A 50,329-nucleotide genomic window follows, 5' to 3' on the forward strand; every position below is an offset into this window, starting at 1 on the left:
CCCTCCAGGGCCAGCGCCCCGAGGGAGACCCCGAGGCTGAGCGAGAGCTGCTGCGCTACGCTGGCAAGGCTCGTTGCGGCGCTCATCTCCCGGCTCTCCAGTTCGGCATACGCGATGGCGTTGACGCAGGTGAATTGCAGCGAGCGCACGCAGCCGCCGATCAGCAGAACGCAGATGATGACCGCGTGCGGCGTCTCGGCGGTGAAGAGGCCATTTACCGCTAGAAAGGCCGAGGCGACGAGCGCGTTGACGAGCATCACCCGGCGGAAGCCGTAGGCGCGCAGGATGCGGGGGCCGATGATCTTGATCAGGAGCGCGCCGGCCGCCGCCGCGAAGGTGATCAGCCCCGACCGGAGGGGGTCGAGCCCGAAGCCAATCTGCAGCATCAGCGGCAGCAGGAAGGGGATCGCCCCGGTGCCGATCCGGAACAGGCTGCCGCCCGTCACAGCCGCCCGGAAGGTCGGATACCGCAGCAGGTCGAGGCGGATGACCGGATTGGCCAGGCCGCGCGAATGCCGGAAGTACAGGGTGAGGAACACGCAGCCGGCGCCGAGGCAGATCCACGACAGGCCCTCCGGCAAGAGCTCTCGACCTGTGGAGGCGAGACCGAGCATCAGCGTGGCGAGCCCTAGCCCGGAGAGCAGGAAGCCGAGAACGTCGAGGGGCGGACGCTCGGCCTCGCGGATGTTTTCGAAGTAGATCGTCGACAGCACGATGCCGGCGATGCCGATCGGGATGTTGATGAAGAAGATCCAGCGCCAGTCGAGATAGGTGGTGATGAAACCGCCCAGCGGTGGACCGAAGATCGGTCCGATCAGGGCCGGGATCGTCAGGTAGGCCAGCGCGCTGACGAGTTCGCTCTTGGGTACGCTGCGCAGGATCACGAGGCGCCCCACCGGCACCATCATGGCGCCTCCGACCCCCTGGAAGAACCGGGCCGCGACGAAGCCGACGAGCGAGTTCGAGGCCGCACAGGCGAGCGAACCGGCCATGAACACCCCGAGGGCGATCCGGAACACGGTGCGGGCCCCGAACCGGTCGGCCATCCAGCCGCTGATTGGGATGAAGATCGCGAGGCTGACGAGATAGGCGGTCAGCGCGAGCTTCAGGGCGATCGGGTCCTCACCCAGACTCCTGGCGATGGCCGGGAGCGCGGTGGCGATCACGGTGGAATCGGTATTCTCCATGAAGAGCGCGGTGGCGACGACGAGGGGGACGATCTGGGACGTGCGCATCGGCGTGACATAGGTCCGGTCAAGCCGCCCGAGTGCCTCCTGGCGGCGAAAAGTGAAACGCGGCCCGTGCGCGCTCGGTGACGAAACGCACGGGATGAATGTGGCATGTCGCACGTGCACGGCCGGGCCCTCCGGGCGGCGTGGCCCTGCGGCCACATCGGACCAGCAACGGACTAGGACCGGCGGCGCGCGCCTTTCCACAATGTTGCTGGAGCCGCTAAGCTCGGCTGCATGATCGGTCGCCGCTCGACTCCGCTTCGGAGTCGTGCCGGGCGCCCCCTACCACGGCTCCAAGAAAGTCCCCGATGCTTCCGAGGTTCGAACATCGACGCAGGCTGGCCGGCTTCGTCTCCTGCCTGGCGCTGGCGGTTGCCGTCGCCGGCTGCGGCACCGTCGTCCTGACGGAATCGGGCGCGCTGACGCGCTACGACCGCCTCACCGCCAGCGACGAGACGGCCAGCTCCTCGCGAATCTTCGTCGATCCGGCTGTCCTGACGGCCACCCGGACCGTGCGGATCGTGCCCACCACCTTCTCCGAGGTCGTGGCCCCGGGACTGACGCCGGCCGAGCGCAAGCTCGTCGCCAACGCGGCCGACCGGGCGCTCTGCTATGAGCTCTCCCTGCGCTACGACGTCGTCACCGGCCGGAAGGCCGACCTCACCGTGCGCTCGGCGGTGACCCGGATCGACCTCACCAACGTGCCGGCGGCCGGCGCCACCGTGGCGACCTCGGCCGGCATCACCATCGCGTCCCAACTCGGCGCCGGCTTCGCGACGGCGGTGGGCCGCGTCCCGATCCCCCGCATCCCGATCGGGCTCGGCAGCCTGACGGTCGAGGCCGAGGCCCTGGACAGCCGCAACGTGCAGCGGGCCGCGATGGTCTGGGGCGGCGCCAGCAACGCCTTCACCAATCAGGCCCGGTTCTCCCCGGCCAGCGACGCCTACGACCTCGCCGGCGAATTCGGCCAGGATTTCGGCTACTACCTCGCCACCGGCGAAGACCCGTTCAAGGCGCCGGTCACGCTGCCGACCTACGACCGCGTCCGCATCACGACGCTGGGTGAAGCCCCCCTCGATCCGGATTGCGAGGCCTTCGGCCGTGCTCCCGGCCTCGACGGCATCCTGGGCGACTATGTCGGCGCCCCGCCGGAATGGACCGACAAGGGACCGGCCGAGGGCCTGCCCGGCGCCCCCCGGGGCCTGCGCTAGGCGCAACCCCCACCGGACGAAGGCTCATCCGGCGCATTTTCCTGTGTCGGTGGGCCCGTGCCGGCTTTGCGTGGCGTCCCGGCGCATGATACTGGCCCGTGCCAACCCGATGACGCCGGACAGCCCGAATGGGCCCGGCGCAGCACCCGTTCCGGAGTTGGTACATGGCCCGCATCACCGCTGATTCGATCATCGAGGGCCTGACCTTCGACGATGTCCTGCTGCGTCCCGCTGCCTCTTCGGTGATGCCCAGCGACGTGAAGATCGCGAGCCGGCTCACCCGCTCGATCCACCTCAACCTGCCGATCCTGGCTTCCGCCATGGACACCGTCACCGAAGCGCCGATGGCCATCGCCATGGCGCAGAACGGCGGCATGGGCGTCATTCACCGCAACCTCGAACCGGCGGAGCAGGCCGAGCAGGTCCGGCTCGTCAAGAAGTACGAGTCGGGCATGGTGCTGAACCCCATCACCATCCACCCGGACGAGACCCTGGCGGACGCGTTCTCGCTGATGAAGCAGAACCGCATCTCGGGCATCCCGGTGGTTGAGCGCGGCCCCAACGGCTCCCGCGGCAAGCTGGTCGGCATTCTCACCAACCGCGACGTGCGCTTCGCCACCAACGCCTCGGAGACCGTTGCCGACCTGATGACCCGCGACCGGCTCATCACCGTGCGCGAGGGCGTGAGCCAGGACGAGGCCAAGCGCCTGCTGCACCAGTTCCGCATCGAGAAGCTGCTCGTCGTCGACGATCACTACCGCTGCATCGGGCTGATCACGGTCAAGGACATCGAGAAGCAGGTCGCCTATCCGGGCGCGGTGAAGGACGAACAGGGCCGCCTGCGGGTGGCCGCCGCCACGACCACCGGGGACAGCGGCTTCGAGCGGGCCGAGCGCCTCATCGATGCCGGCTGCGACGTCATCGTGGTCGACACCGCCCACGGCCACTCGATCAAGGTGCTCGACGCCGTGCGCCGGGTGAAGCAGCTCTCCAACGCCGTGCAGGTCGTGGCCGGCAATGTCGCGACCCGCGACGGCGCCCAGGCCCTGATCGACGCCGGCGCGGACGCGATCAAAGTCGGCATCGGCCCGGGTTCGATCTGCACCACCCGCATCGTCGCCGGAGTCGGCGTGCCGCAGCTCACCGCCCTGATGGAGGCCGTCGAGGCCGCTCATAGCGCCGACGTGCCGGTCATCGCCGACGGCGGCATCAAGTATTCCGGCGACCTCGCCAAGGCGATCGCGGCCGGTGCCTCCGTCGCCATGCTGGGCTCGCTGCTCGCGGGCACCGACGAGGCCCCCGGCGAGGTGTTCCTGCACCAGGGCCGTTCCTACAAGAGCTACCGGGGCATGGGCTCGGTGGGCGCGATGGCGCGCGGCTCCGCCGACCGCTACTTCCAGGCCGAGGTCAGCGACACCCACAAGCTCGTGCCGGAGGGTATCGAGGGTCAGGTCCCCTACAAGGGCCCGGTGGCGGCCGTGCTGCACCAACTCGCCGGCGGCCTGCGGGCGGCAATGGGCTATGTCGGCGCCCCGACGATTCCGGACTTCCAGGAAAAGGCGCAGTTCATCCGCATCACCAATGCGGGCCTGCGCGAGAGCCACGTCCACGACGTCACCATCACCCGCGAAAGCCCGAACTACCCCGGCCGCGCCTGACCCGCGCGGCGCGGACCCAGCCCGCGCGGGCCCGCGCCGGATATCCGGCCGGGTCGTCGGGCGAAGGAGACGCCGTGACCGTCCAAGCCATCCTGGCCCCTGACTTCGCCCAGATCTTCCTCACCTTCGCGCTGCTGTTCTGGACCGGGCATAAGCGCCTCTCCGCGCTGCGCAGCGGCGGCACGAAGGGCTGCGAACTCTCGCTCGGCCAGCGCGACTGGCCGGCCCCGGCCCAGCAGGCGGCCAACACCTTCGCGAACCAGTTCGAGATCCCGGTCCTGTTCTACGTCCTGGTCGGCTTCGCCATGGCGACGCGCAAGGCTGACCTGCTCTTCGTGGTCCTGGCCTGGGTCTTCGTTGCGACGCGCTTCCTCCACGCCCGAATCTACCTCACCACCAATCACGTCCCGTCGCGGTTCCGGGCGTTCACCGCCGGGACGCTGGTGCTGCTGGCGATGTGGATCGTCTTCGCGGTCCGGATTTTCCTGGCGCCGGCCGGCGTTTGAAACGCTACCAAGGCGCACCATCGGCGGTCGATGCCCGGAATGGGCGGTGACCCGCGAAGAACGAAGTGGAGGACATCATGCGCGTGCTCGTTGTCGGCGCCGGAGCCACCGGCGGATACTTTGGTGCGCGCCTCGCCGAGGCCGGCCGCGACGTAACCTTCCTCGTCCGTCCGGCCCGCGCCGAGACGCTCGCGCATGCCGGCCTGAAGGTCGAGGGTCCGGCCGGCAATCTGCACATCGCGGCGCCACAGACCGTCACGGCCGCCGATCTCGCGGCCGGAAAGGCCGGCGCCTTCGACCTCGTGCTGTTCTCCTGCAAGGCCTACGACCTCGACGGCGCTATCTCGGACGTCGCGCCGGCCATCGGAGCCGAGACCGCGATCCTCCCCCTGCTCAACGGCATGCGCCACCTCGACGCCCTCGACGCGCGGTTCGGGGCGGAGCGCGTGCTCGGCGGGTCCTGCGCCATCGCGGCGACTCTGGGCCCGGCGGGCGAGATCCGACAAATGAACCAGCTCCACACCCTGACCTTCGGCGAGCGGGCCGGCGGTCGTTCCGCGCGGGTCGAGGCCATCGAGGCGCTGATGCGGGGCGTGAATTTCCAGCCGCGCCTCAGCGAGAGCATGGTCCTAGAGATGTGGGAGAAGTGGAGCTTCCTGGCGACGCTGGCCGGATCGACCTGCCTCATGCGCGCCACCATCGGCGACATCGTCGCCGCCCCAGGCGGGCTCGGCTTCATCGAGGCGCTGATGGAGGAGTGCCGCGCCATCGCCGAGGCCGCCGGCTACGCGCCGCGCCCGAACGTGGCGGACAACACGCGCAAGACCCTGACCGCCGAGGGCTCCGCCTTCACCGCCTCGATGCTGCGCGACATCGAGGGCGGCGCCCGGATCGAGGCCGACCACATCATCGGCGACCTGATCGCCCGGGCACCCGACGCGGACGGGCATCCGATGCTCGACCGCGTCTACACCCACCTCAAGGCCTACGAGAACCGCCGCGCCCGCGAGGCGGCGGCCAAGACTCAGTAACGCGGCCCGGGGGGCGGCGGCGCGCCGTACTCGAGCTGGGTCTTGGCATCGAGGCGGCGCGGCGGCGGGGCCGACAGGTCCGGTGCGGCCGGCGCCGTGGAGCAGGCCGCGACCGCCAGCATGAGGAGGCCGGCGAGGCTGAGATGGATGACGGGAGACATGGGGTTCTCTAAAGCTCCATGGGTCCGCTCCGCGCGGCACCCTGGCTCAAGCTGAGCCGTGAAGGCGCCGGAAGCTCGACCGTATTGTGACGGGCGACCGCCCGAAGCGTGGCCGTATCGCGGCACCCGCCGAGAGCGGCGCCGAGAACTCCGAGGACTTTGCCCTGACGCCCCCCGCCCGCCTGTCCGCCGCCATCGAAGTCCTCGCCGATATCGCGGCGCGCCGCCGCCCCGCTGCCGATGCCCTCAAGGATTGGGGCCTGGCCCACCGCTTCGCCGGATCAGGCGACCGCGCCGCCATCGCGAGCCTCGTCTACGACACCCTGCGCCGCCGCGCCTCCGCTGCCTGGATCATGGCCGACGAGAGCCCGCGCGGTCTCGTCATCGGCATGCTGCGCCTCCAGTACGGCCTCGCCGCCCCCACCATCGCGGAGATGTTCAGCGGCGAGCGCTTCGCCCCGGATCCCCTGACCGCCGACGAGTGGACGCGCCTGACCGAGGGGACACTGGCGGACGCGCCGCTACACGTCGCCGGGGACGTGCCCGAATGGGTGCTTCCCTCCCTAGAGGCTATCCTGGGGGCCGAGACCCGCGACGAGCTGCGCGCCCTGAGCCGGCGCGCGCCCCTCGATATCCGCATCAACACCCTGAAGCACAGCCGCGCCGACGCCCTGGCGGGCCTCGCACACCTCACCCCGGAACCGACCCCGCATGCGCCGAACGGCCTGCGCATTCCCATCGGCGAGGATGGACGCGGCCCGGCCCTTCATGTCGAGCCGGAATTCATCGATGGGTGGTACGAGATCCAGGACGAGGGCTCGCAGCTCGCGAGCCTGTTGAGCGGCGCGCGGCCCGGCGAGACCGTCATCGATCTGTGCGCCGGCGGCGGCGGCAAGACCCTGAGTCTGGCCGCGATGATGGAGAATACCGGCCGGCTTGTGGCCAGCGACGACGACCCGCGCCGTCTGGCCCCGATCCACGAGCGCCTGCGCCGCGCGGGCGCCGTCGCGGAAATCCGCACGCCCCGCGCCGGCCGGGCCCGCGCCGACGTGCTTGGCGACCTCGATGGCGGCGCCGACCGCGTCCTCGTCGATGCCCCCTGCACCGGCTCCGGAACCTGGCGGCGCAATCCCGACGCGAAATGGCGGTTGCGCCCGAACGCCTTGAGCCTCCGCGTCGCCGATCAGGCCGCGGTGCTCGACCGGGCGGCGCGGCTGGTACGGCCCGGCGGGCGCATCACCTACATCACCTGTTCGCTTCTGCCCGAGGAGAATGACGCCGCCGTCGCCGGCCTCCTGGCGCGACGCCCGGACGACTTCGCGGTCATCCCCGCTGCCGACATCGTAGCGGCGTACGCCCCCGGAATCGCGCCGTCCGTTCGTTTCACCCGGCATGGCCTCCAGATGAGTCCCGCCCTGACCGGCACGGACGGCTTCTACGTGGCCACCCTGGCGAGACGGGGCTGAAACGAGACGGGGCTGAAACGAGAAATGGCCCCCGACGGGGGCCATTCCGTATCCGTGAGCGGGGACGTCCGAGCGGTGCCCGATCGGACGTCGCACTGCTCGAATTTCAGAAGCAGCGGCGCTTGCGCACCACGACGACCCGACCCAAGGGGCCACGGCGCTTGGTGACGACCGTCTTGCAGCGGGGGCCGCGGATCACCGTCCGCTCGACGACGCGCACCTGTTCGATGCCACTGGCCGGGGCGACACCCGCCGGGACGGGCAGGGCGGAAGCAGCGGTGGTGCCGAGACCGGTGAGGGCGAGGGCGGCGATCCCGAAGATGGTGGCTCTCATGGCTGAGGCTCCTGTTCGTTGCTGGGGGCGTCGGTTTCGGGGCCGCGCGGTGAACGTTCGGTTAACGCGCCGGACCTCCCCATCCCCAGCCCGGTGCCGATCGCGTGACCGCTCTGCGAGCCGATCCGTTGCACAGGATCGAGGCCTCGTCTAACTCCGGTTCCATGACGACAGAACACGACAAAATCCTCATCGTGGATTTCGGCAGCCAGGTGACGCAGCTCATCGCGCGCCGCGTGCGCGAAGAGGGGGTCTATTGCGAGATCGTCCCCTTTACGAAGGCGGCCGAGGCCTTCGCGGAGACGAAGCCCAAGGGCGTGATCCTCTCGGGCGGCCCCGAATCGGTGACCACCGAAGCCTCGCCCCGGACGCCACAGGTCGTGTTCGATTCGGGCGTGCCGGTCTTCGGCATCTGCTACGGCCAGCAGGCTATGGCGGCCCAGCTCGGCGGCGAGGTCGAGGGTGGCCACCACGCCGAGTTCGGCCGGGCCGAGATCGAGATCCTGTCGGAATGCCCTCTGTTCAAGGGCGTGTGGCATGTCGGTGAGCACTACCCCGTCTGGATGAGCCACGGCGACCGCGTCACCAAGCTCCCCAACGGCTTCACCACCGTCGCCATGTCGAAGAACGCCCCCTTCGCGGCAGTGGCCGACGAGGCGCGCGGCTACTACGCGGTGCAGTTCCACCCGGAGGTGGCGCACACGCCGCACGGTGCCCTGCTGATCCGCAACTTCGTCCGCGACATCGCCGGGTGCTCCGGCGACTGGACCATGGGCGCCTACCGCGAGGAGGCGATCGAGAAGATCCGCGCGCAGGTGGGCCGTGAGCGGGTGATCTGCGGCCTGTCGGGCGGCGTCGATTCGGCGGTCGCGGCGGTGCTTATTCACGAAGCGATCGGTGATCAGCTCACCTGCGTCTTCGTCGACCACGGTCTGCTGCGGATGGGCGAGGCCGAGGAGGTCGTGCGCTTGTTCCGCGACCACTACAACATCCCCCTCGTCCACGTGGAGGCGCAGGATCTGTTCCTCGGAGAACTGAACGGCGTCAGCGACCCGGAGCAGAAGCGCAAGACGATCGGGCGCCTGTTCATCGACGTGTTCGAGGCCGAATCGAAGAAGATCGGCGGCGCCGCCTTCCTGGCCCAGGGCACCCTCTACCCGGACGTGATCGAGAGCGTGTCGTTCACCGGCGGCCCGTCGGTGACCATCAAGTCGCACCACAATGTCGGCGGCCTGCCCGAGCGCATGAACATGCAACTGGTCGAGCCCCTGCGCGAACTGTTCAAGGACGAGGTGCGGGTGCTCGGCAAGGAACTCGGGCTGCCCGAGGCCTTCGTCGGACGCCATCCCTTCCCGGGCCCGGGTCTGGCCATCCGCTGCCCCGGCACGATCACGCCCGAGAAGCTGGAGGCCCTGCGCAAGGCCGACGCGATCTACCTCGACGAGATCCGCAAGGCTGGGCTCTACGACACGATCTGGCAGGCTTTCGCGGTGATCCTTCCCGTGAAGACCGTCGGCGTGATGGGCGACGGCCGCACCTACGACCACGTCTGCGCGTTGCGCGCAGTCACTTCGGTCGACGGCATGACGGCGGATTTCTACCCCTTCGACATGGCGTTCCTCGGCCGTGTGGCAACGCGGATCATCAACGAGGTCAAGGGCATCAACCGGGTGACCTACGACATCACCTCCAAGCCCCCCGGTACCATCGAGTGGGAGTGATCCAGCGGGGCGTCAGGACGAATGGATCCGATGGCGAGATCCTGCGTCACCCGCTCCGGTGAAGGTTCGCAGATTCTGATCTAGCGGACGATCCGCACCGCTGCGCCGTCGACGCGGACACGTCGTGTCCGACTCCGAGGCGCAATCGAGACCCCACGCAGATCATCCGTATCGCCTGCCAAGTCGTTTTCCTCGGCGTGGTAAGGCGCGCCGGCGTCCCCCAGCATTCGCTCGTTCGGCAATGGGGCTAGATCGGCACTTTTTTACAAAAAACCTTCGCGGCCGGTTCGCCCGTGAGCGCCGCACGCCCGGCGCATCGATGCCGTTCCGGTATCGATCCATCCAGCCTTTGAGTTGGACGCTGCCTCGCGGCGGGCCCTAGGCTCGACCCTGCAAATGGCCGCCGTGTCCGAAAGGATCTGAGAACGGCCGATGTCCGCTACGGCAATAGCCGGGCGGGTCCGCTTTCAGGGAGAGACGCCATGGGCGCCGGTCTGGTCATGACCGCGGCGAAGCGGAGCCGTGTACGGCTCCTCATCGTCACGATGCTGTTCTTCGCCACCACCATCAATTACGCCGACCGCGCGACGCTCTCGATCGCCGGCCCGTCGCTGGCCAAGGACCTCGGCCTCGACGCGGTCTCCATGGGCTACGTCTTCTCCGCCTTCGCCTGGTCCTACGTGCTGGCACAGCTTCCGGGTGGTTGGCTGCTCGACCGCTACGGCGCCAAGTGGGTCTATGCCGGCGCGATCTTCCTGTGGTCGGCCTTCACCCTGATGCAGGGGGCCGTCGGGTTCTTCACCGGCTTCACGGCGGTCGCGGTGCTCTTCAGCCTGCGCCTCCTGGTCGGGCTCGCCGAGGCGCCGGTCTTCCCCGCCAACGCCCGCATCACCGCCGCGTGGTTCCCGACCTCCGAGCGCGGCACTGCCTCGGCCTTCTTCAACTCCTCGCAGTACTTCGCCACCGTGCTGTTCACCCCGCTCATGGGCTGGGTGGTGCACCATTACGGCTGGCATCACGTCTTCACCCTGATGGGCGCGCTCGGCATCGCGTTCGCGCTGCTCTGGACACAGGTCATGTACGGGCCGAAGGAGCACCCGTCGATCAATCAGGCCGAGCGCGACTACATCGAGGCGGGCGGCGCGCTGCTGGACATGGACGGACGCGGCGCCGCGGCCCCGGTCAATGCCGGGCGCACGATCCGGCAGTTGCTGTCGAACCGCATGCTGCTCGGCATCTATATCGGCCAGTACTGCATCACCACGCTGACGTACTTCTTCCTGACCTGGTTCCCGGTCTACCTCGTGAAGGAGCGTGGGCTCTCCATCCTTCAGGCGGGCTTCGCCGCCGTGCTGCCGGCTCTCTGCGGTTTCATCGGTGGCATCCTGGGCGGCTGGATCTCCGACATGCTGCTGAAGCGCGGCTACTCCCTCACCGCATCGCGAAAAATTCCGATCGTGGGCGGCATGCTCCTCTCCATGTGCATCATCGGCTGCAATTACGTTGAGGCCGACGCCCTCGTGGTGGGGCTGATGGCGCTGGCCTTCTTCGGCAAGGGCATCGGGGCGCTCGGCTGGGCCGTGGTCTCCGACACCTCGCCGCGCGCCACCGGCGGCCTGAACGGCGGCCTGTTCAACACCTTCGGCAACACCGCCGGCATCACGACCCCGATCGTGATCGGCTACATCGTCCAGACGACCGGCTCGTTCAACGGCGCCCTGGTCTTCGTGGGGCTCAACGCCCTCGTGGCGGTGTTCTGCTATCTCGTGATCGTCGGTGAGATCCGCCGGGTGGAGTTGCACTGATCCCATCCCCGTCACAACCGTGAGACGATCCGTGGCCGTGGGCATCCGCCCGCGGCCATTCCCGTGCGAGGCCAGATGCTCGATTTCGGCCAACTCCGCTGCTTTGCCGCCGTCGCCGAAGAACTGCATTTCGGCCGCGCCGCTGCCCGGCTCAACATGACCCAGCCGCCGCTTTCGCGGCAGATCCAGGTGCTGGAACGCGTCCTCGACGTCCAGCTCCTCGACCGGACCAGCAGGTCCGTCCGGCTCACCGCCGCCGGGCGAAGCTTCCTGCCCGAGGCCCTGCGCATCCTGCGGCTGGCCGAGACCGCCACCCATATCACCCGGCAGGTGGCGGCGGGCCGGGCCGGCGTGCTCAAGCTCGGCTTCACCGCCGCCTCGGCCTACGATTTTCTGCCCCGCCTCGTCATGGCCTGCCGGAGCGCGATGCCCGACGTCACGCTCTCGCTCCGCGAGATGGTGACCAAGGATCAGGTCGAGGCGATCCTGTCCGGCCAGATCGATGCGGGCCTCATCCGGCCGCCCGTGAACCATCCTGAACTCGAATCGGAGCAGGCCCTGGCCGAACCGCTGATCGTCGCGCTCCCCGACGGACACGCCCTCGTCGGCCGCGACGCCCTGACCCTCGAGGACCTCAAGGGGGAGGCGCTCGTCGGCTACGCGCCGCACGAGGCGAGCTACTTCCACGATCTGCTGATCGGCCTCTTCGCCGGCACGGACCTTCAGCCCCGCATCGTCCAGCGCCTGACCCAGATCCACTCGATCCTGGCGCTGGTCCGCGCACGCCTCGGCATCGCCATCGTGCCGGCGGCGGCCGAGCGCCTTCGCTTCGAGGGCGTCGCCTTTCGGCCCCTGGAATTGGCCCAACCGCGCCCGGCGGAACTGCACCTCGCCTGGCGCCGCGGCAGCGACGACCCGCTCCTGGCGCATCTGCGCAAGCTCGCACCGGACCTGCACTGAGCCGCCGATCGATACGCTTCAGGCATCGATCGATCCAGCCTTTGGCTTGGACCAACATCGCCGGTCTGCCCTAGAACCAGACCCGCAAGACGATGCGCAGACATCGCTGCGACCGGTTCGGGAGAACGCTCATGGCCCAGGATTCCAGCACGTCGACCGCGCGCGGCTTTTCGCGCACCCCCACCATCACCGCCATCAAGGTCGTGCCGGTGGCCGGCCGCGACAGCATGCTGCTCAATCTCAGCGGCGCGCACGGCCCCTTCTTCACCCGCAACCTCGTGATCCTGACCGACTCGACCGGCGCCACGGGTCTCGGCGAGGTGCCGGGCGGCGAGCGCATCCGCGCCACCCTGGAGGAGGCTGGCGACCTCATCGTCGGCCGCCCCATCGGCGACTGGCAGGCGGTGCTCAACGCCATGCGCACCCGCTTCGCCGACCGCGATGCCGGCGGACGCGGTCTCCAGACCTTCGACCTGCGCGTCACCATCCACGCCGTCACGGCGATTGAATCCGCGTTCCTCGATCTCCTCGGCCAGTTCCTCGAGGTGCCGGTGGCCGCCCTCCTGGGCGAGGGGCAGCAGCGCGACGCCGTGGAGATGCTGGGCTACCTGTTCTATGTCGGCGACCGCCGCCGCACCGATCTGCCCTACCGCGAGCCGGAGGCCCGCGACGGCTGGTTCCGCCTGCGCGACGAGGAGGCCCTGACCCCCGACGCTGTCGCCCGTCTGGCGGAAGCCGTTTATGAGACCTACGGCTTCAACGACTTCAAGCTGAAGGGCGGCGTCCTCGCCGGCGAGGAGGAGATCGCGGCGGTGACCGCGATCCACGAGCGCTTCCCGAAGGCCCGCGTTACCCTCGATCCAAACGGCGCCTGGTCTCTGAAGGAGGCCATTCGCCTCTGCAAGGGACGCGGCGACGTGCTCGCCTATGCGGAGGACCCCTGCGGCGCTGAGGAGGGCTTCTCGGGCCGCGAGATCATGGCCGAGTTCCGCCGCGCCACGGGCCTGCCCACCGCCACCAACATGATCGCCACCGATTGGCGCCAGATGAACCACGCGATCCAGCTCGGCTCGGTCGACATTCCGCTCGCCGACCCGCATTTCTGGACGCTGGCCGGCTCGGTGCGCGTCGCGCAGCTCTGCCGTGATCACGGCCTGACCTGGGGCTCGCACTCGAACAACCATTTCGACGTCTCGCTGGCGATGTTCACTCACGTGGCCGCCGCCGCCCCCGGCCGGGTCACCGCCATCGACACTCACTGGATCTGGCAGGACGGACAGCGCCTCACCAAGGAGCCGCTCCGGATCGAGGGAGGGCTCGTGCGCGTGCCCGAGCGCCCCGGCCTCGGCATCGAGCTCGACTGGTCGGAAGTCGAGGCGGCGCATGCTCTCTACAAGAGCCACGGCCTTGGCGCCCGCGACGATGCCTCCGCCATGCAGTTCCTCATCCCGAACTGGACCTTCGACAACAAGCGCCCCTGCCTCGTCCGGTGATTTGCCTCGTCCGGTAATTTCCCCTGGTGCGCCGACCCCCAACTCCGGAGACGCGACGATGACCGATATCCTCACCAACCGCTTCAAGGCGGCGCTCAATGCCGGCCAGCAGCAGATCGGCCTCTGGTGCAGCCTCGCCAGCCCGATCTCCACAGAGGTCGTGGCCGGCTCGGGCTTCGACTGGCTGCTCCTCGACATGGAACACTCCGCCAACGACCTGCGCGACGTCTATGCGCAGGTTCAATCCATGATGGAGGGCTCGGCCAACGCCATGGTGCGGATGCCGAGCGACGAGCCTATCGCGATCAAGCGCATCCTCGACACCGGCGTGCAGTCGCTGATGATCCCCAACATCGACGATGCCGACCAAGCCGCCCGCGCGGTCGCAGCCACCCGTTACGCCCCGCGCGGGGTGCGCGGTTTCTCGCAGGCCCCGCGCGCCGCCCGATTCGGTCGCATCCCGAACTATCACGCCCGCTGCGAGGCCGAGATCTTCGTGGCGGTCCAGATCGAGTCGCGCCGCGCCCTCGACAACCTCGAGGAGATTGCGGGCGTCGAGGGTGTCGATGGCGTCTTCATCGGGCCCGGCGACCTCTCCACCAGCCTCGGCTACATCGGTCAGCAGAACCACCCCGACGTGGTCGCGGTCGTGGAAGAGACGATCGCCCGCATCCGCCGCACCGGCAAACATGCCGGCATCCTCACCGCCAACGAGGACTTGGCCCACCGCTACATCGCGGCAGGCACCCGTTTCACCGCGGTCGGCTCGGACATGGGTTTGCTGGCCCGGACCTCCGAGGCGCTGGCCGCGCGCTTCCGCTGACGCCTTCACCCCGGAGACAGATATGAACGTCGGATTCATCGGCCTCGGCATCATGGGCGCGCCCATGGCCGGCCACCTCATCGCGGGCGGTCACAGCCTTGCCCTGAAGACCCGCCGACAGGTGCCGGAGGTCCTCGTCTCGGCCGGCGGCCACGCCTGCGCTACCGCCGCCGAGGTGGCCGAACGCTCGGACGTGATCATCCTGATGCTGCCCGACACCCCCGACGTGGAGGCCGTGCTGTTCGGCGCCGACGGCGTCGCAGAAGGCGTGAAGCGCGGCGCCGTGGTGGTCGACATGAGCTCGATCTCGCCGATCGCCACCCGCGATTTCGCCGCGCGCCTTGCCGAGCGTGGTGCAGAGTACCTCGACGCGCCGGTCTCCGGTGGCGAGGTCGGCGCCAAGAACGCCGCGCTCTCCATCATGGTCGGCGGCAACGAGGAGACCTTTGCCCGCGTGAAGCCGCTCCTCGACCTGATGGGCAAGACCGTGACGCATGTGGGCGAGGTGGGCGCCGGTCAGGTCGCCAAGGTCGCCAACCAGATCATCGTCGCGCTGACCATCGAGGCAGTGGCCGAAGGGCTTTTGTTCGCCTCGAAGGCCGGTGCCGATCCGGCCAAGGTGCGTCAGGCCATCACCGGCGGCCTCGCCACCTCCCGCATCCTCGAACTGCACGGCGAGCGCATGATCAAGCGCACCTTCGATCCGGGTTTCCGCATCGCCCTGCACCAGAAGGACCTGAACCTCGCGCTCGAAGGCGCCAAGTCCCTCGGCCTCGCCCTGCCGGGCACGGCCCTGGCCCAGCAGCTCTTCTCGGCCTGCGTGGCCAATGGGGCCGGCGACCGGGACCATTCGGCCCTGGTGCGCGCCCTCGAGATCATGGGCAACCACGCGGTCGCGGAGGGCTGAGATCCGGCGGCGGCCGTCTGCGCTCGGGGCGTCAAGTCCGGGCGTAGGCGGCCGCGTCCGCCACTTGCTCAGGGGTCGGTGTCACGCCGGTGTAGCGGATGAACTGCTCCAAACCCTGAAGCACGAGGACCGCGTGTCCGGTGATGCAGGATTTACCGGCGCGCTCGGCCGCGACCAGGAAAGGCGTGCGTGCCGGCAGTGCCACGACGTCGAAGGCGATCGCGCAGGCCGCGACCGCGTCGAGCGGGAATGCCAGTGCATCCGCGTCCGGCCCGTCCATGCCGATCGGGGTGACGTTGACGAGAAGGGGGGCCGTCCGCCCGTCGAGATCGGTCGCGAACGCGTACCCGTAGCGTTCCGCCAGGGCGGCGCCGGCCTGCGTGTTGCGCGCGAGGATCGTTCCGTTCCGAAATCCCCCATCCCGCAAGGCCGCGACAACTGCCTTGGCCATGCCGCCCGAGCCACGCAGCAGGCACGGCGTCGCGGGATCAACCGCATGTTCCGTGAGAAGCCGCCGGACCGCGACGTAGTCGGTGTTGAAGCCCGTCAGGCGACCGTCGTCGTTGACGATGGTGTTCACGCTCTTGATCGCCTGCGCGGAGGGATCGAGGGCGTCGAGGAGCGGGATCACCGCCTCCTTGAACGGCATCGAGACTGCGCATCCGCGAATTCCGAGGGCGCGGATGCCGCCGATGGCGCCTGCCAGATCGGTGGTGGTGAAGGCCTTGTAGACGTAGTCGAGCCCGAGCAGGGCGTAGAGTCGGTTGTGGAAGCGCGAGCCGAAATGTCCCGGCCGGCCGGACAGCGACATGCAAAGTCGCGTGTCCCGCCCGATCGGCGGGCGCGGGGGCAGGTGTTCGACTGGGCGTTCCTGGGGACCGGTCACGCGCTCAGGGCTGGGAGCCGGCGAAGAACTTTGGGTCTAGGGCGGACAGCGCCAGCAGGGGCGGCGGCATGATCACGCCGGCGACCCGCATGGTCCGGGCGGCGGCACGGCAGGTCGCCTGATCGTTGGCCGCGGCCGCTGCGTCGATCTTGGCGATCAGCGCCTCGTCCGGCTTTGGGCTCGGAGCCGGCGCGGCGGGGGGCGGGGGGTTCTTTGCGGCAGCGTTGGCCTGGGCCAGCACGGCCATGCCGTCCTTCAAGGTCTTGTCGCCCCCTGTAGACTTGTCGTCCCGTACGGTCTTGGCATCGCTCGCCGTCGCAGCCGGAGCCGGGGCTTCGCTGCCCGGTGCCTTGGCCTGCGTGGTCGGCGGTGCGCTGAGGCCGGCGCTCTGCTGCGGCTGGCCGCCCGACGCGGAGGGCTGACCCTCGCTCTTGCCGGACGGATTGGAGACCGCCGTGGCCTGCGACGCCGGGGTCGCGGCCTCTTGCTTCTTCTCCTCGGGCTTCTTCACGAAGGCCACGAGTTCCTGGCAGAGGTTCGCCGGCCCGGCTGAGGGCGCCGGGGCCGGAGCGGCATCCTGCGCGAAGGCGCTCGGCGCCATCAGTGTCGACGAGAGCAGAAGCGCGACGAAGGGCAGGCGATGGATCATGCTCGGTCCCCTGGAATCCAGGCACAACGGAAGGGCTGTCGGCCCAAGTCGTGGGTCGACGCGCGGGTCTCGTGCCAAATCCGCTCGATCTACAGGATGGCGAATTCGGATCTTCGCTCCGAACGCCGCAAGGACGCGTCGGATTAGGCCACCGCTCGGACCGAGCGGCAGCTGGGTCAGGAGCGCTTCGGGTGCGACGGCTCGCCAGTGGCCTTGCCGTGAGCCGACTCACTCGTGTCGTTGGTGCTCGGATTGCCGGTCCACTTCTCGCCCACGAGGTTGGCGCCCGGCTCCGAGACGCGCGCGCCCGTGGTGGCGAAGGCCTGATAGGCGAACTTCTGGTTGCTGGTCAGGGCATACATGGCCGCGACACCAAGTCCGATCGCGGCGATCACGGCGACGATGAAGGCTTTCATGAATCGTATTCCTCGCCGCCGCCGGTGCGGCCCGATTGCGTTATTCGGCCGGGGCCGGGTGACGACGGCCACCGCCGATTTGCGGTCCGCTCAAGGTCTTGGCCTGCTCCTGCTCGACCCAGAGGTCGTGGTGCGCGCGCGCCCAGGCGAGATCGACCTCGCCGCTGCCCATGGCGTCGTAGGCGCCTTTCATGCCGAGGGTGCCGATGTAGATGTGCGCCAGGATGCCGGCGATGAAGACGATGCCGATCAGCGAGTGGATCACCTGCATGACCTGCATGCCGTTGATATCGAGGAGCGCGAAGGGGAACAGCATCATCACGCCGGTGAGGCTCATGGCGGCGCCGAAGCCGGCGACCATCCAGAACACGCCCTTCTGGCCGGCGTTGAAGCGGGCCGCGTGGGGGTGCTTCTTGCCGATGAATCCGCCGCCGGCCTTGATCCAGGCCCAGTCGATGCGGTTGGGTATGTTGTCCTTGATCCAGACGACGAACATCATCGCGACGCCGAACATGAACGGCCAGGCGAGATAGACGTGGCTGTACTTGGCCCACTGGGCCAGGGCACCGAAGGCCTCGGGGCCGATCAGCGGCATCAGCAGGCGCTTGCCGAAGATGTAGTTCAGGCCCGACAGCGACAGGATGATGAAGCACACCGCCGTCATCCAGTGCGTGAAGCGCTCGAAGGCGTTGAAGCGCAGGATCTTGCGCCCCGATTCCTGGGTGTCATCGGTGAGGATGCGGCCGCGCCAGAGGAAGAACGCCCCCAGCGCCGCGACCATGCCGAGGATGAAGATCGCGCCGATCCAGGGCAGGTAGCCCTCGCGGAACGACTGGTACTCGCGGCCCTGCGGCTGGATCAGGTTCGCGGCCTTGCCGTCCGGGATGCTGACCCGGCCAGTGATCTTGTCCGCGTTCTTGAAGAGAAATTCCTCGTTCACCGAATCGGCCGTGGGCTTGGCGCCCATCGGGTTCTGGCCGTCCTTGGTGATCGGGTTCTGCGCCTGGACGGGCGCAAACGCCCCCGGCGCGACGAGGAGCGTCGTGGCGAGGACGAGGGTGCTGAGAAGCGTGACTGCCCGCCGCATCGGCGTTCCTTTCGCGTGTCGTGTCGTCCGGGAAAGCCGCGTGGGCGGCGATCCCTTGTGCATGTCCGTGGCGATCAGATCGCGACGGTCTCGCGGTAGGCCGTCTTCCAGCCCCAGGCGCCGGAGCCGTAGCCGCGCTTGATGACGCGCTGCTTGTAGATCTCGGCGATCATCTCGCCGTCGCCGGCGAGCAGGGCCTTGGTCGAACACATCTCGGCGCAGAGCGGCAGCTTGCCCTCGGCCAGACGGTTCGAACCGTACTTCTCGTACTCCGTCACCGACAGGTCCGGCTCCGGGCCGCCCGAGCAGTAGGTGCACTTGTCCATCTTGCCGCGCGAACCGAAGTTCCCGACGCGCGGATACTGGGGTGCGCCGAACGGGCAAGCATAGAAGCAGTAGCCGCAGCCGATGCAGATATCCTTGGAGTGCAGCACCACGGCATCCGCCGTGGTGTAGAAGCAGTTCACCGGGCACACGGCGGCGCAGGGCGCGTCGGTGCAGTGCATGCACGCCATGGAGACCGAGCGCTCGCCCGGCTTGCCGTCGTTCAGCGTCACGACGCGACGGCGGTTGATGCCCCAAGGCACCTCGTGCTCGTTCTTGCACGCGGTGACGCAGGCGTTGCACTCGATGCAACGGTCGGCGTCACAGAGGAACTTCATACGGGCCATAATGGATGCGCTCCTCTCACGCGGCCTTGATCTGGCACAGGGTACACTTCGTTTCCTGCATGCCCGTCACAGGATCGAAGCCGTAGGTGGTCACCGAGTTCACGCTCTCGCCGAGCACCACCGGGTCGGTGCCCTTCGGGTAGTAGTCGCGCATGTCCTTGCCTTCGTACCAACCCGAGAAGTGGAAGGGCATGAAGGCGACGCCCTTGCCGACGCGGTCGGTGACCAGCGCCTTCATCTTGGCTTTGGAGCTGTTCTCCGCGCCCGTGACCCAAACCCAGGCACCGTCCTTGATGCCGCGCTCGGCGGCGTCCCCGGTGTTGATCTCGACGAACATGTCCTGCTGCAATTCGGCGAGCCAGGGGTTCGAGCGGGTCTCCTCGCCACCGCCCTCGTATTCGACCAAGCGACCCGAGGTGAGGATGATGGGGAAGTCGCGCGCGATGTTCCGCTCGACCGCCGCCTTCTGCACCGAAAAGCCGATATTGGGCATGCGGAGCTGACGCTCGTCGGGGCGGGTCGGGTATTTCGCCACGAGATCGGGGCGCGAGGTGTAGACCGGCTCCCGGTGCACCGGCACCGGGTCGGGCAGGTTCCAGGCATTCGCACGGGCCTTGCCGTTGCCGAACGGGATCACGCCGTGGTCGAGGCAGACCCGCTGGATGCCGCCCGACAGGTCGGTGGCCCAGCTCACGGTGTCGGGCTTGTCACCACCGATCTTCAGGATCGTGGCGAGTTCGTCCGGCCGAAGGTCCTTGTCCCAGCCGAGCTTCTTGAACACGCCGAAGGTGAATTCGGGGTAGCCGTCCGTGAGGTCGGACCCCTTGGTGAAGCTGTCCTCGGCCAGAAGCGTCTGCCCGTTGCGCTCGGTCCCGAAGCGGGCGCGGAAGGTGCTGCCACCCTCCTTCACGTGCAGGCTCGTATTGTAGAGGATCGGCGAGCCGGGGTGCTTGAGTTCGGGCTTGCCCCAGCAGGGCCAGGGAAGGCCGTAATACTCGCCTCCGACCTCCGGATCATCCTTCGGGGCGCGCAGGGTGATGAGGTCGAACTTGGCCTGATTGCGCATATGCGCCTTCAGACGCTCCGGGCTCTGCCCGGAATAGCCCGTCGACCAGCCGCCGCGGTTGATCTCACGCAGGAGATCCTCGGCGTCGGGGACGTTGTTGTTGACCTTGATGCCCTTGAACAGGGTGTCGGCGAAACCGAGTTTCTTGGCCAGGAGATACAGGACTTCGTAGTCGTTCTTCGACTCGAATGCCGGCTTCACGATCTGCTCGCCCCACTGGATCGTACGGTTCGAGGCGGTCCGCGAACCCTCCATCTCGAGCGAGGTGCAAATCGGTAAAAGGTAGGTGTTGTCCTGGCGAGCGTCCAAGGCCGCGAACGTGGTCGGGTGGGGATCGGCCACGACCAGCAGCTCGAGCTTGTTCATGCCCTCGATCGCCTCGGGCAGACGCGTGACCGTGTTACCGCCGTGGCCGAAGACCATGAAGGCCTTGACCGGGCTGCGCTGGTCGATCTGCTCGGGCGGCAGGTTCACGGCATCGAACCACCGGGTCGAGGTGATGCCGGGCGCCTCCATGTTCTCCTTGCGGGTGCGCGCCTTGCGGCCGGCTTGAGCGGGCACTTCGTCGAAGCGGGATTGCAGCCACTCGTAGGGCACGTCCCAGACCCGGGCCCAGTGCCGCCAGCCGCCTTCGACGAGGCCGTAGTAGAGCGGCAGCGACGTGACATCGAGGCCCATGTCGGTGGCCCCCTGCACGTTGGTGTGCCCGCGGAAGATGTTGGCGCCCGTGCCCGGCTTGCCGACGTTGCCGGTGGCCAGACACAGGATGCAGAGCGCGCGCACGTTGGCGGTGCCGACCGTGTGCTGGGTCGCGCCCATGCACCAGATCAAGGTGGCGGGCTTCTCCTTGGCGAACATCTCCGCCACGCGGCGCAGTTGCTCCCCGGGCACACCGGAGACGCGCTCGACTTCCTCCGGATTCCACTTCGCGACTTCCTTGCGGACGTCGTCCATCGCGTACACGCGCTGGGCAATGAACTCCTTGTCCTCCCAGCCGTTCTGGAAGACGTGCCAGAGGATGCCCCAGACCACCGGGATGTCGGTGCCCGAGCGGATGCGCACGTACTCGGTGGCGTGGGCGGCGGTGCGGGTGAAGCGCGGATCGATGACGATCATGTTCGCGCGGTTGATCTCCTTGCCCGACAGCACGTGCTGCATGGAGACCGGGTGCGCCTCGGCGGGGTTGCCGCCCAGGATGATCATCGTCTTGGCGTTGCGGATGTCATTGTAGGAGTTCGTCTGGGCGCCGTAGCCCCAGGTGTTGGCGACACCCGCCACCGTGGTCGAGTGGCAGATGCGGGCCTGGTGATCGACGGAGTTCGTGCCCCAGAAGGCGCCGAACTTGCGCATCAGGTAGGCGGCTTCGTTGGTGAACTTGGCCGAGCCGAGCCAGTAGACGGAATCGGCGCCGTTCTTCTCGCGGATGGCGCCGAGCTTGTCGCCGATCTCCTCGATGGCCTGCTCCCAGGACACCCGCTGCCACTGCCCACCGACGAGCTTCATCGGGTATTTGAGGCGACGATCCGAGGAGACGAGCTCACGGATCGCCGCGCCCTTGGCGCAGTGCGTGCCGCGATTGATCGGGCTGGCGTAGGATGGCTCCTGGCCGACCCAGACGCCGTTGACGACTTCGGCCGTCACGGTACAGCCGACCGAGCAGTGGGTGCAGATGTTCTTCTTCACCTGCACGTCCGGCCCCGTCGCTGACGAGCCGGCCGCACGCGCCTGCCGCACGGCGCCGAGCTGGATCGTGCCGGCCGCCGCCAGGGCCCCGGCGGTGAGCCCGGACTTCTTCAGGAAGCCGCGACGGTCGAGGACCCCGGCGGCGAGGCCGGCCGCGACGGCCTGGTGCTTGGTGCGGCTCGCCTCGCCGCTCTTGCGCTTGGTCAGCATCGCAGACTCACTTCTTTCCGGCGGCGTTGGTGCTGTTCTGGATCGTTTCGTAGCCGTTGGTCCGGTAGAACGCCTTCACCTCGTCGCTGAGGCGATAGCGCGACCGGGTCTCGTCCGTGCCCGGATCGTAGGCCTTGGCCTCGGTGGCGGTCATCGGCGCGGTCGAGACGCCGACCGCCGCCGCCACCGTTCCGCCGCCGAGCGCCCGGAAGAACTGGCGACGACCGAGCTGGTCCTTCTGTTCCTGTCCCATCGTCGACACTCCTCAGGAAGCGGCAGCCGCGAAGGCGCGCGCCTCGATCAATCGGTCTACGGATGCCGCCTCAGGCATCCATGGCGAAGGCCGCAGCCTCGATTTCCACGAAGGCGCGCCCGAGGGCGCCCACCGCACGATAGACATGCGCCGCGCGGGCGCGTTCCAGATCCGCGAAGAAGCGCCCCGCCCAGGGGGCGAGGTGCCGCTGGAAGAACGCCCGCTCGGCTCCGGCCTCGGCCGGAAAACGTCCGGCCGCGAGGCCGGCCATCACATCGAGGAGGATCGCGAGGTGATCCTCCGGTTCGGTCATCGCCTCGTCGCGCTCGATCCCGAGGGACGCGAGGTCGTCCCGGACCCGGGCGAGGGGACGCTCGTTGAGGAAGCCGGTGAGGTAATAGGAGGCGTAGGGGAGGAGCTCGCCGCGCCCGACACCGATGAACAGGTCGAAATATTCCCGCTCGACCGCCTTCACGGTCGCGGACTCCGCCAGCGCACCGAGCGCGGCGACTTCCCGCCCAAGCACGCTGTCGCCGCCCTTCAGGCCCGCGAGTGCCCCGAGCAACGGCGCGTCCGGTGCCCGACCGAGCAAGACGGCGAGGAGATCATATTGCTGTGCACGCAGAAGATCGACGTCGTCCACGGTCAAGCTCACGTGACCGCCAGAGTGGATCGCCGCAGACATGCTGAGATCGCTGTCTGCCGATGCCTCTGAACGCGGCGCAACGGAACGCATTCCACTCCTCGATCCAATCCGTCCCGGGCCGGCCCTCTCGAGGAACCTGCTACTTTGTATCTATGATAAAAAGCGTTTGCATCGGCTGCAATCGCGAATCTGTCGTTCAGACCGGCATTGCCCCGCCATGGCGTCGCAGCCGCGATACAATTGCGGGCGATTGAAATGGCTCGACCTGATCCGGGGAGGGATTACGCGCCGGCTGCACGATGGGCTCGGCCATATCGGGCGGAGGTGCGGCCGGGAGCGCGGCGGGGAGTTCGGCCTCGGCCGCGACGCCGGATTCATCGGCCGGCTCGGTCTGGCTCGGATCGGGCGCAACCGGCGTCGACGGTGGGGGACCGGTGATCACGCGCTCGACCATCGCCTTGATGTCGTCGGTCAGCAGCATCGGACCGAGTCCCGGCACGCCGCCCGGCGTATTCCAGTCGTAGGCATAGTCCCGCGCCTCGCTGACGAAGTCGCGGATGCCGGAATCGACGGACCACATCTTGCGCAGCGCGGCATTCCGCAGGGCGGAGGGAATGCCGGCGCGCAGGAAGGGGGCGAGGTCGGTCTGCGCCGTCAGGTCCTCGAGCTTCGGCAGACGGGCGATCGCCTCGGCCAAGGCGTCGGCCTCGTCAGCGGCACCCGGCAGCATTGCGGGATCACCCTGCGCGGAGGCGGCGGGGAGGGACGTTTCCGCCTCGGGAGAGGGTAAAGCCGCCGCGCGGGCAGCCTGCTCGGCCTCCCGGTGCGCGGCCTCTTCGGCCGCCTGTCTCGCGACCTCTTCTGCCGCCTGGACCGCCCGCTTGCGCCGGGACCAGCGTGAGAGGATGCCGTCGCTCATTCCCCGCGCCCCTCGCCACGGCCCTTGCCCTGTCCGCCGCGCGCCAGGGCTTCCGGATCGGCCCGGTCGCGCTTGCGCTTCTCGAACTTGCGCTCGATGTGGAAAGCTTCGAAGAACGCCTGAAGCACGCCCTGCGACTCAACCGGCATCGGAACCGCCTCGACGATCTCGCCGATGCCCTCCGCCATCGATTCCCCTTCGTAGGGGTCCGCGGTCACGGCCGCGACCTCGTAGCGATCCTCGTCGAGCTTGCGCAGCGCGACCCACAGGGCAGGGCGGCCGGAGACGAGGTTGTCGCGGTAATGCGAGGTCTCGGCCGGATGGAGCAGGACGTCGAAGGCGCCGGCGTAGAACACCGCCTCCTCCTCGGTTTCGGAGAGTTTGGTCCAGGCCGCCACGGGTGGTGCTGCCGGCAGGACCGCGACGGGCATCCAGGCGTGACTTGCCCAGGGGCCGCGCAGGCGCCGGCGGGCCACCAGCACGCCGACTTCGAAGTGGTTCTCGGGCATCGCCTCTTCCTTCACGCGTCGGGACAATGCGCCGGGGCGCCGTTCGGGCCTCAGGAACCGGACGGGAGGCCCGCGAGGGGCAGCCCGACGATCAGGTTCTGCGGTTTCAGGGTGACGAGATTGGCCGGGCTGGCGGCAAGCAGCAGGTAGACCGGCCGGTCGCCGACCGCCGGGTCCACGCGCTGCGGGTCCGCGAAGGTCAGGCGAAAGATCGCGATCACCCGCGCCCGATCGGCCTCGTCCACCGCCTGTCCGCGCCAGAGCGCGTTGCCGATCCGCGTCGCCTCGGCGTCGAGGCCGACGAACCAGCGCCAGTCGGAATCCTCCAGCGCCTCGAGGGGTTCGACCCGGACCTCCAGGTTCAGCAGATGGCCGATGAAGGCCTCGATCACGCGGGCGAGCCCCGCACGGCTCGGGGCGCTGGAGCCGAGGTTCAGCGCCATCGAGAAGGCGTCCGAGCGGCTCCAGTAGCTCCAGGCATTCTCGGCGTTGAGAATGTCGAGCTCGTTGGCCGCCTCCTTGCCGAGCATCGTCACCAGGGGCGACAGCGGCGCCGAGCCTTCCCGCGCCTCGATCACCTCGGAATCGGCGAGGAGGACAGCCCCGTCGAGGCGGCTCACGCGCTGTGCCCGGAAGAACAGCTCGGCGGCGCGCAGGACGAAGGGGTCGTCGCATCCGTCGAGGGCGTTGCGCAGGATGAGGTGGACGAGCTGGTTCAGGAACAGCGAGGGCGTACCCTGCAGGCCGCCGCGCACGAGGTCGAGATAGGCCGCCTCGATGGAGCGCGCGGCGAGCAGGCGATCGCGGAAGGCGAGCAGCACCGCCCAGTTCTCGCGCGCGTCCGCATCGGCGATGGCCGCCACCGCCTCCGGCGGGACGGCCCGGCGCGGTTCCGCGCGCAGGTCCGCGTACAGCCGGCGCTCGGCGTCGCAGGCGTCCTCCGGTGGAATGAGTTCGGGCCGGGCGAGATACGCGAGGATGAGTTCGTCCGTCACGCCGAGGCCGCCACCCTCCGTGCGCCGGGTGAGATGATGGCCGCTCGAGACCCAGAACTCGGTCATCGCGCTGTCCTCGGCTGTCTGGTCGTGGGCATGGCTCAGGTTTCCGGTCGGGTGCGCGCGAGGCCGATCAGGTCCGCCCGCTCCTCGGGCTCCTCCTCATCGGTCTCGATGAACTGGAAGGCACGGGCATGGGCGTGCAGGCGGTCGGCTCCCGGCAGGGCGGGATCGCGCTGATGCAGGGTGCGGAAGGCTTCCGCGATCTCCCCGTCCCGCACGGTGCGGTGCATCGCCACGACGCTGCCGACGGGCAGGTTGCAGAGCGAGGCGGCGAAGGCGACCTCCTCGTGTGCCGCAGCCCGTGCGGCTTCGCGGTCCGGGGCGCCGAGGCGCTCGTGGATGTGCCGGGCGAGATCCTCCACGGCCGCGTCCCGCTCCGCCTCGCTGGCCTCGCTCACCACCACCAGCGTCGAGAACCCGAGGGAGGCGACCCCGACGAAGCCAGCGCGGAACGCCGCCCGGGCCTTGCCCTCCAACGCCGCGAGGTCCGCGTCCCAGAACAGGAACGAGCCCGTCACCGCCCACTCGCCGGGCTCCGCCGGGTGCGCGAACACGAAGGTGTCGGAGGGATCGAGGCGCAAGGTGCGCGGCAGCCTGAGAGCGCTCACAGCCGCACCGTCCCGGTCTCGGGGTCGCGCCAGGCCGGCTCGGCCAGGAGCGGCGCCAGCGGCCAGCGCTCCACGTCGTTCAGAATCACGTCGCCGCCCGGGTCGATCCGCGCGGCCACGCCCTGCGGCACCGGCAGATGGGCGAGGTAGCGCCCGGCCAGATCGCCGAATCCGGCCTCCGACCAGCCGTCGAAGGCCCGGATGAGGTTGCGGGCGAAGCTCTCGACGAGCGGCACCGCGATGCCGGCGGGAAAGCCCTCCTCGTCGAGGGCGGTCGAGTCCGGCGTCAGGCCGGGATCGCCCGCCGCCGCTTTCGACAGGATCAGCATGCCGGAAAAGACCAGCCATTCGGGCACCGCGTCCTCGGCGCAGGCGTCCGGCGCGGCGAGCCGGCCGCCGCCGAGACGGGCCCCGTCGAACACCAGGGTATCGGGCCAGCGGAAGGTGAGGGGCATCTCGGGCGGGCCATGCGCCCCGACCGCGTCGGCGAACGCCACCATTCCGGCGAGGAACGCGCGCCGCGCCGAGACCAGGGCCTCCTCGGGCGCCAACACAACCGCGAAGTCGAGCACGTCGGCGCGCGCGACAACGATCAGCGTGCCGGCGGCCTCCGATCCCTCGCACCGCGCGAGGCGCACGGCCTCCGTGAAGGCATCGGCTGGCGATGGGAGCACCCGGAGGCCGAAGGCGGGCGGCAGCACGGGCAGGAAGGTGGCGGCCTCGATCGAGGGAGAGGGCATGCGGCGCAGATCAGGGCTCGAAAGGGTCACGGGTCCGTCGCACGCACATGTTCCGGGAAAGCATGCGCCGCAATGGACAGGCGGCGCGGCAAGATGGGCGTCATCGGTGTCCCGCGATTGGCACGCGGGCTGCGCCGGTGTGTCGGATCGTCGTTTTGAACGTTTCGAGTCTATATAAGAGACCGACGATCCTGCGAAGGGCCCTCCGCCCGCGCCGCATGTTTCCCCCGAACGCAAGGTTTCCCGCGTGTCCGACCGTATCGTGTTCGCCTGTTCCTGCGAGAGGACGATGCCGCTCGATGCCGAGGTCATCGGGCGCGGCTGCGGGGGCCGGTTGAAGACCGCCGACCAGCTCTGCGGGCGTGAACTGGACCGGGTCCGCGAGGCGCTCGGCACCGGCGCGCCGGTCACGATCTCCTGCACCTTGCAGGCCCCGCTCTTCGACGAGGTCGCCGCCGAACTCGGAGCCGAGGATCGGGTCAGCTACGCCAAGATCCGCGAGACCGCCGGCTGGTCGAGTCAGGCCAAGGCCGCCGGCCCGAAGATGGCGGCCCTGCTTGCCGCCTGTGCGGAGCCGCTGCCGGATGCCGCCACGGTGGCGATCGAGAGCCAGGGCGTGGCGCTGATCTACGGTCGCGACGCCACCGCCATCGAGGCCGGGCGGCGCCTCGCCGAGCACCTCGATGTGACCGTGCTGCTCACCCGGCCCGAAGCGGTGGAGCCGCCGCAGCGCAACGACTTCCCCGTGGTGAGGGGCACCATCGCGGGCGCGAAGGGCCGCCTCGGGGCCTTCGACCTGCGCATCGACGATTACGCGCTGCCCGCTCCGTCTTCGCGCACCCACCTGGAATTCGGCGCCGGCCGCAGCGGCGCCACCTCCACCTGCGACATCCTCATCGATCTGACCGGCGGCACGGCGCTGTTTCCGGCCCACGAGGTCCGGCTCGGCTACTTGCGCGCCGACCCGCGCGACCCGGCCGCCGTCGAGCGAGTGGTCGGCCAGGCCTCCCACCTCGTCGGCACCTTCGACAAGACGCGCTTCGTCGACTTCCACGCCGACCTCTGCGCCCATTCCCGCTCGCGGATCACCGGCTGTACCCGCTGCCTCGAGGTCTGTCCCACCGGCGCCATCGCGCCGGCCGGCGACACCGTGGCGATCGATCCTTACATCTGCGCCGGCTGCGGCAACTGTGCTTCCGTCTGCCCGACCGGAGCGGCGGCCTACGCGCTGCCCCCGGCCGACGCCCTGATGCGGCGCCTGCGCACCCTGATGCTCGCCTACGGTGCGGCCGGGGGCCGCGCGCCCACGGTGCTGTTCCACGACGGCGACCACGGTGAACCGCTGATCGACGCGCTGGCCCGCCACGGCGACGGCCTGCCTGCCGATGTGCTGCCGGTGCGCGTCAACGAGATCACCCAACTCGGGCCCGAGACCTTCGCGGCGCTCCTCGCCTACGGGGCGACCGGCGTCCGCCTTCTGGCGCGCGCCCGACCGAAGCACGACCTCGAGAGTCTGCAGCGGGTCGTGGCTTTGGGCGACCTCCTGGCCCAGGGCCTCGGCTACGGCGGCCCGGCAGGCGCCCCGGTGGTATCGATCATCGAGACCGACGACCCGGACGCCCTGGCGGCAGCCCTGTCCGAGGCCGCGCCCGGAACACCCGCCCGGGCGCCCGCCCGGTTCATGCCGGTGGGGGCCAAGCGCGAGGTGCTGCGCTTCGCCTTCAACGAGATGCACGCGGCCGCCCCCTTGCCGGTGCCCCGGATCGCCCTCGGTGCCGGCGCGCCGTTCGGCGGACTGAACTTCCGCACCGAGGATTGCACGCTCTGCCTGGCCTGCGTCGGCGCCTGCCCGACCCACGCGCTCTCGGACAGCGCCGAGCGGCCCTTCCTCGGCTTCGAGGAGAGCCTCTGCGTTCAGTGCGGCCTCTGCGCCAACACCTGTCCGGAGAACGTGATCGACCTGATGCCCGGTGTGGACTTCGAGGCCTGGAAGGCGCCGCGCCGAGTGGTGAAGGAAGAAGAGCCCTTCGCCTGTATCACCTGCGCCAAGCCCTTCGGCACCCGCAGCACCATCGAGCGCGTGGTCGAGAAGCTGCGTGACCGGCACTGGATGTTCACGGGTCCGGCCGGCGAGGCCCGTGTCCGCGCCCTGATGATGTGCGAGGATTGCCGCGTCGAGGTCGCCGTGAACCAGGGCTTCGATCCCCATGCCGGCCCCGAACGCGACAAACCCCGCACGACGGAGGATTACCTGCGCGAGCGCGGTCCGCAGTGAGGCGAACGCACCGCGCATGATCGGCGCCCCGCACTGGCGGAGCATGCGGTCGGAGGATCTGCCCGGTATCCACCACCTCGCCACGGCGCTGTTCCCCGACCACCCGGAAGACGTCGCGCGCTTCGCCGAGCGGCTGGCGCTCGGGGGCGACCTCTGCCTGACCCTGGCGGACGCGGAGAGCAACATCGGCGGCTACGCGATCGCCTATCCGTGGCCCCTCGGCCGCATTCCTGCCCTGAACCGGCCCCTCGACGGGCTGCGTGGGTCGGGGGATGCGATCTACCTGCACGATCTCGGAGTTCATCCCGACTTCTGCGGCGCCGGGCACGCGCGCGCCGGCCTCGCGCTGCTCGTCGCGCGGGCGCGCATGGCGGGCGCTGGCACCATCGCCCTCGTGGCTGTGAACGCGTCGGCAGAATTTTGGTGGAGACGGGGCTTTATGCACACCGATGTCGAGCTGGCCCTGGCGGTAAAGCTCGCGAGCTACGGGGCCGGCGCCCGCTACATGGTGATGCCGGTTTAAAACGCCTCAGGGTGCCGCCGTCGCCCGCTCCAGGAACCGGACCAGAGCCTCGCGGTCCTCGGCGCTGGTAATGGTTTGCTCCGGCATCCGGGTGCCGGGCGTGTACCGCGCGGGGCCGACCTCGAACAGCCGCGCGATGGTGCGCGCGTCCCAGACGATGTCCATGCCCTTGAGGGCGTCCGAGTAGCGGTAGTCCGGCGCCGTGGCGATGCGTCGGCCGATGATGCCCGCGAGCGACGGGCCGGCGCGAGGGCCATCCTCTGGGCGCAGGGCGTGGCAGGCGACGCAGGCGCGGAAGACCTCCGCACCCCGGTCGCCGTGATAGGCCGCCAGGGCATCGGCGGGACGCGGCATCGCCAGGGGGCCGATCGGCGCGCCGGTTCGTGCGTCCCAGCGACGGATCAGGCGATCGCCGCCGCCGGTCAGGAGTTCGCCTCCCTCCGGACGCCAAGCGACGGACCAGACCGGCAGGCCGGGCCCGACGAGGCGGGTCAGGACCGTGCCCGCCGCGCGGTCGATCACCGTCACGGCGCCCCCGGCCGAGGCGGCGGCGATGCGGGTGCCGTCCGGGGAGGGCGCGAGCGCGATGACCGGGTTCGGTCCGACATCGATCTCCGCCCGAACGCGGCCATCGGGCCGCAGCAGCCGGACGACGGCATCGCCCCCCGCCGCCGCAATCTCGCCGTCCTGCGTCACCGCCAGGGCGTTCAGCACCGTGGGCAGGGTGAACAAAACGGGGACGGCACCGGCATCATCCGCTAACGGCCAGACTCGCACGGTGGCGTCGTAGCCCGCCGAGACCGCGCGCCCATCGGGCAGGAACGCCACCGCGTTGACGTTGCCGTGGTGCCCCGCGAGGACCCGCGCAGGACCGCCCGACAGGGCGCGGATGCGGACCGTGCCGTCCCACGAGGACGAGGCCAGGGCGAGGCCGTCTGGCGCCAGCGCCAGGGCCGAGACCGGACCGGCATGCTCGGAAAAGACCCGCTCCGGCTCCGGCTGGCCAGCGCGCCAGAGGGCGATGCGGCCATCCTCCGAAGCGGTGGCGAAGCGGCCATCGGGGAGGGCGGCCACCGCGTTCACCGCCCCGTCGTGGAAGCGCAGCACCGTCAGGGCCGTTCCGGTCTCGATGCCCCACAGGATCGCGGCCTGATCGAAGCCACCGGAGATCGCGAGCGTACCGCCCGCCGCCACGGCGAGCGCCCGCACGGGGCCGCCATGCCCTCGCATCTGCGCGTCGGCAGAGGCGCCGAGGCCGAGCAGGATCGCGATGCCGACGATCGGCCCCCATCGCCTCGCGGACATCGAATCTCCCCGGCCGAACGCGTTTGACGCGGATCGTCCCGCGCGGGCGAACCCTAATCGATCCCTGACGCAGGTGTCGCCCGGCCACCGGCGAGACCCGGTGACGCGGTCGGCGGCGAGGGTGCTTGATCCCGGACCGGCGATGGCGCATCGCTCAGCGCATGATCGTTCCTGCCCGCATCGCGGCCGAGAAACACGTTCCCGAGACCGGCCTGCGGCGCACGGCATCGGCGGCCCTGATCCCGCTCGCCGACGCCTTGGCCCTGATGGTGGGTCCTTTCGTGCCCCTGGCGATCCGCCTGGTCTCGCCGCGTGAAGCGGTCGGCCGGATCGCCGGGAGCGATATCCGCGCCGCGCGGGACGAGCCGCAGCACGCCATCGCGCTACGCGACGGCTGGGCGGTGCGGGCCGACGACGTTCTCGGGGCATCGCCCTACGCACCTGTGCTGCCGCCGCGCGCGCCCGCCTGGGTCGATGCCGGCTCGGCGATGCCCGGGGACACCGACGCGGTGCTGGCGTTCGAGGCGGTCGCGGGACGCGACGTCATCGACGATGCGGCGGCGGGCACGGGCCTGCGATCCGTCGGCGACGAGATCGGCTCCGGCGACTGTCTGGTCGCGGCGGGCACGCGGATCACGCCGCTCCACCGGCTCGCCCTCGAGGCGGCCGGCATCGCGGCGGTCCCGGTCCGCGTGCCCCACCTTCGGCTGGTCGCCGCCGCCACGGTGGAGCGGGACACGCTGTCGCCGTTCATCGCCGCGCTGATCGAGGCGGAAGGCGCCGTCGTGACGGAGGTGGTGCGCGCCGGCGCCGACCCGGAGGCGATCGCGGACGCGCTCACGGCAGACGTAGCCGACGCGACCTTGGTTCTCGGCGGCACCGGCTTCGGGCGAAACGATCACGCCGCGGCTGGCCTGGCCCGTGCGGGCAGCGTCGAGGCCCACGGCATCGCCCTGCGGCCCGGCGAGACGGCGGGGTTCGGGCGCGTCGGCGAGCATCCGGTCCTGCTCCTCCCCGGCCGGCCGGATGCGGCCCTCGCGGCCTTCCTCGCCCTCGGGCGTCCGCTGATCCGGGCGCTGACCGGTGCAACGTCCCCGGTTCCGGCACATGCGCCGCTCCTGCGCAAAGTCACCTCTACGATCGGTCTCAGCGAGATCGTCTTCGCGCGCCGCGAGGCCGACGGGCTGCTCCCCCTCGGCGGACAGGAGTTGCCCCTGAGCCGGTTGACCGCGGCCGATGCCGCCCTCCTCCTGGCACCGGACTCCGAGGGCCATCCCGCCGGGACACCGGTGGCGGTACTGCCCCTATGAGCATCGCCGGGGACGACTTCGCCACGCGGCTCGCCCAGGCGGCGCGACAGGAGCAATTCCTCAACGTGGTCAGCCGCGAAGAGGCGCATGCCCGCTTCCGCGCGGCAGTACCGCACGTCGCGCTCGGTGACGAAACGATTCCGCTCGCCGAGGCCCTCGGCCGGGTGCTCGCCCGCGACGTCGCCTCGCCCATCGACGTGCCGCCCTTCGACCGGGCCCTGGTCGACGGCTTCGCCCTGCGTGCCGCCGATACGGAGGGTGCCCGCGACGGCCAGCCCCGCGCGCTCACGCTGAACGCCGAGATCCTGGCCTGCGGCGTTGCCCCGGCGCTTGCCGTGGCCGCCGGGACCGCGACGCCGATCGCCACCGGGGGCATGATCCCGCGCGGGGCCGATGCGGTCGTCATGGTGGAACGCACCGAATTCGACGCGCCGACCCGGTCGGTCGAAATCGTCCAGGCGGCACGGCCGGGACAGTTCATCGGCTATGCCGGGGCCGACATGGCGGCCGGCGAGACGGTGCTGCGCCGGGGTGTCCCCATCACGGCCCGCGAGATCGGCATGCTGGCCGCCTGCGGCCTCGACACCGTCGCGGTCGTGCGCCGCCCGCGCGTGGCGGTGCTGTCCACCGGCGACGAGCTTGCGCCTCCCGGCGCGGCCCTGCCTCCGGGTGCGATCTACGATTCCAACGGCCCCATCGTGTGCGCCTCCGTCACCGAAAATGGCGGCAGGGCCATTCCCTTCGGCATCGTCCGCGACGAGGAGGCCGCCCTCGAATCCGCATTGCGCGCCGCGATGGCCGCGAGCGACCTCGTGGTGCTCTCCGGGGGGACCTCGAAGGGGGCTGGCGACGTCTCGCACCGCATCCTCCAGCGCCTTGGCCAACCCGGCATCGTCGTGCACGGCGTCGCCCTGAAGCCCGGCAAGCCCCTCTGCCTCGCAGTTGCGGATGGCACGCCGATCGTGGTGCTGCCCGGCTTTCCGACTTCGGCGATGTTCACCTTCCACGACGTGGTGGTTCCGCTGATCCGCGCCCTGGCGGGCTTGCCGCCACGCGAGGAGACCCACGTGGAGGCGACCCTACCGCAGCGTGTCGCCTCCGAGCAGGGCCGCACCGAATTCGTGATGGCTTCCTTGGGACAGACCAAGGCCGGCCTCGTCGCACTCCCGCTGCCGAAGGGCTCCGGCTCCGTCACGGCCTTCTCGCAGGCCGATGGCTTCTTCGCGGTGCCGGCGGCGCGCCCCGGCCTGGAGGCGGGCGAGACCGTCGCGGTGACGCGGCTCGGGGCGGGGGTGCGGCCACCCGACCTCACCATCATCGGCAGCCACTGCGTCGGCCTCGACCGTATGGTAGGGCGCCTGGCCGAGCGCGGCTACCGGGCCCGGACCCTCTGGGTCGGCTCCGCCGGAGGCCTCGCCGCCCTGGCACGGGGCGAGTGCGATCTTGCTGCCATGCACCTTCTCGATCCCGAGACCGGCCGCTACAACGAGCCTCTTCTGAGGGAGGGCATGGCGCTGGCGCCCGGCTGGGGCCGCCGCCAGGGTATCGTCCACCGCACGGGCGATGTCCGCTTCGAGGGCCGCCCTGCCGCCGAGGCGGTCGGCGTGATCCGCGCCGATCCGGATGCCGTGATGGTCAACCGCAATACGGGTTCGGGAACCCGGGCCCTGGTCGACGGTCTCCTCGCGGGTGCGCGGCCTCCCGGCTTCTTCAACCAGCCGCGCTCCCACAACGCCGTGGCGGCTGCGGTCGCGCAAGGCCGAGCGGATTGGGGTGTCGCCATCGCCACGGTGGCGCGGGCCTACGGGCTCGGCTTCCTGCCGCTCACCGACGAGCGCTACGATTTCGCCTACCGGATCGCGGACCGGGAGCGCCCGGCCCTGGCCGCTTTCCTCGACCTCCTGGACGAGCCCGAGTCCCGGCGGCTACTCGCGGAGGCCGGCTTCGCGCCGGCGGGCAGCGCATGAACCCGGCGCACCTCGACAATCCCGCCCGCGTCATCGGGCTCGCCGGCTGGAGCGGGGCAGGCAAGACGACCCTGCTGGCCCGGCTGATTCCGGCCCTGACCGCGCGCGGCCTGCGCGTCGCCACCGTCAAGCACGCGCACCACGCCTTCGACGTCGACCAGCCGGGCAAGGATTCCTACGTTCACCGGGCGGCGGGAGCGTGCGAGGTCATTGTCTCCTCGTCCCGGCGCTGGGTCCAGATTCACGAGGTCGGTGACGAAGTGGAGGCGCGCCTGCCCGACCTCCTGCGCCGCCTCGCGCCATGCGACCTCGTCGTTGTCGAGGGCTTCAAGCGGGAGGCGCATGCCAAGCTCGAGGTCCATCGCGTCGCCAACGGCAAACCGCCGTTGCATCCGGACGATCTCCGCATCGTCGCGGTGGCGAGCGACCGGCCGCATCCGGACGCGCGCGTCCCGGTGGTCGATCTCGACGCCGTCGATGTCATCGCCGACCTCGTGCTGACCCTGGCGGAGCCATTGGAGACGGCGCTGGCGCGCCTGGAGGGACGATGGCCCAGCTGACCGACGATTGCTTCGCCTTCGGCGGTGCGCTCATGCGCATCGAGGAGGCCGTGGCGCTGATCGGCGAACGCCTTCCCGTCCTGGCGGGCACCGAGTGGGTGTCCCTCGGGGACGCCGATGGACGCATCGCGGCCGAGGACGTGCCGGCGCTGCACGACGTACCGCCCTTCGCCAATTCGGCGGTCGACGGCTACGCCGTGCGCCACGCCGCGTTGTCGGCGGAGGGCGAGAGCGCGCTGCCCGTGGTCGGACGGCTCGCCGCCGGGGCATCCCCCGAAGGCCGGGGGGCACATGCGGGGGCGATCCGCATCTTCACGGGCGCGCCGATGCCCGCGGGGGCCGACACCGTTTTCATGCAGGAGGATGTCCGGCGCGAGGGCGAGACTGTCGTGCTGCCGGCCGGGCTGAAGCGCGGCGCGAATGCCCGCGCGGCCGGCGAAGACATTGCCACGGGTGCGATTGCGATCCCCGCCGGTCGCCGCCTGCGGCCACAGGACATCGCGCTCGCCGCCGCCGCGGGGCATGATCGGCTGCCGGTGCGGACGCGGCTGCGCGTCGCCCTGTTCTCCACGGGTGACGAGCTCACCGAACCGGGCCGTCCCCTCGGGCCCGGAGCGATCCATGATTCCAACCGGGTGATGCTCGCGACGCTGCTGAACCGCTTCGGGGTCAGCGTCACCGACCTCGGTATCCTGCGCGACGAGCCGGCCGCCCTGGCAGACCGCATCGCGGCCGCCGCCCGGGATCATGACCTCATCCTGACCTCCGGCGGCGTCTCGACGGGCGAGGAGGACCACGTCAAGGCCGCCGTCGAGGCGCGGGGCTCTCTGATGTTCTGGCGCCTGGCGATCAAGCCCGGGCGCCCCGTCGCCATGGGGCTGGTGGCGGGGACGCCCTTCGTGGGATTGCCGGGCAACCCGGGTGCCGCTTACGTGACGCTGCTGTTCGTGGTGCGTCCGCTCCTCGCGCGCCTCGGGGGAGCGAGCGCGGTTGCGCCCCTCGGCCAGCCGGTGCGAGCGGCGTTCGCCTACAAGAAGAAGGCGGGGCGCCGGGAATTCGTCCGCGCCAGCGTCGCACTCGCCACCGACGCCGTGCTGGAGGCCTCGAAGTATCCCCGCGAGGGGGCCGGGGTGCTCAGCTCGCTGACCGAGAGCGACGGCCTCGTCGAACTCGCCGATGCGGTCACGGCGGTGGCGCCGGGCGACATCCTGACCTTCTACCCGCACACCACGCTTTGGTAGGACGACCCTGGGTAGGACGACGATGGGTTCGCGTAGCCGAGCGTCGTCGCAGCGGCTTGCGCGATCGCGGCGAGGAAGAGGTCGAGGGTGTCCGGCGGCTCCGACCGCGCCAAGCCCGGAAAATCCGCCCGGATCGCCAGGAAATAGGTTTCCCACCCCACCGAGTGGAAGGCGAGGCCGAAGCGCTGCGCGACCGCCGGGGTGCCCATGCCCACGTCGGCGGCCCCCGTGGCGATCAGGGCGGCCACGGCCTGATGGGTGAATTCCTCGGTCTGCGCCCCCAGGACATCCTCCGGCCGGAGACCCGCCTCCGCGCAGAGCCGGGCGAACCAGATTCGCGTGCCCGCCCCGCGCTGCCGATTGACGAAACGCAGGCGCAGGCGCGCGATGTCGGTGACGGACGAGACGCCGCTTGGGTTGGCGGGCGGCAGCATGAAGCCCTGCTCCCGGTCGAACAGGGGGCGGACGACGAGGCCGGTATCGGCAAACACCGCGTCGAGCGGCACGGGGGGAACGCCACGCGCCCCGTAATGAAACCCCGCCGCGTCCGCGCTCCCCGCCCGCAACAGCGCCAGTGCGTCGAGACTGCCCGCCACCGCAAGTTCGATCCCGGGCCGGTCCGTCACCGCGCCGAGCAGCAGAGGGTCGTGGCTCGCCGCGATCCGCATCCGCGTCGGCGCTTCCAACCGGAGCGCACGTAGTGCGTCGGCTAGGCGGATTTCCTCTGCGGCCAGGGTCGGTCCAAGTCGGCGGAAGGTCGCCGCGAGACTCGCGTGCAACGCCACGCCGTAGGGCGTCAATGCCGTGCCGTGCCCCTTCGTCTTGATCGCGACCGGGCGCCCCAGCGCCGCCTCGATCGCGGCGAGCCGGCTCCAGGCGGAGCGATACGAGATCCCGAGGGTCCGGGCGGCAGCGAGCAGGGAGGGCGCCCCCGCGACGGCATCCAGGAGGGCGAAGGCTGGGCCCAGCGCCAGCCCGTCCGCCTCGCCCTCGACGCGCAGGCTGACTCGCATCGGAAACGCCTTTCCTATTGATCTTTCATAGGCGGACATATCATCGAAGCGCGGTCCCCGCAGCCCGAAGACGATGCTCCAAACGCTCGACGACACGTTCCTGCGCCTCGCGACCCTCGACCGCGACGTGCTCGCCATCGCGTGGCTGTCCCTGCGCGTCAGCATGAGCGCTGTTGGTATCGGCCTCGCCCTGGGCGTTCCGGCGGGCGCGTTCCTCGCGGTCGCGGCCTTTCCGGGGCGCGGCGGCGTGGTCGGGCTCCTGAACGCCTTCATGGGCCTGCCCCCCGTCATCGTCGGGCTGGTGCTGTACCTGCTCCTGTCACGGTCCGGACCGTTCGGGAGCTTCGGCCTGCTGTTCACGCCGACCGCGATGGTGGCGGCGCAGGCCGTGCTGGCGACGCCCCTGATCGCCGCCCTGACCCGGCAGGTGATCGCCGATTCGGAGGCCCATCTCGGTGAGCAGTTGCGTTCCCTCGGGCTCTCGGCGCCGCGCCGGGCGCTGGCCCTGATCCACGACACCCGCTTCTCCCTCGTGACGACGGCGCTCGCCGCTTTCGGACGGGCGATCTCGGAGATCGGCGCCGTGCTGGTGGTCGGCGGCAACATCGACGGCCACACCCGGACCATGACCACGGCCATCTCCCTGGAGACCCAGAAGGGAGACCTCAGCCTCGCCCTCGCCCTCGGCCTCGTACTGATGGGCATCGTCATCGCGGTGAACGGGGCGGCCGCCCTCCTTCGCGGATACGCCGTGCGGGCCTTCGGGTGAACGCGATGCCGAGCCTGCACCTCGAAGACCTCGTTCTGTGCCGCAACGGCACGACGATTCTCGACGGGCTGACCGCCATGATTCCGGCCACCGGCATCACCGCCCTCATTGGTCCGAACGGCGCCGGTAAGAGCATCACGCTCCGGATCATCGACGGTCTGATCGCCCCGACCCGCGGGCGGGTTCGGATCGTCGCCTCCGCGCCCGTGCGGCGCGCCTTCGTGTTCCAGCGTCCAGCCTTGGTACGGGCGAGCGCTCTCGCCAACGTCGCCCTGGCCCTGGCGCCCCTGCGTCTCAGCCGCGCCGAGCGCGAGGCCCGCGCCCGCGCGGCACTGGCACGCGTCGGACTCGCTGATCGGGCCGGGGATCCGGCGACGCGCTTCTCAGGTGGCGAGCAGCAGCGCCTGGCACTCGCCCGCGCCTGGGCGGTGGAGCCGGGCCTTCTCCTGGCGGACGAGCCCACGGCCAACCTCGACCCCGCCGTCACCGAACTCGTGGAAGCGCTGCTGGCCGAGATGGCCGCGCGCGGCACGAAGGTCGTGCTGGTCTCGCACAATCTCGGACAGGTCATGCGGCTCGCCGCCGACGTGCTCGTGCTCGCGCAGGGCCGCGCCGTCGAGCATGGCCCGGCCCGCGCCATCCTCACCGCCCCCCAGAGGCCCGAGACCCGGGCCTACATCGCCGGAGAACTGCCTTGGACCTCCTTCGCCGCCGTCTCGTAGCTCGCGGTCTCGCCGCCGCCCTCGGCCTGCTCGGCGCCGTCGGCTCCGCAGCAGTGCTCCGCGCGGAACCCGCCTCCATCGTGGTGGCCTCCACGACCTCCACCGAGCAGTCGGGCCTCTTCAAGCACCTGCTGCCCTTGTTCGAGGCCAAGAGCGGCATCGCCGTGAAGGTCGTGGCCCTCGGCACGGGCCAAGCCCTCGACGCGGCTCGGCGGGGCGATGCCGACGTGGTGTTGGTGCATGACCGCCCGGCCGAGGAGAAGTTCCTGAGTGAGGGTTTCGCCACGAAGCGGCAGGACGTGATGTACAACGACTTCGTCCTTGTCGGACCGAAGTCCGATCCAGCCGGTGTGAAGGGTCACGACGTCGTGGCGGCCTTCGCCAAGCTCGGCACCGCCAAGGCGCCCTTCGTCTCGCGCGGCGACCGCTCCGGCACGCACAGCGCCGAGTTGCGGACCTGGAAGGAGGCTGGCGTCGATCTCGCCGCCGCCAAGGGCGACTGGTACCGCGACGTCGGCCAGGGCATGGGGCCGGCCCTCAACGCCGCCTCGGCTCTGAACGCCTACATCCTGGCCGATCGTGGCACCTGGCTCTCGTTCAAGAACCGGGGCGAACTCGGGATCGTGGTCGAGGGCGACAAGCGCCTATTCAACCCCTACGGCGTCATGCTGGTGAACCCCGGGAAGCACCCGACCGTGAAGGCCAAGGAAGGCCAGGCCTTCATCGACTGGCTCGTCTCCCCCGAGGGACAGGCGGCCATCGCGAGCTACAAGATCGGCGGCGAGCAACTGTTCTTCCCCAGCGCCGGCAAGTAGCGCAGCGAAGTAGCGCCGCGCCGGCTACCGGCGCGATTGCCGGCGCCGGACCATGTACCAGACCGCGAAGACCAAGATCGCCACCACGAGGCTGGCCCAGATCCAGTTGAAATCCGTCGCCGCCGCGTTGGCGGCCGCGGAGTTCGAGCCGGGCGAGCCAGACTCGCGGATCGGCGGGGCCGGATTCATCTGCTGGGCCAGCGCCTGGCCCAGCGTGGCGAGCGAAAACAGGGCGGCACCCGCGAAGGTGCTTGCCCGCCTCCTTGTGAGACCTGCCCGCGCCGCGCTCACTTCTCGGCCTTCCGCGCGGCGGCGTCGTAGCTGAAGGCGGGGGCCGCCGTGAGCTGCGCCTTCGTCATGCGGACCTCCGCGTGCACCGGTGTCCCGCCGGCCATGACCGTCGCCGGCTCCGTCTTCGGTACCGTCGCGCCCGCCGTCGATCCGGTCGTGTCGCCGACCTTGCCGGCATGCATGTCCTCGACCGCGCCGAGCACGTCGCGGCTGGTGTCGGCCCCCGGCATGGTCTCGGGCGTGACCTTGGCGGCGGCCGCCTTGCTGGGCGCCGTCTCGGGCGTCGTCACCGAGGTCGGCCCGGAGGTGAGCGGGACGTCCTTCAGGTTCCAGGCGACCTGATCGAAGGGCACGGCCACGAGCTTCTCGCCGATCCCCAGGAAACCGCCGACGCCGATCACCACGGCGGCGATCCGCCCGTCGCTGGCCAGCAGGAGGTCTTCGACGGAGCCGACCCGGACATGGTCCATGCCGATCACGGGCAAGCCGATGACCTTCGAGCCCCGGAGCGACCCCGGCGCCGGATTGGCGAGCGTCTGGCCTGGGGCCTCGGCCGTCGCCTGGGCCAGGGCGGGAAGTCCGCCAAGGAGGGTGGTCGCGGCCAGGAAGGACGCGCCGAGCGCTGCTGTGGGCAGGCGGCTGAACATGGGGAAACTCCGTAACGACGCGCCGCGCGACGCACGGTGGGCGGGGGGACAACGCACGCCCGCGCGGCGAGGTCCATCGCGCGCCCGGATCGCCGTCCCCATCGCGATTTGACTCGCGCGCCCCGCCGTGGCGATCGTCCCCGCCAACGCCATGCTGTTCAACTGCCTCTCCGAAGACCTCTTCAAGCCCCTGGCCTCGCCGAGCCGCGCCTTCAACGCGGCCCTGCTGCTGCATCTCCACGCGCGGATCTTCGGCGACACCGCCGAGCCCCTGCGCAAGAGCGATGTCCTGGCGGCGATCGGCGACTTCGCGGCCGATTACGCGGCCAGCGAGATCGCGGACGACGACGCGACCCCGGCGGACCCGGCGGACCCGGCGGAGCGCCGCTCCGTGGTCTACCGCCGCCTGTTCGACGCGGGCTGGCTGGTGGAACGGCGCGAGCGCTACGTCCCCGTGGTGGAGTTCGACCCCGAGGCCCGCCTCCTGGTGGAGGAGCTGGCGCGACTGAACCGGGGCGAGACGCGCTCCTACGGCGGTGCCGTCCTCGACGTGCTGGGCAGCCTGGAGAGCGCCATCGCCAACCCGGCCGAGCGCTCCGAGGCGCTGGTCAATGCGGCCAAGTCGGCGCGCGCCTTCCTCAGCCACCTGCGCAGCCTCGCGGGGGCGATGCGCAAGAGCGAGGAGCGCATCCTGCGCGAGGCGGACCACGGCGCCGCCTTCCGGCTCTATTTCGAGGAGTTCGTCGCGCGCCACCTCGTGAGCGACTACCGGACTCTGCACACGCGTCTCAATCCCTTCCGGTTCCGCTCCGGCATCGTGCGCGAAGCCGGGCGGGCCTTACGCGATTCGCTGACCCTGCGGTCGCTCGCCGAGGCCGGTCTGCGCGAGGGCCGCGCCCCCACCATGGAGGCGTCCGAGCGCGCGGTCCGCGCCGATCTCGCCGAGATCCTGTCGATCTTCGAGGGGCTCGATCGGCATCTCGACGTGGTGGCCGATATCGTGGCCCGCCTGGAGCGGCGGATCGCGGCAGCGCTGCGCACTCTCGACCACCGCGATTCCGACCGGATCGAGCGCACCGCCGCCGCCCTGCGCGCGGTGGCGTCGGCGGATGACGACCTCGCGGGCCTGCCGGCCCCCCAGATCTCGCTCCTGCGCCCGCCCATCGGCGAGCCGCATTGCTATGCCCCGCGCCTGCGCCGGCCGCCGATCGAGAGCGAACCCCTGCCGGAATTCGAACTCGACCCGGCCATCGAAGCCTTCATCGCCGCCAAGGATGCGTTCCGCCTGCGGGTGGCGGTGACGCCCGAGCGGATGGTCGATTTCATCGAGGCGCAGATCGGGCGGGGGCGTGCGATCCGGGGCTCGCAGATCCGCATAGCCGACGTAGACGACTTCGTGGTCTTTCAGCGCCTGCGCGAGATCGACGTGCTTTTCGACGGCAGCCTGCGGCGCCGGTATCGCCTCTCGCGGGTCGATGGCCGCGTCGCCAACGGCTGGCTGGATTGCCCCGATTTCCTGGTGGAACGGGCCGGCACCGGCGCGTGCTGATCCGGCCCCGACCGACCTTCATGAATCAGCGTTAGATCAAAGTCTTCGCAGTGCAGTCAAGTCTTCGCGCCGCAGCATGGAATAGAACCCTTGCAAATTCGTGGGGTGGGTTCATCCTCTGCTCTCCGCCAGACACGCTGCGGAAGGCACGGGAGCGTACCCCCATGAATGCCGGCAAATGCCTGATCAAGAATGCCTGGATCGCCGCCGAGGTCGGCCGGGAGCGTTGCGAGCGCGTCCTCGTGGTCGAGACCTACATCGCGGTCAGTCCCCTGGAGCCGAACTTCGACGCGTCCCGCTACGACGCCATCGTGGCGGAGGTTCAGCGGGTCCTGGCCGCCAACCCCTCCCTCGACCGGGCCTCGATCCTGAGCATGCACCGCGACACGGCCTGTCTGTCGCTGTTCCGAGCCCAGCCCGCCGCGGCCGCCTGAGACCCGGGTTGGCGCCGCGCGGGTTCGCCGGGTAGAGACCGGAGCCTTCATGCGGGCCGCGCCCGCGCCGGCTCAATCGGGACCCGCCATGCTCGAACCCTTTCGCGCCATCGTGGACGGTGAGGAGCCGCCGCCGCCCGGCGCCCGCGCGCCCTCGGAGGAGGAGCTGACCCGCGCGCTGCAGGTGCTGCTCAAGAGCCAGTGCGTCTATGCCGGAACCCCCGGGATCGGCCGCTCCTACGAGCTCGCCCGGCACTACGCGCCGTTCTTCCAAGCCTATTTCGGCTGCCTCGGGTACCGCTTCGAGGTGGCGCACCGCGACCAGATGGTGTGCCTGCGCGTACCCCTCGACGGAATCCGTCACGATGCCCAGGGTGAGCGCTTGCGCAAGGACGAGACCCTCGTGTTGCTCTCGCTGCGGCTGGCCTACGAGGAGGGCCTGCGGGCCCACCAGGTCACCACGGAGGGCGTCGTCGAGTGCACCACCGACGACATCGCCGAATCGATCCGCACGGCGACCCGCAGCGATCCGCCCGACGAGCAGCGCCTGATCGACATCCTGCGCCTGTTCGCCCGCAAGGGTGCGCTGCGTCTCGGCGAGCGCGACAAGGTCGAGAAGATCACGCCCCTGATGGTCCTGCCGGGCATCACCGTGCTGTCGCCGGACACCTGGATGGACCAGGTCCGGTCCTGGGGCGCCGCGCGGGGCGAGGAGGCGTTCTGAAAGCGTCGCGCCGCCCCCGGTCCCCAGCCCCGGACCGGACGCGACTTGCATCCAGGCCCCGGGGCGTCCATGCGGTGTCGCTTCGACGCCGAACCGGGATCAGACCAGAGCCGCCGTGTACCGCCTCACCGACATCGTCCTGTCCAACTGGTACCTGATCCGCCGCGAGCAGATTCGGATCCGGGGTGCGGCTGCCCTGGTGGGCCCGACGGGCGCTGGCAAGTCGACCATCTTCGACGCGGTCGGCACCGTGCTGGCCGGCAACAACGCGAGCCGGTTGGCCCTGAACGCGTCGGCCTCCGGGCGCAGCGCCCGCACCGTGCGCGATTACTGCCTCGGCTGGATCAGCGACCCCGCCGAGGGCGGCCGACCCACCCGGGAGGCCTGCGAGAGCCTGATCGTCCTCGTCTTCGAGAACGAAAAGACGGGGCGCGTGGTCTCGTCCGGGCTTGCCCTCGCGGCGCGCGCGGAGGAAAGCCGCGAGACTACGCTCTCGCGGTTCGTCCATGTCGGTCACCGCTTCGAGATCGCCGACTACGTGCGGGAGGCGCCAGCCGGCAGTTTCGTGGCGCCCTGGGCGGAGATCGCCAAGGATCTGCGCACCCGCGGCACCACCTTCGACGAGTTCCGCGCCTCGGGCGAACGCTTCACGGCCGAGTTGCTCGGACTCCTGCGCGAGGGATCGGCGGTGCCGGAGCCGCGCCACTTTCTGCGCACTTTCTCGAACGCGGTGGCGTTCAAGCCGATCTTCGATTCCTCGGCCTTCGTGCGCTCCTTTGTGCTCGAGCCCGAACCCCTCGACGTGGCGCGCATCCGCCAGTCGGTGGAGAACTGGCGCCGCCTGCGCGAGACCATCGAGGAACTGGAACGGCGCCTCGCCCATCTCGCCCGCATCCTCGGGCGCTACGAGACCTGGGCCGAGGCTAGCCTGTCGGCCACGCTGCATGAGCTTCGGGCCGCCGACGCCGATCTGCGCCGGCGCGTCATCGACCATATCGGCGCGCGCCACGCCCTCAAGGATGTCGCCGAGCGCCTGCGCATCGCCCGCGAGAGCGTGGCGACCAGCCAGGGCTTCGTACGCGAGATCGATGGCGAGATCGCCACCAAGAAGGCGCTGATCGCCGGCTCGGCGGCGGAGGGGCGGCTTGCCGCCTCCAATGCCGGCCTCGCCATGGTGGCCCGCGACCGGCGGGATCTGGCCACCCGCGTCGCCGACCTCGTCGGGATCGTTCTCGACGCCGGCAAGCTCACGGCGGTGGCGGGCGAGATCCGGCGCGTTTCACCCGAGGCCGCCCGGCTGGTGGAGGCCTGTGCCCGCTCGGGCCTGCGCCGCGAGGCTAATCCGGAGGAGACCTTGCGCTCCGACGGCCCCCTGAACGGCCTGCTCGCCGGTCTCGCGGCCGCACCTGCGATCGCCACGCCCTTGGAGCGCGCGGCCGAGGACGCGGCTTTGCGTGCCCGGGCGCAGGAGAACGCGGCGCAGTCCCGCGCGCCGGCCCCCGGCGGGCGCACGCCCAGCGCGCCACGCCTGTCCTCGGACGTCGCGGCGTTCCGGGACGAACTCGCCCGCCTCGGGATCGACGCGACGCCGATCTGCGAACTCGCCGAAATCGTCGATCCGACTTGGGGACCGGCCCTCGAAGGCCTGCTGGGGGCCGCGCGCGAGGCCCTGGTCGTCGAGCCCGACCGGCTCAATGCCGCCTTCGCGCATCTGGAGGCGCGACGCAGTCAGTTCTACCGCTGCATCCTCGTGAAGACGACCGACACCGCGCGCCGTCGCGGCGGCCGCGACGATGAGGGTCCGCTGGCCCTGATCGAGACGCGCGATCCGCACGCCCAGGCCTTCCTCGGCGCACGCCTCGGCGGCTTCGATCTCGCCCCGAACGACGCGGCGCTCGCCCATATGAGCCGGGCCGTGGCCCCGAGCGGGCGCTCGACCTCCGGCATGGCCTACTCGGTGGTGCGCCCCGTCCAGCTGATGATGACGCGGGGCCAGCGCGGCCCCACGGCCGAGAGCCGGCAGGACTGGGAGCAGGCGGTCGCCGAAGCCCGGCGCCTGCGCGCCGAGGCCGACGTGCTGCGCGAGGCCGCCCGCATCGCCGCCGGTCTGGAGAGCCGCATGGCGGCGACCTCGCTCGACCTGGCCGAATTGCGGGCGGAGTCCGACGCGATCGAGGGCCGGCGCCGGAGCCTCGCGACCGAGCGCGAGCATGTCGAGAAGGCCGAGACCGGCGTGCTGGAGGGCGAGCTGAAGGAGCTCGCCAAGGAACGCTCCGCCTACCTCACCGAGCTGGTCCAGGTCCTCGAGCCCAAGCGCGACCTGTTGCTCGGCGAGGAGGCGGGACTGAAGGCCAAGGTCTCCGCCACCCGCGATCTCGCGCGGGCCGCGCTCCAGGCGCGCCGGAGCGCGCATGCCCGCTGGATCGGCGGCGACACCGTCCGCATCCGGCTCGTGCAGCCCGAGGGCTTCGACCCCCGCACCGTCGCAATGCTGCGGGTGAAGCGCGCCGAACTCGAGCCCAAGACCCTGGCGAACCTCGCTCAAGTCTCTCGCGCCGCCGCGCGCGAGGCGATGGAGACCGCCCGCACCCAGGGGCGCGCCGCCGAGCGGGATCTGGCCGAGTACTGCGTGCAGTGGCGCATCGAGAATCCCCTGGGCAACGGCGACGCCCCGGCCTCGTTCGGCTATGCCTGGGCGAAGCGTGCCCATGACGAGGTGGCCGGACACGAGTTGCGCCGCTACCGCGATCAGGCCCTGCGGGCGGAGGGCGAGATGCGCCGCCTGATGATCGAGGACCTGCTGACCCGGCTGGCGGACAAGTTCGAACGCGTGCGCGCCCGCCTCGACGCCCTCAACGAGCGCCTGTCGACCCAGACCTTCACCGGCCAGACCTACGCCTTCGAGGCGGAGGTGGACCGGCGCTATGCGGCCGTCCACGCGCTCGCCCTCGAAGTCGCGCGCTCGCCGGACGCCGCGCAGGCGATCCTGCCGGGGGAGGGCGCCTCGGGCGAGAACACCCCGCTGGAGGGCCCGCTCGCCGACGCCATCGCGGAGATCACCGCCCTGATCGGCGGCGACGAGAGTGCGGCGCGGCTGGCCGATTACCGCAACTACTTCGTCTACGAGATCGGCATGCGCGACCGGGCGGGTAACCGCACGACCATGTCGAACCGGGCTCTCAGGGGCTCCGGCGGCGAGGCCCAGGCACCGTTCTACGTGGCGATCGCGGCGTCGCTCGCCTCCGCCTACTATCCGGGCGACCGGCCGGGCGACGAGAATCCGGGGCTCGGCCTCTGCCTCCTCGACGAGGCCTTCTCGAAGCTCGACGTGCGCAACTCGCAGGCCCTCGTCGACCTCTATCAGGCCTGGGGCCTGCAACTCCTCATCGCCGCCCCGGAGGACAAGCGCACCACGCTTACCGAGGTGATGGACACCATCGTCACCGTCTACAAGAACCCGGACCTGACCTCCGTGCGCATCGAGGCCGAGCACCCGCTGGAGGCGGCCAAGCGGGCCCTTGCGGCCATCAACCCGGAACGCCAGGGCATCGAGGGGTTCCGCCGGCCGGGTGCGGCCGCCTGAGCGCGGCGGCAGCGTTTCTTCGGTTCCACCGATCAGGTTCTGGCGGAAGCCTGGGGGTCGACGATGCCGCTGTCCTGTTCCTGCCGGTCGTCCGCCGCTTCGTCGTAGGCCTGCGCCCAGGCTTGGTGGTCTTCGCTACCCTCCGCGTAGGGGTTGTTGTCCGGCTGCTTGCCGTAGAGGCGCGCGTTGCGGCCCTTGATGAAGGGGCTGTCGCTCGCGGTGGCGCCTTCGCTCATGTCGGTGACTCCCTCTCGTGCCGCGTGATGCGTGGTCCGATGACCGCCGTCGGCACGTTGCACTTCCAACACGAGCGAACGAGCCCGGGTTCAACCGCGGCGGGGACGGACGGTCACGATGCCGCGGCTTGCGCGACCGCACGCCGGAGAATGCGGGAGAGGTCTTCGACCGAGTAGGGCTTGCGCAGCAATTCGAAGCCATGCGTGCCCTGCTCGGCGATGACGTGGCTGTAGCCGGAGGCCAGCACCACCGGCAGCGCCGGCCATTCACGACGGATGGCCTGGCCGAGATCGATCCCGTTCATGCCCGGCATCACCACGTCCGAGAAGACGATATCGACGGTCCCGGCCGTCCCGCGCAGGGCGTCGAGGGCCTGCTCCGCGTCGGTCACCCATCGGGTCACGTAGCCGAGTTCCTGCAGCGCCTGTGTCGCGAAGGCGCCGACCTCCAGGTTGTCCTCCACCACCAGGACCCGGGTGCCGTGCCCATCGGCGAGTTCGGCCGGCTCGGGCAGGGGCTCGTGCGGCGCGGCGGTGCCGGCGACCCGCGGCAGGTAGAGCGTGAAGGTGGTGCCGCGGTCCAGGGCGCTCTCGACCAGGACCTCGCCCCCCGATTGCTTCGCGAATCCGAAGACCTGGCTCAGACCGAGACCCGTACCCTGCCCGACGCGCTTGGTGGTGAAGAACGGCTCGAAGATCCGCTCCAGCACCTCCGGGGCGATGCCCGAACCGGTATCGGAGACCGACACCGCCACGAAGTCGCCGCGCATGCGTGGATGCGCCCGCACCGCCGGGATGGTGAGCGTCCGCCGGACCCGGATGGAGAGGCGGCCCTCGCCGTCCATGGCGTCGCGGGCGTTGACGACCATGTTTACCAGCGCGGTGTCGAATTGGCTCGGGTCGGCATCGACGAGGCAGGTCAGGGGAGTTCCGTCCGGCGCGCGGCCCGGATCGACGTCGGTCTCGACCCGGATGCGGGCGCCGGTCAGCGTGCCCACCATGTCGGCCACGGAGGCGACGCTTCGGGCGACGTCGAAGACCTCCGGGGTCAGGGCCTGACGCCGGGCGAAGGCGAGAAGCTGGCCCGTGAGTTTGGCGGCCCGCGAGACGGTGTCGGAGATCGCGCCGATGTAACGCTGGCGGCGCTCCTCGGGCAGGTCGGGCCGTTTCAGGAGGTCGGTAGACGACTTGATGACGGTCAGCAGGTTGTTGAAGTCGTGCGCGACGCCGCCGGTGAGCTGGCCCACCGCCTCCAGTTTCTGGGACTGGCGCAGCTGATCCTCCAGGGCCTTGCGCTCCGTGACGTCGCGCCCGGCGGCGTAGAAGTGGTCGCCCTGCGGAATTGCGTTCCAGGAGATCCAGCGCACGTCGCCGTCCACGGTCTTCACGCGGACATCGAGGTTGTCGAGGATGTTGCCTTCGCTCAGGCGTCCGACGGCCGCGCTCGCGGCGTCGAGGTCCTCGGGATGGAGGAAGTCCTCGAAATGCGCGTCCGTCAGCCGCTCGGCGGGCCAGCCCAGCATCTCGGTCCAGGCCGGGTTCACGGCCCGGTAGATGCCGTCGTAACCGCAGATCACGAGGAGGTCGCGGCTCGCGCGCCAGACCAGATCACGCTCCGTGGTCCGTTCGCGCGCCGTGGTGCGCAGCAAGGTCTCGGCCTCGCGCCGCTCGGTGATGTCGTTGAACAGGATGGCGACGCGGTGCTGCACCGGCTCGCCCACGCGCAGGGCGTGCACGTCGAACCAGCGCCCGAGGGCGACGGCGCCGCTCTCGAACCGCGCCGGCTGCCCGGTGAGGGCGACCGCACCATAGGTGTCGAGCCAGCGGGGTTCGAGGCCGGGGATCACCTCGCTCACCCAGCGCCCGACCACCTCGCCGAGGCCCGCCTGGCGCTCGAAGGCGGGGTTCACTTCGAGGAAGCGGTAATCGACGGCACGTCCGGCGGAATCGAAGCGCATCTCCACGATGCAGAATCCGGCATCGATGGCGTCGAACAAGGTCCGGTAGCGCGCCTCGCTCTCGGCGAGCTTGCCCTCCTCGGTCCGGAAACGCGTCACGTCGAGCTGGCTGCCGAAGAAGTAGCGCAGCTGTCCGTCCGGTGCGTAGACGGGGCTGATGTAGAGCTCGTTCCGGAAGGGCGTCCCGTCCCGGTGATAGTTGACGATCTCGACGACGACGTCGCGCCGTGCCGCGATGGCGTCGCGGACCCGCGCCACCTCGGCCGGATCGGTTCGGGCCCCCTGAAGGAAGCGGCAGTTGCGGCCGAGGAGTTCGTCGGCACCGTAGCCGCAGAGGTCCTGGAACGCGCGGTTGGCGAAGACGATCGGATTGTCGGGCTGGTGCGGGTCGGTGATGATCATCGGCATGCGGGTCTTCTCCGCTGCCGTGAAGAGCAGATCCGACCCGGCCGCCGACGTGCGCTGGCCCGGATCGGGCGCCCGTACGCTGGCATCACGCTCCGCGCGCAGGCGCAGGACCTCCGCCTCCAGCTCCCGTTCCCTCCGGCGAAGCTGCTCCAGCGCGTCGTGCATGGGCTCCCGTTCGATCCGCTCGGCGTCAGGCTCCGGGTGGCGGGCCGGTCTCCGCGTCCACGTCGAGCGCTTTAACCCACGTCGGCCAGTCCGTCGATCAGGCCGAGGGGTCGTGGAAGCCCGGTTCGAAGCGCGCCGTCGCACGAAGGGGTTGTGGATGCCGGGGGCCACGCGGCCCGCCCCCTCGACACGGAACCATTCCGTGGACCATGGATTGCGCTCTGAGTTGCCGATCGATGAAATGCCCGGGCCGTCGCGTCGGGGGGCTTTGGAGAATACGTCCCTCGTGCCGAGCCGTGGACCGATCGCGTCGTATGACACCACCACCACGACCCTTCCGACGTTGCGTCGCGGCTCGCAGCTGCACGAGACCGAGCGACGCCTGAACGCGGTCCTGAACAACGCTTCCGTGGCGATCTTCCTGATGGATGACCGCCAGCACTGCGTCTACATGAACCGGGCCGCGGAGCTGCTGACGGGATTCAGCCTCACCGAAGTCCTCGCGCGGGACTGCCCGCTCCACGACATCGTGCACCACACCTATCCGGATGGGCGGCCGTTCCCCCTGCACGAATGCGCCATCGACCGGGCCTTCCCCGAGAATAACCAGGAACGGGGTGAGGAAGTGTTCGTTCACAAGGACGGGCACTTCTACCCGGTCGGCTTCACCGCCAGCCCGATCCGCGACGATGGTGCCAAGATCATCGGCACCATCATCGAGGTACGCGACATCACCGAGGAGAAGGCGGCGGCCGAGCGCCAGCGCCTCCTGACGAACGAGCTCAACCACCGCGTGAAGAACACCCTGGCGACGGTCCAGTCCATCGCCGCGCAGACCTTCCGGGGCCGGACCGACCAGGCCGCGCGCGCGATGTTCGATGCCCGCACGGTCGCGCTGTCCAACACCCACAACGTACTGACCGCAGAGAACTGGGAGAGCGCCGGCCTGCGCAGCGTCGTTGAGAGCGCCCTGGCGCCGCACGCGCTCGCGGAAATCGATACCGCCCGGTTCGACCTCGTCGGCCCCGATACACGCCTTCATCCCAAGGTTGCCGTGACCCTCGCCCTGGCGCTGCACGAACTCATGACCAACGCGGCCAAGTACGGCGCCCTCTCGGTCCCGGA

Annotated in this window: 47 protein-coding genes; 25 read left to right on the top strand and 22 right to left on the bottom strand. The window is 70.2% G+C overall.

All coding sequences use genetic code 11. The annotated features are described in order from the left end of the window. Window positions 1–1,235 (bottom strand): MFS transporter (locus tag MFF30_RS15675; protein WP_238280317.1); only part of this gene is annotated, 1,235 nt, incomplete at its 3' end. Between the two features lie 305 nt (window positions 1,236–1,540). Between MFF30_RS15675 and MFF30_RS15680 the strand changes: the two genes are divergently transcribed. From MFF30_RS15680 to panE, 4 genes are all read left to right on the top strand, one after another. Beyond that, complete coding sequence (locus tag MFF30_RS15680) at window positions 1,541–2,443, top strand: DUF3313 domain-containing protein (protein ID WP_238280318.1); 903 nt, start codon at window positions 1,541–1,543, stop codon at window positions 2,441–2,443. 164 nt (window positions 2,444–2,607) lie between these two features. Beyond that, a complete protein-coding gene (gene guaB / locus MFF30_RS15685; protein WP_238280319.1) occupies window positions 2,608–4,101 on the top strand; it encodes an IMP dehydrogenase in 1,494 nt (497 codons plus the stop codon). 74 nt (window positions 4,102–4,175) lie between these two features. Then, the gene (locus MFF30_RS15690) at window positions 4,176–4,607 is read left to right on the top strand and encodes an MAPEG family protein (protein ID WP_238280320.1); all 432 of its coding nucleotides are present in this window, start codon (window positions 4,176–4,178) and stop codon (window positions 4,605–4,607) included. Window positions 4,608–4,684: 77 nt separating this feature from the next. Then, window positions 4,685–5,638 carry a 2-dehydropantoate 2-reductase gene (gene panE / locus MFF30_RS15695; RefSeq protein WP_238280321.1) on the top strand — a complete coding sequence of 318 codons (954 nt, stop codon included), beginning with the start codon at window positions 4,685–4,687 and terminating at the stop codon, window positions 5,636–5,638. Here the strand turns inward: panE and MFF30_RS15700 are convergent. After that, a complete protein-coding gene (locus tag MFF30_RS15700) occupies window positions 5,632–5,799 on the bottom strand; it encodes a hypothetical protein (RefSeq protein ID WP_238280322.1) in 168 nt (55 codons plus the stop codon). The two genes, panE and MFF30_RS15700, sit on opposite strands and share 7 nt — an antisense overlap. Before the next feature lie 164 nt (window positions 5,800–5,963). Here MFF30_RS15700 and MFF30_RS15705 point away from each other — a divergent pair, with 164 nt between their 5' ends. Beyond that, window positions 5,964–7,265, top strand: a complete 1,302-nt coding sequence (locus MFF30_RS15705) for an RsmB/NOP family class I SAM-dependent RNA methyltransferase (protein ID WP_238280376.1) — start codon at window positions 5,964–5,966, stop codon at window positions 7,263–7,265. Window positions 7,266–7,371: 106 nt separating this feature from the next. Here MFF30_RS15705 and MFF30_RS15710 read toward each other — a convergent pair whose 3' ends face one another. After that, complete coding sequence (locus MFF30_RS15710; protein ID WP_238280323.1) at window positions 7,372–7,599, bottom strand: hypothetical protein; 228 nt, start codon at window positions 7,597–7,599, stop codon at window positions 7,372–7,374. Between the two features lie 164 nt (window positions 7,600–7,763). Here MFF30_RS15710 and guaA point away from each other — a divergent pair, with 164 nt between their 5' ends. From guaA to MFF30_RS15740, 6 genes are all read left to right on the top strand, one after another. Next, window positions 7,764–9,320, top strand: a complete 1,557-nt coding sequence (gene guaA, locus MFF30_RS15715; protein ID WP_238280324.1) for a glutamine-hydrolyzing GMP synthase — start codon at window positions 7,764–7,766, stop codon at window positions 9,318–9,320. Window positions 9,321–9,802: 482 nt separating this feature from the next. Next, on the top strand, window positions 9,803–11,125 hold the full coding sequence (locus tag MFF30_RS15720) for an MFS transporter (RefSeq protein ID WP_238280325.1): 1,323 nt from the start codon (window positions 9,803–9,805) through the stop codon (window positions 11,123–11,125). A gap of 75 nt (window positions 11,126–11,200) precedes the next feature. Further along, a complete protein-coding gene (locus MFF30_RS15725; RefSeq protein ID WP_238280326.1) occupies window positions 11,201–12,085 on the top strand; it encodes a LysR family transcriptional regulator in 885 nt (294 codons plus the stop codon). 131 nt (window positions 12,086–12,216) lie between these two features. Further along, window positions 12,217–13,578 carry a glucarate dehydratase gene (gene gudD, locus MFF30_RS15730; protein WP_238280327.1) on the top strand — a complete coding sequence of 454 codons (1,362 nt, stop codon included), beginning with the start codon at window positions 12,217–12,219 and terminating at the stop codon, window positions 13,576–13,578. A 58-nt stretch (window positions 13,579–13,636) separates the two neighbouring features. Then, complete coding sequence (locus tag MFF30_RS15735) at window positions 13,637–14,401, top strand: HpcH/HpaI aldolase family protein (RefSeq protein WP_238280328.1); 765 nt, start codon at window positions 13,637–13,639, stop codon at window positions 14,399–14,401. A gap of 22 nt (window positions 14,402–14,423) precedes the next feature. Further along, complete coding sequence (locus MFF30_RS15740) at window positions 14,424–15,308, top strand: 2-hydroxy-3-oxopropionate reductase (RefSeq protein ID WP_238280329.1); 885 nt, start codon at window positions 14,424–14,426, stop codon at window positions 15,306–15,308. 31 nt (window positions 15,309–15,339) lie between these two features. Here the strand turns inward: MFF30_RS15740 and MFF30_RS15745 are convergent, their stop codons facing one another. The 13 genes from MFF30_RS15745 to MFF30_RS15805 form a co-directional block, all read right to left on the bottom strand. Then, on the bottom strand, window positions 15,340–16,194 hold the full coding sequence (locus MFF30_RS15745) for a shikimate 5-dehydrogenase (RefSeq protein ID WP_283205908.1): 855 nt from the start codon (window positions 16,192–16,194) through the stop codon (window positions 15,340–15,342). Between the two features lie 4 nt (window positions 16,195–16,198). Beyond that, window positions 16,199–16,843 (bottom strand): hypothetical protein, encoded by a 645-nt coding sequence (locus MFF30_RS15750; RefSeq protein WP_238280331.1) that lies wholly within the window; start codon window positions 16,841–16,843, stop codon window positions 16,199–16,201. A 176-nt stretch (window positions 16,844–17,019) separates the two neighbouring features. After that, window positions 17,020–17,259 (bottom strand): hypothetical protein, encoded by a 240-nt coding sequence (locus MFF30_RS15755; RefSeq protein WP_238280332.1) that lies wholly within the window; start codon window positions 17,257–17,259, stop codon window positions 17,020–17,022. Between the two features lie 40 nt (window positions 17,260–17,299). Continuing rightward, window positions 17,300–18,346, bottom strand: a complete 1,047-nt coding sequence (locus tag MFF30_RS15760) for a formate dehydrogenase subunit gamma (protein ID WP_238280333.1) — start codon at window positions 18,344–18,346, stop codon at window positions 17,300–17,302. A gap of 74 nt (window positions 18,347–18,420) precedes the next feature. Continuing rightward, complete coding sequence (gene fdh3B, locus MFF30_RS15765) at window positions 18,421–19,017, bottom strand: formate dehydrogenase FDH3 subunit beta (protein WP_238280334.1); 597 nt, start codon at window positions 19,015–19,017, stop codon at window positions 18,421–18,423. A 16-nt stretch (window positions 19,018–19,033) separates the two neighbouring features. Beyond that, window positions 19,034–21,976 (bottom strand): formate dehydrogenase subunit alpha, encoded by a 2,943-nt coding sequence (locus MFF30_RS15770; protein ID WP_238280335.1) that lies wholly within the window; start codon window positions 21,974–21,976, stop codon window positions 19,034–19,036. 7 nt (window positions 21,977–21,983) lie between these two features. Further along, complete coding sequence (locus MFF30_RS15775; RefSeq protein ID WP_238280336.1) at window positions 21,984–22,229, bottom strand: formate dehydrogenase; 246 nt, start codon at window positions 22,227–22,229, stop codon at window positions 21,984–21,986. A 70-nt stretch (window positions 22,230–22,299) separates the two neighbouring features. Then, window positions 22,300–22,872, bottom strand: coding sequence for a TorD/DmsD family molecular chaperone (locus MFF30_RS15780; protein WP_373320916.1), 573 nt, complete (start codon window positions 22,870–22,872; stop codon window positions 22,300–22,302). 199 nt (window positions 22,873–23,071) lie between these two features. Continuing rightward, the gene (locus MFF30_RS15785) at window positions 23,072–23,794 is read right to left on the bottom strand and encodes a DUF3306 domain-containing protein (RefSeq protein ID WP_238280338.1); all 723 of its coding nucleotides are present in this window, start codon (window positions 23,792–23,794) and stop codon (window positions 23,072–23,074) included. Continuing rightward, window positions 23,791–24,303: a DUF3305 domain-containing protein gene (locus MFF30_RS15790; protein WP_238280339.1), complete on the bottom strand. Its 513-nt coding sequence runs from the start codon at window positions 24,301–24,303 to the stop codon at window positions 23,791–23,793. Before MFF30_RS15790 ends, MFF30_RS15785 begins: the two co-directional genes overlap by 4 nt. Before the next feature lie 50 nt (window positions 24,304–24,353). After that, window positions 24,354–25,364, bottom strand: coding sequence for a DUF6352 family protein (locus tag MFF30_RS15795; RefSeq protein WP_238280340.1), 1,011 nt, complete (start codon window positions 25,362–25,364; stop codon window positions 24,354–24,356). Window positions 25,365–25,399: 35 nt separating this feature from the next. Next, window positions 25,400–25,969, bottom strand: coding sequence for a DUF6505 family protein (locus MFF30_RS15800; protein WP_238280341.1), 570 nt, complete (start codon window positions 25,967–25,969; stop codon window positions 25,400–25,402). After that, window positions 25,966–26,709, bottom strand: coding sequence for a biotin/lipoate--protein ligase family protein (locus MFF30_RS15805; RefSeq protein WP_238280342.1), 744 nt, complete (start codon window positions 26,707–26,709; stop codon window positions 25,966–25,968). Before MFF30_RS15805 ends, MFF30_RS15800 begins: the two co-directional genes overlap by 4 nt. Window positions 26,710–26,998: 289 nt before the next feature. Here MFF30_RS15805 and MFF30_RS15810 point away from each other — a divergent pair, with 289 nt between their 5' ends. Then, on the top strand, window positions 26,999–28,984 hold the full coding sequence (locus MFF30_RS15810; RefSeq protein ID WP_238280343.1) for a 4Fe-4S binding protein: 1,986 nt from the start codon (window positions 26,999–27,001) through the stop codon (window positions 28,982–28,984). Between the two features lie 16 nt (window positions 28,985–29,000). Then, on the top strand, window positions 29,001–29,507 hold the full coding sequence (locus MFF30_RS15815) for a GNAT family N-acetyltransferase (protein WP_238280344.1): 507 nt from the start codon (window positions 29,001–29,003) through the stop codon (window positions 29,505–29,507). A 6-nt stretch (window positions 29,508–29,513) separates the two neighbouring features. Here MFF30_RS15815 and MFF30_RS15820 read toward each other — a convergent pair whose 3' ends face one another. Then, window positions 29,514–30,812, bottom strand: a complete 1,299-nt coding sequence (locus MFF30_RS15820) for a c-type cytochrome (protein WP_238280345.1) — start codon at window positions 30,810–30,812, stop codon at window positions 29,514–29,516. 161 nt (window positions 30,813–30,973) lie between these two features. On the opposite strand from MFF30_RS15820, the gene MFF30_RS15825 reads away from it, so the two are divergent. Genes MFF30_RS15825 through MFF30_RS15840 form a run of 4 tightly spaced genes read left to right on the top strand, consistent with a single transcriptional unit; the run spans window position 30,974 to window position 35,890 of the window. Further along, window positions 30,974–32,122, top strand: a complete 1,149-nt coding sequence (locus MFF30_RS15825) for a molybdopterin-binding protein (RefSeq protein ID WP_238280346.1) — start codon at window positions 30,974–30,976, stop codon at window positions 32,120–32,122. Next, on the top strand, window positions 32,119–34,089 hold the full coding sequence (locus MFF30_RS15830; RefSeq protein ID WP_238280347.1) for a molybdopterin biosynthesis protein: 1,971 nt from the start codon (window positions 32,119–32,121) through the stop codon (window positions 34,087–34,089). The genes MFF30_RS15825 and MFF30_RS15830 overlap by 4 nt, the downstream gene beginning before the upstream one ends. Further along, window positions 34,086–34,649 (top strand): molybdopterin-guanine dinucleotide biosynthesis protein B, encoded by a 564-nt coding sequence (mobB, locus tag MFF30_RS15835; protein ID WP_238280348.1) that lies wholly within the window; start codon window positions 34,086–34,088, stop codon window positions 34,647–34,649. The genes MFF30_RS15830 and mobB overlap by 4 nt, the downstream gene beginning before the upstream one ends. Beyond that, window positions 34,637–35,890 carry a molybdopterin molybdotransferase MoeA gene (locus MFF30_RS15840; protein WP_238280349.1) on the top strand — a complete coding sequence of 418 codons (1,254 nt, stop codon included), beginning with the start codon at window positions 34,637–34,639 and terminating at the stop codon, window positions 35,888–35,890. Before mobB ends, MFF30_RS15840 begins: the two co-directional genes overlap by 13 nt. Here the strand turns inward: MFF30_RS15840 and MFF30_RS15845 are convergent. Next, window positions 35,866–36,903: a substrate-binding domain-containing protein gene (locus tag MFF30_RS15845; RefSeq protein WP_238280350.1), complete on the bottom strand. Its 1,038-nt coding sequence runs from the start codon at window positions 36,901–36,903 to the stop codon at window positions 35,866–35,868. The genes MFF30_RS15840 and MFF30_RS15845 overlap by 25 nt on opposite strands. 73 nt (window positions 36,904–36,976) lie before the next feature. Between MFF30_RS15845 and MFF30_RS15850 the strand changes: the two genes are divergently transcribed. The 3 genes from MFF30_RS15850 to MFF30_RS15860 are packed head-to-tail and all read left to right on the top strand — an operon-like array spanning window position 36,977 to window position 39,209. Further along, window positions 36,977–37,672, top strand: coding sequence for an ABC transporter permease (locus tag MFF30_RS15850; protein ID WP_238280351.1), 696 nt, complete (start codon window positions 36,977–36,979; stop codon window positions 37,670–37,672). Continuing rightward, window positions 37,669–38,394 carry an ATP-binding cassette domain-containing protein gene (locus tag MFF30_RS15855; protein WP_238280357.1) on the top strand — a complete coding sequence of 242 codons (726 nt, stop codon included), beginning with the start codon at window positions 37,669–37,671 and terminating at the stop codon, window positions 38,392–38,394. The genes MFF30_RS15850 and MFF30_RS15855 overlap by 4 nt, the downstream gene beginning before the upstream one ends. After that, entirely contained in the window at window positions 38,367–39,209 is an 843-nt protein-coding gene (locus tag MFF30_RS15860; RefSeq protein ID WP_238280362.1) for an ABC transporter substrate-binding protein, read from the top strand. Before MFF30_RS15855 ends, MFF30_RS15860 begins: the two co-directional genes overlap by 28 nt. A gap of 24 nt (window positions 39,210–39,233) precedes the next feature. Here MFF30_RS15860 and MFF30_RS15865 read toward each other — a convergent pair whose 3' ends face one another. Then, the gene (locus tag MFF30_RS15865) at window positions 39,234–39,500 is read right to left on the bottom strand and encodes a hypothetical protein (protein WP_238280363.1); all 267 of its coding nucleotides are present in this window, start codon (window positions 39,498–39,500) and stop codon (window positions 39,234–39,236) included. Further along, window positions 39,497–40,147 (bottom strand): PRC-barrel domain-containing protein, encoded by a 651-nt coding sequence (locus MFF30_RS15870; RefSeq protein ID WP_238280364.1) that lies wholly within the window; start codon window positions 40,145–40,147, stop codon window positions 39,497–39,499. The genes MFF30_RS15865 and MFF30_RS15870 overlap by 4 nt, the downstream gene beginning before the upstream one ends. A 151-nt stretch (window positions 40,148–40,298) precedes the next feature. Here MFF30_RS15870 and MFF30_RS15875 point away from each other — a divergent pair, with 151 nt between their 5' ends. The 4 genes from MFF30_RS15875 to MFF30_RS15890 all read left to right on the top strand — a co-directional run bounded on the left by MFF30_RS15875 (window position 40,299) and on the right by MFF30_RS15890 (window position 46,437). Continuing rightward, on the top strand, window positions 40,299–41,696 hold the full coding sequence (locus MFF30_RS15875) for a Wadjet anti-phage system protein JetA family protein (RefSeq protein ID WP_238280378.1): 1,398 nt from the start codon (window positions 40,299–40,301) through the stop codon (window positions 41,694–41,696). 164 nt (window positions 41,697–41,860) lie between these two features. Continuing rightward, window positions 41,861–42,130, top strand: a complete 270-nt coding sequence (locus tag MFF30_RS15880; protein WP_238280366.1) for a hypothetical protein — start codon at window positions 41,861–41,863, stop codon at window positions 42,128–42,130. 88 nt (window positions 42,131–42,218) lie between these two features. Beyond that, window positions 42,219–42,854: a DUF4194 domain-containing protein gene (locus tag MFF30_RS15885; protein ID WP_238280368.1), complete on the top strand. Its 636-nt coding sequence runs from the start codon at window positions 42,219–42,221 to the stop codon at window positions 42,852–42,854. A 115-nt stretch (window positions 42,855–42,969) separates the two neighbouring features. Further along, on the top strand, window positions 42,970–46,437 hold the full coding sequence (locus MFF30_RS15890) for an SbcC/MukB-like Walker B domain-containing protein (RefSeq protein WP_238280370.1): 3,468 nt from the start codon (window positions 42,970–42,972) through the stop codon (window positions 46,435–46,437). Window positions 46,438–46,469: 32 nt separating this feature from the next. Here the strand turns inward: MFF30_RS15890 and MFF30_RS15895 are convergent, their stop codons facing one another. Together MFF30_RS15895 and MFF30_RS15900 are read right to left on the bottom strand one after the other, a co-directional pair. Next, entirely contained in the window at window positions 46,470–46,673 is a 204-nt protein-coding gene (locus MFF30_RS15895; RefSeq protein WP_238280371.1) for a ribosome modulation factor, read from the bottom strand. 113 nt (window positions 46,674–46,786) lie between these two features. Beyond that, entirely contained in the window at window positions 46,787–49,204 is a 2,418-nt protein-coding gene (locus tag MFF30_RS15900) for a PAS domain S-box protein (protein ID WP_238280373.1), read from the bottom strand. 286 nt (window positions 49,205–49,490) lie between these two features. Between MFF30_RS15900 and MFF30_RS15905 the strand changes: the two genes are divergently transcribed. Then, window positions 49,491–50,329: sensor histidine kinase (locus MFF30_RS15905; protein ID WP_238280374.1), on the top strand; the 839-nt coding region annotated here is incomplete at its 3' end.

The sequence above is a fragment of the Methylobacterium goesingense genome (assembly GCF_022179225.1).
Classification (GTDB): Bacteria; Pseudomonadota; Alphaproteobacteria; order Rhizobiales; family Beijerinckiaceae; genus Methylobacterium; species Methylobacterium goesingense.

Excerpts from the sequence above, each read along its gene's own strand:
- MFF30_RS15680 (WP_238280318.1), top strand. The coding sequence starts at position 1,541 with ATGCTTCCGAGGTTCGAACATCGACGCAGGCTGGCCGGCTTCGTCTCC.
- guaB (WP_238280319.1), top strand. The coding sequence starts at position 2,608 with ATGGCCCGCATCACCGCTGATTCGATCATCGAGGGCCTGACCTTCGAC.
- panE (WP_238280321.1), top strand. The coding sequence starts at position 4,685 with ATGCGCGTGCTCGTTGTCGGCGCCGGAGCCACCGGCGGATACTTTGGT.
- MFF30_RS15700 (WP_238280322.1), bottom strand. The coding sequence starts at position 5,799 with ATGTCTCCCGTCATCCATCTCAGCCTCGCCGGCCTCCTCATGCTGGCG.
- MFF30_RS15710 (WP_238280323.1), bottom strand. The coding sequence starts at position 7,599 with ATGAGAGCCACCATCTTCGGGATCGCCGCCCTCGCCCTCACCGGTCTC.
- guaA (WP_238280324.1), top strand. The coding sequence starts at position 7,764 with ATGACGACAGAACACGACAAAATCCTCATCGTGGATTTCGGCAGCCAG.
- MFF30_RS15720 (WP_238280325.1), top strand. The coding sequence starts at position 9,803 with ATGGGCGCCGGTCTGGTCATGACCGCGGCGAAGCGGAGCCGTGTACGG.
- MFF30_RS15725 (WP_238280326.1), top strand. The coding sequence starts at position 11,201 with ATGCTCGATTTCGGCCAACTCCGCTGCTTTGCCGCCGTCGCCGAAGAA.
- gudD (WP_238280327.1), top strand. The coding sequence starts at position 12,217 with ATGGCCCAGGATTCCAGCACGTCGACCGCGCGCGGCTTTTCGCGCACC.
- MFF30_RS15735 (WP_238280328.1), top strand. The coding sequence starts at position 13,637 with ATGACCGATATCCTCACCAACCGCTTCAAGGCGGCGCTCAATGCCGGC.
- MFF30_RS15740 (WP_238280329.1), top strand. The coding sequence starts at position 14,424 with ATGAACGTCGGATTCATCGGCCTCGGCATCATGGGCGCGCCCATGGCC.
- MFF30_RS15750 (WP_238280331.1), bottom strand. The coding sequence starts at position 16,843 with ATGATCCATCGCCTGCCCTTCGTCGCGCTTCTGCTCTCGTCGACACTG.
- MFF30_RS15755 (WP_238280332.1), bottom strand. The coding sequence starts at position 17,259 with ATGAAAGCCTTCATCGTCGCCGTGATCGCCGCGATCGGACTTGGTGTC.
- MFF30_RS15760 (WP_238280333.1), bottom strand. The coding sequence starts at position 18,346 with ATGCGGCGGGCAGTCACGCTTCTCAGCACCCTCGTCCTCGCCACGACG.
- fdh3B (WP_238280334.1), bottom strand. The coding sequence starts at position 19,017 with ATGGCCCGTATGAAGTTCCTCTGTGACGCCGACCGTTGCATCGAGTGC.
- MFF30_RS15770 (WP_238280335.1), bottom strand. The coding sequence starts at position 21,976 with ATGCTGACCAAGCGCAAGAGCGGCGAGGCGAGCCGCACCAAGCACCAG.
- MFF30_RS15775 (WP_238280336.1), bottom strand. The coding sequence starts at position 22,229 with ATGGGACAGGAACAGAAGGACCAGCTCGGTCGTCGCCAGTTCTTCCGG.
- MFF30_RS15785 (WP_238280338.1), bottom strand. The coding sequence starts at position 23,794 with ATGAGCGACGGCATCCTCTCACGCTGGTCCCGGCGCAAGCGGGCGGTC.
- MFF30_RS15790 (WP_238280339.1), bottom strand. The coding sequence starts at position 24,303 with ATGCCCGAGAACCACTTCGAAGTCGGCGTGCTGGTGGCCCGCCGGCGC.
- MFF30_RS15795 (WP_238280340.1), bottom strand. The coding sequence starts at position 25,364 with ATGACCGAGTTCTGGGTCTCGAGCGGCCATCATCTCACCCGGCGCACG.
- MFF30_RS15805 (WP_238280342.1), bottom strand. The coding sequence starts at position 26,709 with ATGCCCTCTCCCTCGATCGAGGCCGCCACCTTCCTGCCCGTGCTGCCG.
- MFF30_RS15810 (WP_238280343.1), top strand. The coding sequence starts at position 26,999 with ATGCCGCTCGATGCCGAGGTCATCGGGCGCGGCTGCGGGGGCCGGTTG.
- MFF30_RS15815 (WP_238280344.1), top strand. The coding sequence starts at position 29,001 with ATGATCGGCGCCCCGCACTGGCGGAGCATGCGGTCGGAGGATCTGCCC.
- MFF30_RS15820 (WP_238280345.1), bottom strand. The coding sequence starts at position 30,812 with ATGTCCGCGAGGCGATGGGGGCCGATCGTCGGCATCGCGATCCTGCTC.
- MFF30_RS15825 (WP_238280346.1), top strand. The coding sequence starts at position 30,974 with ATGATCGTTCCTGCCCGCATCGCGGCCGAGAAACACGTTCCCGAGACC.
- MFF30_RS15830 (WP_238280347.1), top strand. The coding sequence starts at position 32,119 with ATGAGCATCGCCGGGGACGACTTCGCCACGCGGCTCGCCCAGGCGGCG.
- mobB (WP_238280348.1), top strand. The coding sequence starts at position 34,086 with ATGAACCCGGCGCACCTCGACAATCCCGCCCGCGTCATCGGGCTCGCC.
- MFF30_RS15840 (WP_238280349.1), top strand. The coding sequence starts at position 34,637 with ATGGCCCAGCTGACCGACGATTGCTTCGCCTTCGGCGGTGCGCTCATG.
- MFF30_RS15845 (WP_238280350.1), bottom strand. The coding sequence starts at position 36,903 with ATGCGAGTCAGCCTGCGCGTCGAGGGCGAGGCGGACGGGCTGGCGCTG.
- MFF30_RS15850 (WP_238280351.1), top strand. The coding sequence starts at position 36,977 with ATGCTCCAAACGCTCGACGACACGTTCCTGCGCCTCGCGACCCTCGAC.
- MFF30_RS15870 (WP_238280364.1), bottom strand. The coding sequence starts at position 40,147 with ATGTTCAGCCGCCTGCCCACAGCAGCGCTCGGCGCGTCCTTCCTGGCC.
- MFF30_RS15875 (WP_238280378.1), top strand. The coding sequence starts at position 40,299 with ATGCTGTTCAACTGCCTCTCCGAAGACCTCTTCAAGCCCCTGGCCTCG.
- MFF30_RS15880 (WP_238280366.1), top strand. The coding sequence starts at position 41,861 with ATGAATGCCGGCAAATGCCTGATCAAGAATGCCTGGATCGCCGCCGAG.
- MFF30_RS15885 (WP_238280368.1), top strand. The coding sequence starts at position 42,219 with ATGCTCGAACCCTTTCGCGCCATCGTGGACGGTGAGGAGCCGCCGCCG.
- MFF30_RS15895 (WP_238280371.1), bottom strand. The coding sequence starts at position 46,673 with ATGAGCGAAGGCGCCACCGCGAGCGACAGCCCCTTCATCAAGGGCCGC.
- MFF30_RS15900 (WP_238280373.1), bottom strand. The coding sequence starts at position 49,204 with ATGCACGACGCGCTGGAGCAGCTTCGCCGGAGGGAACGGGAGCTGGAG.